Genomic DNA, 57,671 nt, shown 5'->3' with positions numbered 1-57,671 from the left:
CGTTCCGTTGGTGAACGCCTTGGCGTCGCCGGTGATGATGCGCAGGAACGTCGGCATCGCCGTCACCTTGCTGACGGGGCTGCCGCGGAAGGTGAGTTGCACGGAAGCGGGCTGGAGAATGCGTCCGACGTTGCCGTCCTGGCCTCCGCCGGGGAGGTTCGCGTCGGTCTCGATCTTTCCGTTGCGCAGTCGCAGGACCGGCCAGTAGTGGGTGGATCGGTCGCCGTTGGTGCAGGTCGTCCCGGCGGCGGCGAGGTCGTCGTTGGTGGCGAAGGCGTCGGTCTCGAGATTGCCGACGTAGTCGTGCATGTGGTGGGCGCCGTTGCTCACGCCGGGGGCGACGATCACGTTGTCGGGGTTGAAATGCTTGTTCTCGTTGCGCCCGCAGCGGGACTTGAATGTGCCGCGCGAGGCGTTGGCCTGGAGGCGCGGCGCCGCGGCATTGGGCCGCACTCTGCGGATGTCCACGAAGTCCGACCTGCGGGGGCCGGTCTGCGCCTTGTCGCCGTTGGCGGGGGCGGAAGCGCTCGGAGCGGGGGCGTTCGGAGCCGCAGAGCCGGACGCGGGTGCGGCAGCGGGGGCCACGTCGTCCTTCTTGACGGTGCAGGAGGCCATCGATTCCAGACCCTCGGGCCGGTTCGAGACGCGGTCGATCTCGGTGGCGATACGGTCCAGGGTGCCGCGGCGCTGGGACGAGAGCGGGTCCAGCACGCGCGTGCGCACCCAGTTCCGGTCGGTTTGCGTGGCGCCCGCCGCGAGTTGCTCGTAGGCATCCGCGACCTGAGTGTCCAGCTGCGCCAGTTGATTGTCCACGGCCGGCCGTGCCTGCTCCGGAACGTTCGACAAACGGACCGCGACGTCAGGGCAGTTGATGGTCATCGGCGCCTGTGCGGCCTGCCCGCCCCAAGAGCTGCGCGCGGCCGAGGCGTTGTTGTCGGTCATCAGCAGCGCCCCGCCCCCGACGGCCAGAGCCGCCACTCCGGCAACCGTGATGCCGATCCATCTGGACCGCTTGTGTCTCTGCCTGTACCTCACTGGGCCGCCCCTCTGTGGTCGTCGCGCCGGGACTTCGTGCCCTCGGCCGAGTCGGACCGTGCCCTCACCCGCTCGGGCGGAGGGCACAGCACGACGCACAGGGATACGGAGACGGGGACTGTTCTGCTCAGTTCGAACCGAGATTGTTTTGTTACGGGTCAGGGGTACGTCTCCGGCGGGGCGGTGGCGCGGGCCTGAAGAACGTCAGCGGGCGCTCTCACTGCTCGCGCATGCCCCACGGCGAGCCGTACTCGGTCAGCAGGTCCAGGAAGGGCCGGGCGGGGAGCGCCTCGGGGCCGAGGACACCGCTGCCGGTCCACGTGCCCGCGGCGATCAGTTCCAGGGCCACGACCGGGTTGATCGCGGTCTGCCATACGACGGCCTGGCAGTCGTATTCACGCATGGACCACTGGTTGTCGACCACGTGGTACAGGTAGACCTCGCGCGGACGGCCGTCCTTGGTGCCCTTCACCCAGGTGCCCGCGCAGGTCTTGCCGTGCATGCGCTCCCCGAGGGTTGCCGGGTCGGGCAGGCAGGCGGCGACCACGTCGCGCGGGGAGACGTGGACCGTACCCGACCCGTCCGCTGCGGGCACGGGCACCGGATCGGTGCGGTCCAGGCCCAGCAGGTGCAGCGTCTGCAGCGTACGGATGAACTCCTCTCCGAGGCCGTACTTGAAGGTCACGCGTCCCGCGTCCACCCAGCGCGGCACCAGCAGAACCTCCTCGTGCTCGACGTTGACGCACTCGACGGGTCCGATCCCTTCGGGGAAGTCGAAGACCTCGGGCTCGCTGAAGGGTGGGGTGGTGAACCAGCCGCGGCCCGCCTCGTAGACGACGGGTGCGTTGAGGCATTCCTCGATGGTGGTCCAGATGCTGAACGAGGGTGCGAAGTCGTAGCCGTCGACCGTGAGGTTCGCCCCGTCGCGGATGCCGATCTCCTCGATCTCGTCGAAGAGTTCGTCGGCGGCGTGCCGTGCGAAGACGTCGGACAGGCCGGGTTCGACGCCGATGCCGACGACGGCGAGCGATCCGGCCTTCTCCCAGTCCCCGGCCCGCTCGAACTGGGCGTCGCCCAGCTTGACTCCGCACTGCTCGTACGGTCGCTCCGGGTGCGGGCAGGACAGCGACATCGCCATGTCCAGGTAGTGCGCCCCGGCGGCCAGGGCCGCCTGGAACAGCGGCATCACGAAGCGTGGGTCGGTCGCGTTGAGCAGCACGTCGCATCGCTGCTCCTTCAGCAGAGAGGTGACGGCCCCCTCGTCGCTCGCGTCGATCCGTACGGCGCGGAAGCGGCCGTCCGGCTCAAGGGCCGCGACGGCGGACTGGGCGCGGGAGAGGTCGTAGTCGGCGACGACCATGTGGTCGAAGAAGGATCGGCGGGCCGCGATCCGGGTGATGGCGGTACCGACGCCGCCGGCTCCCACGAGCAGAACACGCATGACAGAACTCCGTTTCCAAGGCACAGCAGGCAGTGCAGGCATAGCAGATACAGCGGACATAACAGGCAAGGCGCTGCTCCGGCCGCGGCGCCCGTTGTCATCGATCCAACGCCTGCGCCCCTTTTCACGTCAATGGTGTTGGCATAAGCTCGCCGGGGTCCGGACGGTCACCGTGGAAGGAGCGTGCTGTGGCCAAGCCCGTCGTGCCGGAAGAGGCCCGGCGACGCCGTCGTCCCACCAAGAACGGGGCGGTGCTCTCCGAGCAGCTGATCATTGAGACCGCCCTGCGCATGCTGCGTGAGCACGGCAGCGCGGGCCTGACCGTGCGCCGCCTGGGCATCGCCCTGGGCGCGGATCCGAGCACCCTGTACCGGTACTTCAGCGGCATCGACGACCTGACGCTCGCCATCGGGGACGTGCTCGTCGGGCGGGCCGTGGCGGGCTGGGAGAGCATCGGTGACTGGCGGGCCGACCTGCGGGAACTGGGGCTGCGCATCCACGCCGCGTACCTCGGGCACCCGCAGGCAGCCGTCCTCACCGCGAGTCGGGTGTCCGGCAGGGCGCACGAGGTCGCAGCCGACGAGACGATCCTCGGGGTGTTGCGTACCGCGGGCTTCGCGGACGCCGATGCCGTCCGGATCTATCAGGCGTTCATCGACCAGACCCTGGCCTTCGCCGCGCTGGACGCGGCCTCACTCGCGCTGCCTGCCGCGGCGCGCGAGGCGGACGAGGAAGTCTGGCGGGCCACCTACGCCCGGCTGCCCCCGACGACGCATCCCCACGTGGCGGCCACGGCGCACCTGCTCGTCGCCCGCATGAACCACAGCGCGTATCCCACGGCCCTGGACATGCTGCTGGACAGCGCATCCGCCCAGCTCGGGTGCACGGCCCGGAAAACGCAGCCGCCCCGGTCGGCATGAGTGCCGACCGGGGCGGAACAGGTGCGGACACAGGCTCTCCGTGCCGCCGCCTTGGCGTCAGCCGAGCGTCGCGATGGCCTGGTTGAAGGTCGCCGACGGACGCATGACCGCCGCGGCCTTGGCAGCGTCGGGCTGGTAGTAGCCGCCGATGTCGGCCGGGGAGCCCTGCACCGCGAGGAGCTCGTCGACGATCGTCTGCTCCTGCTCGGTGAGCGTCTTGGCGAGAGCCGCGAACGCCCCGGCGAGCTGCGCGTCGTCCGTCTGCCCGGCCAGCTCCTGGGCCCAGTACGTGGCCAGGTAGAAGTGGCTGCCGCGGTTGTCGATGCCACCCACGCGGCGGGTCGGCGACTTGTCCTCGTTGAGGAACGTGGCCGTCGCCCGGTCGAGGGTGTCGGCGAGAACCTGGGCGCGCGCGTTGCCCGTCGTCTGCGCGAGGTGCTCGAAGCTGGCCGCGAGCGCGAAGAACTCGCCCAGGCTGTCCCAGCGCAGGTAGTTCTCCTTGACCAGCTGCTGGACGTGCTTGGGCGCGGAGCCGCCGGCGCCCGTCTCGAACAGACCGCCACCGTTCATCAGCGGGACGACCGACAGCATCTTGGCGCTCGTGCCGAGCTCCAGGATCGGGAAGAGGTCGGTCAGGTAGTCACGCAGCACGTTGCCGGTGACCGAGATGGTGTCCTCGCCGCGGCGGATGCGCTCGAGCGAGAACGCGGTCGCCTCGACGGGCGACATGATCTCGATCTGCAGACCGTCGGTGTCGTGGTCGGCGAGGTATGCCTTGACCTTCTCGATCAGCTGCGCGTCGTGCGCGCGGCTCTCGTCGAGCCAGAACACCGCCGGGGCGCCGGTCGCGCGGGCGCGGGTGACGGCGAGCTTGACCCAGTCCTGGATCGGCAGGTCCTTGGCCTGGCACATGCGGAAGATGTCGCCGGCGCCCACCGTCTGCTCCAGGACGACATTGCCGTTGCCGTCGACGACCCGCACCGTGCCCGTGGCGGGGATCTCGAAGGTCTTGTCGTGGCTGCCGTACTCCTCGGCCTTCTGCGCCATCAGACCGACGTTGGGTACGGAACCCATCGTCGACGGGTCGAAGGCGCCGTTCGCACGGCAGTCGTCGATGACGACCTGGTACACGCCGGAGTAGCTGCTGTCGGGCAGGACCGCGAGGGTGTCGGCCTCCTGGCCGTCCGGGCCCCACATGTGACCGGAGGTGCGGATCATGGCCGGCATGGAGGCGTCGACGATGACATCGCTCGGTACGTGCAGGTTGGTGATGCCGCGGTCGGAGTCGACCATGGCCAGCTCGGGACCGGCGGCGAGCTCGGCCTCGAAGGACTCCTTGATCTTCGCGCCCTCGGGCAGCGACTCCAGGCCCTGGTAGATGGCGCCGAGTCCGTCGTTGGGGCTCAGACCGGCCGCGGCCAGCGTCTCCCCGTACTCGGCGAACGTCTTCGGGAAGAAGGCGCGCAGCACGTGACCGAAGACGATCGGGTCGGAGACCTTCATCATCGTGGCCTTCAGGTGCACGGAGAACAGCACGCCCTCGGCCTTGGCGCGGGCGATCTGCTCGGTGAGGAACTCGCGCAGCTCGGCGACGCGCATGACGGACGCGTCGACGACCTCGCCCGCGAGGACGGGCACCGAGTCGCGCAGAACTGTGGTGCTGCCGTCGTCACCGGCGAGCTCGATCCGCAGCGAGCCGGCGTCGGCGATGACCGCGGACTTCTCGGTCGAGCGGAAGTCACCGGCGCCCATGGTCGCGACGTTCGTCTTCGAGTCGGCGGTCCAGGCGCCCATCCGGTGCGGGTGGGTCTTGGCGTAGTTCTTCACCGACGCCGGGGCACGGCGGTCGGAGTTGCCCTCGCGCAGCACCGGGTTCACGGCACTGCCCTTGACCTTGTCGTACCGCGCGCGGACGTCCTTGTCCTCGTCGGTCTTCGGGTCGTCCGGGTAGTCGGGCAGCGCGTAGCCCTGCTGCTGCAGCTCGGCGATCGCAGCCTTCAGCTGCGGAATCGAAGCCGAGATGTTCGGCAGCTTGATGATGTTCGCGCCGGGAGTCTTGGCGAGCTCGCCCAGTTCGTGGAGGGCGTCCTCGATCCGCTGCCCCTCCGCCAGACGCTCGGGGAAGCTGGCGATGATCCGGCCGGCCAGGGAGATGTCACGGCTCTCCACCCTGACACCGGCCGTCGCGGCGTACGCCTCGACCACAGGCAGGAATGAATAGGTCGCCAGGGCGGGGGCCTCGTCAGTGTGCGTATAGATGATGGTCGAGTCAGTCACCGGATACTCCACTCCACGTCTGCAACATTGCTCGACATCAAGATATCCCGTGATCGGGCGCCGCCCGGCAGGGCCCTGCCCCACCGGGAAGCGGAGCCGGGGCACGACCTGTGCCGGGCAGGCATCCGGGTGCCATGGATCGGGGTGCCTTCGGGCGAATATCGCGCCGGTGGCGTGGCAGGGGGCGCCCCCGGTGGTACGTGCTTGTGGATGTGGCCATCGGATCCGCAGCCCAGCAACCCGGACCCCGGCCGGCCCTCCGTCGGGCGCCGGCGCCGGATCCGCACTGCGACGCGTCAAGCCCTGCACGGCATCAGCCGCCCCGCAGCCGGAACCCCGGGCGGGGGGCCGCTGTCCCGCTCCCGGCCCGGCGACCGCCTGCCGGTGCATCACGCCCTGCAGACGGCAGCCTCGTACGCCTGGCGGATCCTCGTGGTGGGCGCCCTCGTCTATGCCGTCTTCTCGGTGCTGGGACGGTTCCACGAGATCGCCGTGGCCGTGTTTCTCGGCATGGTCATCACCGCGATGCTGCGGCCGGTGGCCGACCTGCTGGGGCGCGCGATGCCGCGACCGCTCGCGGTCGCCGTGTCCCTGCTCGGCAGCATCGTCATCGTCCTCGGGGTGCTGGCTCTGATCGGCGAGTCGGTGGCAGGAGAGCGGGCCGGACTACAACGGGAGTTCGAGGCAGGCGTCGGAAGGATCGAGCGCTGGCTCGAGAAGCCGCCGTTCCGGCTCAACCCCGAAGCACTCACCGACCTCCAGTCCCGGATCGGGGAGTTCCTGTCGAGCCACCGCTCCACCCTCATCAGTACGGCGGTGAGCGGCGCGCACAGGCTGGTCGAGGTGCTGACCGTGCTCGCGCTGGCCCTGTTCTGCTCGGTCTTCTTCATCCACTCCGGCGACCGGCAGTGGGGCTGGTTCTGCGAGCAGCTTCCGGCGGCTGCCCGGGAACGGGTCGCGATCGCGGGCAGGGCGGCCTGGCGGACGTTCACCGGCTACACCCACGGCATCGTGCTGGTGGCCGCGACCAATGCCGTCCTGGTCGGCGTGGCCCTGTTCATCCTCGGCGTACCGCTCGCGCTCCCGCTGGCTCTGCTGGAGTTCTTCGCCGCCTTCATTCCGCTCATCGGCTCGCCCATCGCCCTGGCCGTCGCCGCCGTGGTGGCCCTGGCGGCGAAAGGTCCGCTCATCGCGGGGCTGGTCATCGCGCTCATCGTGATCATCGGGCAGATCGAGGGCCATCTCCTGCACCCGATCGTGATGAGCTGGGCGGTTCGGCTCCACCCGGTGGTGGTCGCGCTCACGGTCATCGGCGGCGCCATCGCGGCCGGGATCCTGGGCGCGGTGGTGGCCGTACCGCTGGTGTCCGTCCTGTGGTCGGCCCGTCAGGCGCTGCGCCGGGCGCCCGAACCGGAACCGGTGGAGACGGCGGCCTCCCCCGGCCCGTAATGCCCTGCGGCGGGTGAGCGCCCCGGCCCTCACCGGGACCGGGGCGCTCGTGCGCCGCGCCTGGGGATCAGCCCGTGTACGCCGCGAAGATCTTCGAGAACTCGTACGGGGACTGCGGGATGTTGGTGCACATGTAGAGCGCGCCCGTGCAGGCGTTGCGGTCGCGGGTCGCCTCCCAGAACGCGAGCTCACCCAGGTGCTTGCCCTGGGCGAAGGTGACCAGCTGGCGCGCGTCGGCCTGGTCGAAGATGCGCCCGTCGTCGTTCTGGCCGAGCATCGGGGTCACCCCGACCATCGCCCACACCTGGGCGTCGCTCTTGGCCGGGTACAGCGACTTCAGCTGGGTGAATGTGCTCTGCGCGGCCTGCACGGCCGCGTCGCCGTAGTCGATGCTGCGGTAGTAGTCCATCGCCATGACGTTCACGACGTCGAGGTTCACCCGCGCGTCCCGCGCCGATTTCACGACGGCCAGCCCGTCGGCGGTCAGCCCCTCGGGCAGCACCGGGAGCGTGAGGGAAATGCGCAGCCCCGGGTGGGCCTGCTGGAGACGCGCCAGAGCCTGGGAACGGCGGCCGACCGAGGCCGGATCGGCCGTGGCCGCCCCCTCGATGTCGAAGTCGGCATAGGTCAGGTCGTAGGCGGTGACGACCGCGTTGTACTCGGCGTACAGCGCGTCGACCGACGAACAGGCCTGGGCCAGTTCGATGCCGCTGGCGCCACCGAAGGAGATCTTGACGTCCCCGCCGCCCGCGCGGATGGCGTCGACCTGGTCCTTGGCCCAACCCGACCGCGGGTCATAGGCGTTGAACCACATGGCCTTGCAGCTCGACGCGGTGACGAAGGCCATGGTGAAGCTCTTGAGCCCGCTCGCCGACGCCATGGCGGGCATGCTCGGGGTCGGCCAGGCGCCCATGTCGACATACGGCGCGGTGCGTACGCCGCCGGGCGGGGGCGTACCGCCACCCGTGCTCGTCGCAGCGCTGACCGCCGAGCTGTAGGCCGAGGTGTTGCCTGCGGCGTCCTTGGCCCTGACACGGAACGAGTAACTCGTGCCCGCCTGCAGGCCGGTGGCGGAGTACGTGGTGCCTGCCACGGTCACGGGCGTGCCGCCGTCACGGGAGATCTCGTAGCCCGCGACCGCGCCCGAGTCGTCGCTCGACGCCGTCCAGCTCACGGTCAGGGACGAACTGGTCGCCGAGCCGACGCTCACCCCCGACGGCACGGTGGGCGCCGTCGTGTCGCCGCCGCCCGAACCGCCCTGACAGGGAGCGCTGTTGAGCTTGCAGTTCACCGGCGTGCCGCTCCCACCGGACACCCAGCCGAATGCCGCGGTCGCTCCGGGCGCCAGCGTGCCGTTGTACTCGCGGTTCTTGAAGGCGTAATGGCTTCCGCTCTGGGTCAGGAACGCGTCCCAGTACGCGCCGACCGAGGTGCCCGCGGGCAGGTCGAACTCGACGGTCCAGCCGGTCAGCGTGGAGCTGCCGCCGTTGGTGATGGTGTACGCGCCCTGGTAACCGCCGTCCCAGGTCGACGTCTTGGAGAACGCCGCCGTCGGCGTGGCAGCGGCGGCGGGTGGGGCCAGGAACAGGACGAATGCCCCGATGAGCGTGACGACGAGCGCTAACGATCTTCGCATTGCTGCCTCCACCGAGCGGGCTTGGTCTATACCAAAGCGTCTGGCATGTACGTACCGAGCCCACGGCATCACGTCAAGGGCAAGGAGTGGAGGACCTGGCACCCGTCAGGGCAATGTCCCGCGGGGCCCGGGCCGGTCCAGCGCAAACCTTGCTGCGACACCCCGTACGCAACAGGAGATCCGTCAAGCAACAGCCAAGGATTCCCGGCACTCTTGCCGCACCGGTCACCCGCACGCTTCACTGTCGAGCACCCCCACAGGAGAACCCCAGTTCCCTCACACCGAAGGGCTTCTCTTGACTGCCGTTCCAGTACGCCTGAGTACCGTCACCGCCGCGGCCTGCGCCCTGGTGTTCGGCGCCGCTCTGCCGTCCTCCGCGATCAACTCGTACAACGCGACGCCCGCGCCGGAGCGCACCGAAGTCGGTGCGCTCGTCGCCACCTGGGACAACGACGACAACCCCGCGACCCCCGACCGGGTCGACTGGGTCTGCTCGGGCACCATGATCGACGCGGACACCTTCCTGACCGCCGCACACTGCACCACCGACTGGCCGGCGAACGTGAAGTTCTACGTCTCCCTCGACCAGGATGTACAGGGCGCACTCGACAAGGCCTCCGCCGCGCACCCCGGCGACCCGGCGGCCGTGGCGAAGGCAGTCGCCGTCCAGGGCACGGCCCACACCCACCCCGCATACCCGGGCCCTGCCTCGGACTCGCACGACATCTCGGTGATCGAACTGCCCGCCGCCCAGGTCAAGGCGCGCTGGACGTTCACCCCGGCCACGCTTCCCAAGGCCGGGGCACTGGGTGCGCTGGGGCCGCAGGGGCTCAACGACACCTCGTTCTTCGTGGCCGGTTACGGGACGCAGGAGGCCCAGCGAGGCCCGGGCGGCCAGACCCATCCCGGCGGCGGTGTACGGATGAAGGCCCCGGTCACCTTCGACGCGCTCAACAACGCCTGGGTACGCCTCGCGATGACCGCACCGCAGGGCAACGGCGGCGCGTGCTACGGCGACTCCGGCGGCCCCAACTTCGCCACGCTGGGCGGGAAGATCACCCTGGTCGCCACCACGATCACGGGCGACACACCGTGCTACGCCACGAACGTCGCGTACCGCCTGGACACCCCAGGGGCCCGCGCCTTCCTCTCCCCCTTCGCGAAGCTGCCGTAGAAGCTGCCGCACATGCTCCACAGGTGCCGCCGGGTCGGGGACCCGGCGGCACCGCAGTCCTCGGTGTTCCGGCTACCGCCGTTCCAGTGCGCCCCGGACGAAAGCCGCCTGGCCGACGTGCTGCAGATCATCGGCGATGACGCTGACCAGTCGGACGCCCAGGGTGACCGGCGGGGACCAGGACTCGTCCACGACGCTGTCGAGTGCCGCGTCGTCGAGGCCGGCGACGAATCGCACGGTCTGCTCGTGGACGGCGTCGAAGTAGCCGAGCAGCAGCTCGCCGGACGCGACCCGTACCGCGGCGACCTGCTTGCTGGTGTGGCCGAAGCCGGTCGCTCCCCTCGCGAAGGGCAGCTCGAAACGGTCCGCCCACTTCTGTGAGAACCACACCTGCTCGACCGCGGCCGCGTCGGCCACGTGGTCGTCCTGGATGCGCGAAAGATGCCACACGAGCCAGGCGATCGAGTTCGCGTCGGGGTCCAGCCGGGCATTGAGATCGTCCGGCGAAAGCCCCTCGACGGCACCGTGTACCGCTTCCCGGATGCGCTCGAACGCATCTGCCAGCAAATCTGAGCTGTTCATGCACTGATCCTTGGTCGCTGAAGCAGACACGCTCTGCCCTCGGGGTCACCCGGTGGGCAGAGCGTGTCTCAGTCGTGTGGGGGGCGGGCTAGGTCAGCGGGACGACGCTTTCCGCCTGGGGGCCCTTGGGGCCCTGCGTGACCTCGTACTCGACCTTGTCTCCCTCATCCAGCTGCTTGAAGCCGGTGGTCTGGATGGCCGAGAAGTGGACGAAGACATCAGGGCCGCCGTCGTCCTGCTCGATGAAACCGAAGCCCTTGTCCGCGTTGAACCACTTCACCCTGCCAGTTGCCATTGGTCACATTCCTTGTTCGCTTGCCACGGCATGTCCTTGACGTGCCGACCGCAGCCCCATGGCGACTGTGGTCCTCAAATGTTCCCCATCCGGCCGGTGCCAGGCGCGCCATGACACGCTGGCAATTCCGAAAGGCTCAGCCGCTGTTCTCCGGGTGGGTGAGGTTGACACCGGTGCGCGGGTCGAAGACATGCATGCGTGAGGTGTCCACCCACAGTTCGGCCCGGCCCCCCTCGGTGATGCGCGTGGACGCGTCGAGCCGGGTGACGATCTTGTTTGCTTCGGCTCCGGTCTCCTTCTGGCCGGAGTCGGCTGCCAGCTCCTCGAGTTCCGAGGTCATGGTCGGCTCCCAGCCCTCCTCGGTGACGTAGGCGTAGACATCCGAGCCGAGGGACTCGATCACTTCCACGGTCACGGTGAACCGCGTCCCTTCCCGGTCCGGATCCACCAGCGAGGCGTCCTCGAACGCTTCGGGCCGCAGCCCGACGATGAGGTCGCGCGGTGCGTTCTGGCGCTCCAGACTGCGACGGATCTCGTCGTTCACCGGAAGGTCACCGATGGCGGTCTGCATCCTGTTCTCCTCCAGCGTGGCGTGGATGAAGTTCATGGCGGGTGAGCCGATGAACCCCGCGACGAACAGGTTGCGCGGGGCGTCGTAGAGGTGCTGCGGGGTGCCGACCTGCTGGACGACCCCGCTGCGCATGACGACCACTCGGTCCCCGAGGGTCATGGCCTCGGTCTGGTCGTGGGTCACGTAGACGGTGGTGGTGGCCAGACGCTGCTGGAGGCGCGAGATCTGGGTGCGCATCTGCACCCGGAGCTTCGCGTCGAGGTTGGACAGCGGCTCGTCCATCAAGAACGCCTTGGGACTGCGGACGATGGCGCGGCCCATGGCGACACGCTGTCGCTGGCCACCTGAGAGGTTCGCCGGTTTCCGGTCCAGATGTTCCGTCAGGTCGAGGATCTGGGCGGCCTCCTCCACCTTGCTCTTGATGGTGGCCTTGTCGACCTTGGCCAGGCGCAGAGCGAAGCCCATGTTGTCGCGCACGGTCATGTGCGGATAGAGGGCGTAACTCTGGAAGACCATCGCGATGTCGCGGTCCTTGGGCGCCTTGTCGTTGACCACCTGGTCGCCGATGCGCAGGGTGCCGTCGGTGATGTCCTCCAGCCCGGCGATCATGTTGAGGGTCGTGGACTTGCCGCAACCGGAGGGACCGACCAGGATGACGAACTCCCCGTCTGCCACGGTGAGGTTGACGTCCCGCACGGCCAGGGCGCCGTCGGGATACCTCTTGGTGATGCCCTCGAGAACAATCTCGGCCACGGTCGGTGCTCCTTGTCCTGACGATCGGCTGCTGCCGGTCAGCCCTTGACGGCCCCGGACGTCAGTCCGGCGACGATGCGCCGCTGGAACAGCAGCACGAAGACGATGATCGGAATGGTGATTACCACCGCGGCGGCGGCGATCGAACCGGTGGGCTGCTGGAACGCGCTGCTCCCGGTGAAGAAGGCGAGCGCCGCCGGCACGGTGCGGGCCGCGGTCGTCGAGGTCAGGGAGATGGCGAACAGGAAGTCGTTCCAGCAGAAGATGAAGACGAGGATCGCGGTGGTGAACACGCCCGGCGCTGCCAGGGGTGCGATCACCAGCCGGAAGGCCTGGGCCGCAGTTGCCCCGTCGACCTTGGCCGCCTTCTCCAGATCCCAGGGGATCTCCCGGAAGAACGCCGAGAGGGTGTAGATCGCGAGCGGCAGGGAGAAGGTCATGTACGGGATGATCAGCCCCACCCAGGTGTCGAAGATCCCGATGATGCGCTCGATGTTGAACAGCGGGGACACCAGGGAGATCGGCGGGAACATCGCGATCAACAGGGACATACCGATCAGCAGCTTCTTGCCGGGGAAGCGAAGCCTCGCCACGGCATAGGCGGCCATGGTGCCGAGCACCACGGCGATCACCGTGGAGATCAGGGCGATACCGATCGAGTTGATCAGGGCACGGGTGAACTCCGAGGTGTCGAAGATGCCGCTGTAGTTCTCCCACGTCCACTTGTCGGGGACGAAGTTGCCGTCGGTGAGGGTGCTGGGGTCCTTGAACGACAGAGCCGCGATCCACCAGACCGGGAACAGTGCGTAGGCGATCACCACGATGTTGGTGATGGCCCAGCCGGTGATGTGCCTCTTGCCTGCGCTGGCCATCAGCGTCCTGCCTCCTCTGAACCGGGGGCGGCAGCCCCGAAGAGTTTGATGAAGCCGAAGGCGATCAGGCCGACGCAGATGAAGATGAGCACGGAGATTGCCGATCCGATGCCGAGGTTGAGTGACGTGAACAGGTTGTCGTAGCCGAGAATCGACACCGATCCTGTGCCATGAGCACCCGAGGTCAGGATGTAGATGTTGTCGAAGATCCGGAAGGCGTCCAGGGTGCGGAACAACAGGGCGACCAGGATGGCCGGCTTCATCAACGGCACCGTAACCAGAATAAAACGCTGCCAGGAGGACGCACCGTCGACCATGGCGGCGCGCAGCGTCTCCTCCGGCACCAGGGCGAGTCCGGCCAGCAGGAGCAGGGCCATGAAGGGGGTGGTCTTCCAGACCTCGGCGAGGATGATGATCCCGATGGCCGGCCACTGCTCGGTCAGCGGGGCTTCACCCGACGGAAGCAGCGCGGCGAGGTAGCCGGTGTCCGGAGTCCACGCGTACTGCCACGAGTAGGCGGCGACGACCGTGACGATGCCGTACGGGACGAGGATCGCGGTACGCACGGTCCCTCTGCCGAAGATGGCGCGGTGCATGACCAGGGCCAGCGCGAAGCCGAGGACGAGTTCCACGGCCACCGAGACGGCGGTGATGAACAGCGTGACCCAGAACGCCTCCCACCAGAAGTCGGAGGAGAGCACGGCCCCGTAGTTGCTCAGGCCCACCCACTTCGCCTGGTTCGGGAAGCGCAGGTCGTAGCGCTGCAGGGACAGATAGATCGCGTAGCCGATGGGGTAAGCCGTGACGGCGAGCATGACGACGACCGCGGGCGCGCACAGCAGCCAGCCCAGCCGTCGTTCCTGCCGTGCGCCCTCGGACAGTGCCTCGGCCGTGCCGGGGGCCGGAGCCGTAGCCGTAGCGGAGGTCGGGGTGTTCACGGGATCAGCCCCTTTGACTCGAGGGCGTCCTCGATCTGACTGCCGATTTCATCGACATCGCTTCGGGGATTGATCGCCGAGGGCGGGGAGAGCGTGTGCGAGATCGCGATGGACACGTTCTGGTAGGCGGGGGTCTGAGGGCGGGTGCTCGCGTTCTCCAGGGCCGAGAGCACGTCGGCGGCGAACGGGTAGCTCTTGATCAACGCCTTGTCGGAGTAGAGCGAGCGCAGGGTGGGCGGAAGTCCGCCCTCGATCGCCGCGGCCATCTGGTTCTGACGATTGCGCAGGCACAGGGCCGCCTCGAACGCGAGGTCCGGGTGGTTCGAATAGGCGCCGATGGCGAGGTCGATGCCGCCGATGGTCGGCTTCGCCGGCCGGCCGGGGTCCACTCCGGGGTACGGTGCCCAGCGGAAACTCTTGAAGAGCTTGGGCTGGTTCGCCTTCATCGAGGGATAGACGAACGGGTAGTTCAGCTCGAAGGCGGCGGTTCCCGACTCCATGGCCAGCCGGTTCTGGTCCTCCATCTGGTTGGACAGAGAGGGGTCCGCGGCGGGCGAGGTCGCCAGGTCGTGCATGATCGTGGCCGCCCGGACCGCGGGCGGGCCGAGCGAGGGTGCGGTGGCCGTACGGTTCAGGATCGAGCCGCCCGCGCTCTCCACGAGCGTGTTGAACCAGACCGTCAGACCCTCGTACTGGGCACCCTGGATCTCCACGAAGTGGGGCTTGCCCTGCTTCGCGAGGACGCGGGCCATGGCCAGCATCTCCGCCCAGGTCGTGGGGGGCTTGGGCACGAGATCGCTCCGGTACCACAGCAACTGGGTGTTGGTGTTGTACGGGACGGCGTACAGCCTGCCCTTCCACGTCGCCGTCTGCAGCGGCACTGCGAGCGTGCCCGCGGTGGCCTTGCGGCGATTGGCGCCTGTCCACGGCAGGATCCACTTGGCCTCGGCGAACTCCGCGGCCCAGGTGACATCGAGGCCCAGGATGTCCATGGCGCTGTCCTCGGCGGCGAGCCGGCGGACGAGCTGCTGACGCTGGCCGTCCGCGGCGCGCGGGAGCTTGTTGTACGAGATGCTGTACCGCCCGCCCGAAGAGCGGCTGCAGTTGCTCGCCGCACTGGCCAGGGCGCCCGAGTCGTCGGGGAAGTTGTACCAGTTCAGGCGGACCGGGCCGCCGGATTCCTCTGAGCCGCAGGACGTCAGCAGCCCGGCCAGCAGCGACAGCGCGGCGAGGCACCGCAGCCGTTGCGCGGCACGACGGCCGGCGGTTCGCGGCGATGCTTTGCCGCGCACCCGTACCGGACGGGCCTGTCCGTTCGTGCGCCCCACCATTCACCTCCCGGACCCGGCGGTCACCGGGTGCCTGGTCACCCCGCGCAGCGCCTTCGTCGGGCGAAGGTAGCCGCTCACCTGCCGTTGCCAGGCGCGACGCGGCGTGTCGTGGACGGAGATCCCCCGTATGGCCAGGGGGGCGGCGCGCGACCGGGAACTGGCGGGTGGATCCTGAAGGCAGGACTGCGTCGCGGCGGCTCCTGCGGCCGCGGGCGAGGAGGTGCGCGATGACTCATCGGACACTGGAGTGGAAGATCAGCGTCTATCTGTCCGAGGAGGACGGCAAGACGAAGGCGCGCGCGGTGCTGGACACGGGCACCACCACGCTCACCGGCCACGGGGTGGCCCACTGCAACCCCCAGGACGTGGACGTGCCGGCGATCGGCGACGAACTCGCGGCGAGCCGGGCCATGCGGGACATCGCCGGGAGGCTGATGCGGGCGGCGGACCGGGACCTGGAGGCAGTGGGCGCGGGTCCGGGGACGGGGCGCACGGGGCCGCCGTACGGCTGGTCGGACGCGGTGACATAGATCGACAGCGCTGCCCCGAGACCACTAAGTTGCCCACGACGGCGTCGAACTCGGTCTCTACGCCTCGGCCCGCCCCGCCCAGGTCCGGCGCTCCGAATCATCGAACACAGTCACGGCCGTCAACCTAGGGTGCAGGACCCCGTGAGCAGCACTTCGAGCGTTTCGCGCAGCATCGCGGTGACGTCGAAACGGCATGGACGCCGGCGAGGGGTCGGCCTTGCAGGCGTCCAGCATCGCGGCGGACGGCTGGGAGTGGGTCCACACGGCTCCGGCCACCATGACGGTGGCGCCCGCAAAGCGCATCGCGTCGTCGTCGCCGAGTTCCGGCACGTGTGCGCGCACCAGCCCGGCCAGTGCGCCGACGGCGTCGCCCTGCCCGTCACGGTCGCCTGACCGCGACGTCCGGGCTGCCGTCGCCGGACTGTCATTCCGCCGAGGGGAAGACCTGTTCCGTCCAGATCGTCTTCCCGGATTCCGTGTAACGGGTGCCCCATCGGTGAACCAGCTGCGCGACGATGAACAGACCACGCCCGCCTTCGTCCTCCTCCTCGCTGTGGCGCAGATGTGGCGAGGTGTGGCCGGCGTCCGCGACCTCGCACAGGAGCGTGCGGTCACGGATGAGGCGCAGCTGCAACGGCCCCGCGGCATGCCTGACGGCGTTGGTGACCAGCTCGCTCACGACGAGTTCGGTCGAGAACGTCAGCTCTTCCAGGTCCCATTCGCGCAGCTGACCGGTAGCCAGTTCCCTGGCATGGCCCACCGCGACCGGTTCCGCGGGCAGTTCCCAGTGGGCCACCTGTCCGGGGTCGAGTTCCCGGGTACGTACGAGCAGCAGTGCCGTGTCGTCGGCGGTCGTACCGTACGGCAGGAGTTCCGACAGAGTGCGGTCGCACAGCTCTTCCAGCGACCTGCCGCGCTCGCCGAGCACTCGCCCCAGGGTGTTGAGGCCCTGATCGATGTCGCGGCCGCGGGTTTCGACCAGGCCGTCGGTGAACAGGGCTATGAGACTGCCCACCGGCAGGTCGAGCTCCTTCGACTCGAACGGCAGACCGCCGAGCCCCAGCGGCGGACCGGCCGGGAGGTCCGGAAAGGACAGACGGCCCTCGGGGTCCACGACCGCCGGTGGCAGATGCCCCGCCCGGGCCATGGTGCAGCGTCGCGAGACCGGATCGTAGACGGCGTAGAGACAGGTCGCCCCGGTGGCATCGTCCTCGCGCGGCTCGATGGGCGGACCCACCGCGTCCATCAGATCCTCCGCCGACTGGCCCACCAGATCGTCGAGCCGGGTGAGCAACTCGTCGGGGGACAAGTCCAGTTGGGCGAGCGCGCGTACGGTCGTGCGCAGCCGGCCCATGGTCGCCGCCGCCTGCAGGCCATGGCCGACCACGTCGCCCACGACGAGCCCGACCCGGGTTCCGGACAGTGCGATGACGTCGAACCAGTCGCCGCCCACCCCTGTCACGTCGTCGGTGGGCAGATAGCGGTAGGCAAGGTCGACCGCTGTCTGCTGCGGCAGGTGGCGGGGCAGCAGTTGGCGCTGAAGGGCGAGTGAGGCCGCACGTTCACGGGAGTAGCGTCGCGCGTTGTCGATGGACACCGCTGTACGGCCCGCCAGTTCGTCGGCGAGAGCTATCTCGCCGTTGTCGAAGGTGGCCGACGGTGCCCGCCGGAAAGTGACCAGTCCCAGCGGGCTGCCCCCGGCCCGCAACGGAACGACCAGGGTGTCGTCCGCGAGCACGAGCCCGCCCGAGGAGAGGCTGCGCAGCTGCGGGGAACCCGGGGGGTAGTCGACAGGAGAAGGCGGATTCGGCTTCTCCTGCTCGCCCGTTCCGGTCGCCGTGGCCGATCGCGAAGCGACCCGTACGAGAGCGCCCCCAGCCGGGCCACCGGCGCCCAGCGCCTCGCCCTCCACCACTTCCTCGACGAGGTCGACCGTGACGGCGTCGGCGAATTCCGGGACCGCCACCTCGGCGATCTCCTCCGCGGTCACCATCACGTCGAGGACGGTGCCGATTCCGCGGCCGGCTTCGACGAGGAGGGCCAGCCGCTTCTGCGCCTCGTAGCGATCGGTGATGTCGAACGCGTCCTCGCAGACGCCGAAGACATGCCCGTCCGCGTCCTGCAGCCGGTAGTAGGAGCACGACCACAGGTGCTCGACGTCTGGATCGCTGGGCGGCCGGCCACGGAAGTGCAGGTCGACGATCGGCTCTCCGGTGTCGAGTACCTGGTTCATGACCGAGTCGAGGGTGTTCGGGTAGCCCTCGGTCATAAAGCTTCCCTCGGAGTACAGCTCATCGGCCCGCAGACCGCGGAACTCGGCGAACGGCAGCCCGATCTCCCGCTCGTACGCGGCATTGCACCACGTCAGCCGCAGGTCGGTGTCATAGATGCCCAGGCCGACGGGCGACTGGGTGGCCAGCCCGTGCAGCAGCGCCAGCCGGGACTCCCACAGCCGCAGACTCTCCAGTGCCGTCGCGACGAGGACATGGGCCGCCGTGCCGGTGCCGGGCAGGGAACTCACCGCTGTGGCCACGAGCAGCGAGCGGCCGTCACTGTGCACGGCGACGCGGATTTCGCCGCCGCTCAGCGGGGCACCCAGGGCCGAGCCCGGCTCGTCGGCCGCAGTGAGCCCGGAGGACTGCCGGGGCGGCAGGAAGGTGTCCAGGGGCTTTCCGATGATCTCGTCCTGGGCGTATCCGAAGAGTTCCTCGGCCGTGCGGCTCCATCCGATGACCGTGTCCTGGGCATCCAGAACCACCGTGGCAGCCCTGGCGACATCGAGCGGACCACGGAAATCGGCACTCTTCGCCGCGCCCCATGCGCTCATAGCGCAACACCAGCCCGGTTCATTGCCTCCAGAATCCGCCCTGTCCGCGACCGGCACAACCGGGTGGGCGCTCCCGTACGCATTGATGTGCGGGCGCTCACGGCGCGTCGCCGACTCGCTGCGGCTCGTCGGGAGAGACCACCGACCGGGTCAGCGGGATCCGGGAGAGCGCGAAGACTCCCGTGGCGATCATGACGAGGCCGAGCAGTTGCGGGAGCAGCCACCAGCCGGAGCGGACATGTTCCTCGTACAGAGTGATACCGAGGGCCAGGCTCACCGTCGCGTCGCCGAGGGTCAGTGCGGGCTGGGAGGCGACCAGGGGGCCCGCCTGCATCGCGTTCTCCAACAGGAAGAGCGCTCCCCCGCCGACCGCCGCGAAGGCGTAGGTCTGCCATGCGGTGAAGAACGCCACGATCCCCTCGTCGTCCAGGATGTGCATCGCCGCCTTCATGAGAGCCGCGGTGAGCGCGTAGCTGATGGCGGTCGCCGCGCCGAAGCAGGCGGCGCGTGACCGGCCCTCGGGGCGTTTGAGTGCCGCCAGGGCGAGGATGACGACAAGTCCCAGGCACGCCGCGAGCGCGGGGACCCAGCGGTCCAGCGCCACGTGGGTGCGGTTGCCCGTGGGGGACGCTGCGGCGAGGGCGACGGCCAGACCCGCCACCACACCGGTCACTGCCACCCAGCCGACGCGCGGGAGGTGCCGCCGCATCAGCAGCGAGGCGACGATCAGGGTGAGCGGCAGTTCCAGGACGAACAGCGGCTGAACGATCGTCAGTGGCCCGGTCACCAGGGCCAGCGCCTGGCAGACGGCGGCCGCGATGACGGCAAGGATTCCGGCCAGCCAGACGCGGTGCTTGAGCAGATCGAGCATCAGCCCCGCGCGCAGGCCCTCGGAGCGCGGCACGGTGAGGGCCGCCTTGCGCTGGAGCACGGTGGCGACCGCGTTGCTGAGTGCCGCGCAGAGAGCGAAGAGGACCGGCAGCAGGAGGTGCACGGTGGTCGGCCTCCCGCTCTCAGGGTTCGTCGAGGTTCAGTCCCGCGGAGGGCTGCGCGAAGAGCCGTCTGGCGTTCTCGTCGAGGGCGGCGAAGCCTTCGACCAGTTGCGCCGCGACCCGCCAGCCGACGTCCGACGCTCCGCTCGTCGCTCCGTCCGGCCCGCCGTCCGACGGCTCGTCACCCGGTGGCTCGTCACCCGGCGGGTCTACGAGCGTGGGCATCGGGGCGAACTCCCAGACGTGGAAGGCCTTTCCGGTGAACGTCTCGCTCACGGGCGATCCTTCGAGCCGCTGCCTCAGGAAGAACTCCAGCCGGGTATGGGCGCGCCAGCGGCCACCGGGCAGCCGCTCGGGCCGGGACAGCTGCTCCACGACGTGGGATTCGTCGAAGAACTCCGCGCGGGCTTCGAGAAAGTCCCGCAGCCCTTGATCGCCCTGCCGGATAAGCCCGTTGACGAAGCCCGTACGGAAGTCGTCGGTGAGGATTTCGTCTCGCATCCGCTCCGCCGGGACATGGGCCTGGAGCAGTGCGAAGTACCGCTCGATCGTGTTCCAGATCAGCGGGGCAGCACGCTCGGCAGACATACGACCTCCCACGTAACGCAGGGGTCCGGCGCCCCGCGGCGCCACGGGGCCGGGTCCGTGCACTCACTGCCATGGTGGCCCCGGCCGGCGCTCTCCCGCGATCCGGCCGATCCTCCGCCGCGCGGCACCGGCACCGGTACAGGCCCGGGCTGCGGACCCGCGGCCCCGAGCCGACAATGGCCCGAGGGATCAAGGGCGCATGCCCGAACGACTCGCGACGCTGCGGCGGCGTCGCCCGAGAGGAACGTGCCCATGCGCGCAGAGTCGTCATCGGCCGCGCGAACGGGGGCCTCTGTCGCGGCCACGGTCGCGCTGTTCTGTATGGGCCAGCGGCTCGTCGTCCACGGCAAGGTGCCGCCGCTGTCCGTGCACGGACCCCGGCCGCCCGCGGACATGGGGCCCGGCAACCGTGAGATCCGGCCGTGAGCCGGGCACGCCCCGCCGAGGCGGACTCGCGGCGCCACCGCGCTGTCGCGCGGAAGGCGGACCGTACGGAAATCGTGCACCGGGCGGTCCGGGTGACCACGGCCTCGTGCGCCGGGTTCTATCCCTTCGTGTACTGGGTGAATCAGCCGGAGCCGGCCCTGTACGCCCTGTTCGGACCGGTGGCACTCGGGATACTGTCCCCCATCCCCGGCTCCGGGCGGCAGCGGGCGGCCGTGATGCTGCGCGCGCTGCCGGTCGGCCTGGTGCTCGTCGCTCTGGGCACGGTGCTGGCCGTCGAAACCTGGGCGGCGGTTCTCGGGATGCTGGTGGTCGGCTTCGCTCTCGCCTTCGCGGCGGTCGCGGGGCCCCGGCCGGCCGGAGCGGCACCCGGGCTCCAGCTCTTCTACATCCTGGCCTGCTTTCCGCCGTACGCACCGGACTCCCTGGGGTCGCGGCTGGCCGGACTCACACTGGGCGTGCTGCTGCTCGCGGCGTGCGAGGTCTTCCTGCTGCCCGCGGCGCCGGCCGTCTCCTACCGGGAGAGCCTGACGGAGGCCGTCGCGACCGCCGGTCGCGCGGCGGCCGCGGCAGCGGCCGGAGAGGGCGGCGACTCTGCGGACCGCTTGCGGGCGACCGGCCGGCGGCTGCGGCTCTCCCGACTTCCACCCGCCGAACGGCCCGCCGGGGCCGGGCGCTCGGCCCGCGCCCTGGCCCAGGCCGGAGCCGCGGCGCGCAGACTCCTCGACGAACTGGCACAGCTCGGCGCAACCCCGTCGGCCGGCCGGGACGCGGAGGCAGAGGCGGATGCCCCACCGCACGGCCGGGACGCGGAGGCGGATGCCGCGTCGGCCGACATGCTCGCCCGCGTCGCCGCGCACTGCGCCTCCACCGCACAGGCCCTGCGCACCGGCCACCCGCCCCCGAGGTCGGCCGCCCCCGCCCTGGACACGGCGATACAGCGCTTCCAAGCGCTGCGTGTCGCACGGGCTGCCCGGCCACCGCAGACCGCGCCGCCGGTCCCCGCACTGCGCCGCCAGGCCGGGGTACTGGGCGTGGCCGAATCGGCGCGGATCCTGCAGACCGCCGTACGTGTCGGGCTGGACGGCAGGCGCACTGCGCCGATCCAGCCGCACGCACTCTTCTGGTACGCCGACGCTCGCACCCCGTACCTGTGGTGGCGCCGCCTCGCCGGCCATACGACGCTGCGTTCGGTCCTCTTCCAGAACGCCACCCGGACCGCGCTCGGGCTGGGCGCCGCCCGCCTGATCGCCGGATCGCTGGACCTGTCCCACGGCTTCTGGGTGCTGCTCGCCGTGCTCACCCTCGGCCGCACGACCGCCGGGGCCACCTGGACGGCCGTGCGTTCCGCGCTGATCGGCACGCTCGTCGGCGCGGTCGCCGCCGGCACGCTCCTGCTCGTCGTCGGACGGCACACCGATGCGTACGCGGCGGTGCTGGCGCCCGCCATGCTGGCCGCCTTCGCTCTCGGACCGCTCTTCGGGATCGCCTGGGCGCAGGCCCTGTTCACGCTGGTGGTGTCGGCCGCGTTCGCCCAGATCGCCCCCGCCTCCTGGCAGTTGGCCGAGGACAGGATCCTGGACGTGGTCACGGGCAGCGCGATCGGTCTGCTGTGCGGGCTCCTCGCCTGGCCGGCCGGGGCCCGGCGCGAGGTACGAAGAACCATGTCCGAGCTGCTGCGCTCCTGCGGCCCGCTGATCACCGGGACGGTGCGGGTGCTGCTCGCCACCCCGCCGGGAACAGCGCACGCACCACCCACTTTCCCGGTCGTCCACCGACTCCGCCTCGCCGAGGCCGCGTACTTCCAACTCCGGAGCGAACCGGGCGATTCGTCGGCCGATCCCATGGACTGGCACGCCGCACTGATCACGGCGAACCATGTGCTGCTCGGCGCCCACTGGCTGCCCCGCTTCGACCTGCCGCCGACCGGCATTCCCCCGGACGCCGCCGCTTGGGCTCGTACGACCGCCGAACAGCTCGTCCGGGCCACCGACCGGATCGCCGCGCTCTGCGCCGACGAGAACCGGGCGCCAGGGCCGCTCGCCCCCGTGACGTACCACCCGCCGCCCGGGGTGCGGGGCTTCGCTCCCCTGCCGATGCTGATCGACCTGGAGCAGTGGCTGAGCAGCCTCGTGGCCCAACTCACGCATATCGAGAGCTCGGTGCCCCCCGGGAAGTGAGGTGCCGCGCGGGAAGGCACGGCGAGCGGTCCCGACGCCGGGCCCTCGCGGCGGCCCAGCGTTCTACGTGCCCGGCTCCCGGTCGACCGGGCGCATGATTCCCAGCAGCAACTGCACCAGTTCGTCCACGACCTGATCGAGCGTCGCGTCCACCCAGCCCGCCTTCCAGTCGTGCAGCAGGCCGTTCACGCTTCCGATGAAGGCCGCCGCGGCGACGCGATAGTCCCGCGGTGCCGCCTCGCCTCGTTCGACCGCCGCTGCCGCCTCGGCGCAGATCAGGTCCACCCAGCGCGAACGCCGGGCCAGACGCTGTTCCTCCAGCCGCGGGCTGACACCGATGATCTCGACGAAGGTGATGCGTATACGACGCGGGTCGCCGGTGACGTTGGCGGCGTAGGCGCGGAACGCCGCCGCGACGCGTTGCGCGATCGGCATGCCTTCGGCTTCGGCGAGCGCGGCCAGCGCTGCCTCCTCCGCCCAGTCGTTGACCTGGAGGTGCAGAGCGGCGAGTACGTCTTCGAGGGTGCGGAACTCCTCGTAGAACTGACGGGTGGACAGCCCCGCCGCCTCGCTCAGCGCCGCCACGGTCGTGGCCCGGTATCCGGGGCTGTCGCCGAAGAGCTGGAGTGCGGCGTCGAGGAACCGCCGGCGCCGTTCGGCCTGTCGTTCCTCGGCGGACCTGCCCCCGTAGCGGCCCGTCGGTTGTCTGAGCCTGCCGGCCACGCGTCCCTCCCTCGTCGGTCCGGCCATTTTCTCGTGTCGCGAGTCTTGTGGACCTCACCGACTGTCGTTACTTTCCAGTAGCCCAGTCTGAAGCGGCCCGTATTCAGACTCTGCCTGCCGCAGCTCTTCGCGCAAGCCCGTCCGGTAGCGCCCCCCACGGAAGGAACGACGACGATGTCTCTGCCCGCAAGCCGGCGTCCACAGCGGTTCACCCGGCGCGCGTTCGGCGCACTCGCCACAGCCGTCGCCATGGCCGTCGCAGGTTCCACGACGGCTGTCGCCGCACCCGCCGCGACTGCCGACACCGCCGCCGCCGGTCTCAAGGAGGTGATGTTCGTGGGCAACAACTGGGACGGCACCGCCGACGTCATCAACTCACGCGGCGACTTCGCAAAGATCGGCCGCATCAACGTCATACCGGACAAGGACCAGCGGCTCACCGAGATCTATCTCAACCCCGTCAAGCTCATCTACTTCCTCGGCATCCGCAACGGCCCCGGCGAAGGACACGACCAGTTCGTCGACGACATGTACTCCACGCCCGACGGCACGGCCATGGTCGTCTCCCGCCCGAGCTTCGCCGACGTCGTGTCGATCGATCTCGCCTCGGGACGGATCAACTGGCGCTTCCCCGTGTCCGGTTACCGCTCCGACCACATGACGGTCTCGCCCGACGGCACACGCGTCGCCGTGTCGGCCTCGACCTCGAACACCGTGCATGTACTCGACATCCGGACCGGCCAGCAGCTCGGCTCGTTCAAGACCGGCGACAAACCGCACGAGAACGTCTTCACCGACGGCGGCAGATATCTGTGGAACATGTCGATCGGCGAGGTCAACACCGCCCTCGACGATCCCGCGTGGGACTGGACGAAGGGCGACCGCCGCATCACCGTCGTCGATGCCGCCACCTTCAAGGAGGTCAGGGTCATCGACATGCGCGCCCGCCTCGACGCCTTCGGCCGCAAGGACCTGTCCGACGCGGTACGACCCGTCGCCTTCACCCCGGACGAGTCGAAGCTCTACTTCCAGGTCTCGTTCTTCAACGGCTTCCTCGAGTACGACGTCGCTTCCGACAAGATCACCCGGGCGAAGACTCTGCCGAAGAATCCCGCGACCAGCGAGGACCGCAGCACCTGGGTCAACGACTCGCGCCACCATGGCATGTCGATGAACGCCGCGGGCGACAAGCTGTGCATCGCGGGGACGATGGACGACTACGCGACGATCGTCGACAGGGCATCCCTCCAGGAGGGGCCGCTGGTGGCTGCCTCCAAGCCGTACTGGGCGACCGTCAGCGGTGACGGCGGATCCTGCGTCATCTCCGAGAGCGGCGCCGACCGCGTCACCGCGATCGACTTCGCCACCGGCAGGAAGGTCGCGTCCGTCGCGGTCGGCGACCACCCGCAGCGTGTACGGATCGCTCATGTGGCGGCCGACTGGACCGGGCCTGGCGCGCGCTGACCGCCAACGGGCCTGCCGGGCCGTGACCGCTACCGGACCCGCCGGTAGCTGCTGCCGTCCTTCGTCCGGTCCAGCAGGCTCGCCACGACCAGGTGGCGGCGCAGCGCCGAACGGTCCTCGTACACCGTGAGCAGAGCGTCAGCGGCGTCGCCGGGATGCGTCAATGAGCGCGGGCGGCGTGTAGTAGAAGTCGTTCCTGTTCAGGTCCGTGCCCGGAGGCACGATCTCGTCGATCCGGTCCAGGACGTCCGCGCTCAACTCGACGTAGACGCCAGCCAGCAGGTCCTCCAGGTGCTCGCTCGTCCGCGGGCCGATGATCACCGAGGTGACGGCCGGGTGGGCGCGTACGAACGCGATCGCCAGATGCGGGAGCTTCAGGCCCGCCTCGTCGGCCAGCTTCGTCAGTTCGCCGAGGGCCTCCAGCTTGCGGGCGTTGCCGGGCACCGACGGGTCGAACTTGTGCCGCTCGAGGGCCGCCCGCCCGCTCCCCTCCGTGAGGTTGATGTCCGTCGGCCTGGCGTACTTGCCGGAGAGCCAGCCCGCGCTGAGCGGGCCCCAGGTCAGCACACCCAGGCCGTAGCGCTGAGCGGTCGGCAGCACGGCGGCCTCGACGCCGCGAGCCAGGATGGAGTACGGCGGTTGCTCGGTGCGGAACCGGATGTGGCCGCGCCGCTCGGCCGTCCACTGGGCCTCGACGATCTGTTCCGCCGGGAAGGTGGAGTGGCCGATCACACGCACCTTGCCCGCCCGTACGAGATCCGACAGGACGGACAGGGTCTCGTCGATGTCGGTGTCCGCGTCGGGCCGGTGCACCTGGTAGAGGTCGATGTAGTCGGTGCCCAGGCGGCGAAGGCTGTTCTCCACGGCGTGGGTGAGCCAACGCCGTGAGTTTCCGCTGTTGTTGGGGTCGTCGCCCATCGAGCTGCTGCCCTTGGTGGCGACGACGACCTCGTCCCGGCGGCCCTTGAGGGCCTTGCCGACGATCTCCTCCGACTCGCCCATGCTGTAGACGTCGGCCGTGTCCACGACGTTGATCCCGGCGTCCAGCGCCTGGTGGATCATACGGACCGACTCGTGCGGGTCGGCGTTGCCCCAGGCGCCGAACATCATGGCGCCCAGCGCGTACTCGCTGACCGAGATTCCCGTGCCGCCGAGGATTCTGCGCTTCATGAGAGCCACCTCTTTCGTATGCGTCGTGCACGCCGTCACTCACGCGGTGGTGATGACAACCTTGCCTCGGATGTGCTTCCCGGCGAAGTCGGCGACGGCCTGTACGGCGTTGTCCAAGGGGTAGCGCGCGCCGATCTCCACCTGCAGCCGCCCGTCCGCGGCGCGGGCCGCCAGGTCTTCCAGATCGCCCGGCTGCGCCTGGAACGAGCCGATGTAGACCGGCGAGACATCGCGCCCCAGTTCGGCGGGCCCGAAGAGCGGCGACACCAGCCGGCCGCCCGGACGCACGGCACGCGCGGTGTCGGTGAGCCGCTCGCCCATGTTGACCACGTCGACGACGACATCGACCCCGCCGGGGACCAGGCGCAAGGTCTCCTCCACCACGTCGGCTCTCCTGTAGTCGACGGTGTAGGCGGCGCCGAGGCCGCGCAGATACCCCTCGTCCTCCTCGGTCGCCGTGGCGACCACCCGGGCTCCCAGTGCCGTGGCCAACTGCACGGCGTACAGCCCGATGCCGCCGGTGGCCCCGACGACCAGCACGCTCTCACCCTCCGCGAGCGCGACGGCGCGCAGCAGGCAGACGGCGGTGAGCCCCGATTCGGGCATGGCGGCCGCGTGCGCGCTGTCCAGGCCCGCGGGCCGCCGGGCGAGCAGAGGGCCGGGCGACGCCACCGTGTACTCGGCGACGGCGCCGGCCTGTCCGGTGAAGGCGAGCACCGGATCACCCGGCGCGTATCCGGACACGCCCTCCCCCACCTCCGCAACGGTGCCCGCCGCGTCCATTCCGACCACCAGCGGATGGGCAGCCGGGTAGCTCTCCTTCGCCGCGCCCGTGATCAGCATCAGGTCGAGCGGATTGAGCGCCGCGGCCTCGACCTTGATCAGCACCTGGCCCGCCTCCGGGGTGGGAGTGGGGTGCTCGGTGACGCTGATCCGGTCCAGCGGTGTGTAGTCGGATGCGACGAGGGCTTTCACGGGCGGCTCCCTGACGAGATGTGGGTGCCTCCCTTTTACGGCGTCGGACCTGCCCAAGCGAGGAGCCCGACCGTACGAGCCGCCGAACGAGGGGCCAGAGGGCCCCCCGAACCGCGACGTCCTGGACGCGGGAGCGTCAGTTGATCTCGATGAGAAGGTCGCCCGCCTCGACCTGCTGGATCTTGCCGATGGCGAGCCGGCCGACGGTTCCCGCGCACTGCGCCGTGATGGAGGCCTCCATCTTCATCGCCTCGATCGTGGCCACCGTCTGACCCGCGGACACCGCAGCGCCCTCGTCCACCTGCAGCGTGACCACCCCGGCGAAGGGTGCTGCGACATGGCGCTCGTTGCCGCGCTCGGCCTTCTCCGCCGCCTTGACCTCCGTGGCGATGGACTTGTCGCGCACCGACACCGGCCGCAGCTGTCCGTTCAGCGTGGCCAGGACCGTGCGGAAGCCCCGCTCGTCGGCATCGGAAATGGCCTCCAGTTCGATCAGCAGCGTGACGCCCGGATCGAGGGTGACCGTGTGCTCCCTCTCCGGCTCCAGGCCGTAGAAGAAGTCCTGCGTGGGCAGTACGGAGGTGTCTCCGTAGGCGTCACGGTGGGCGTCGAATTCCTTGGTCGGGCCGGGGAACAGCAGCCGGTTCAGGGTGGCCCGGCGTGTGTCGCGCAGACCTCGCAGGTCCTCGTCCGACAGCGTGGGCGCCTCCGCCTTCGCCGGGCGGCCCTTGAGGGCCCGGGTGCGGAACGGCTCGGGCCAGCCACCGGGCGGGTCGCCCAACTCGCCGCGCAGGAAGCCGATCACCGAGTCCGGGACGTCGAACTTGCCGGGGTCGGACTCGAAGTCCGCGGCCTCGACCCCGGCGCCGACCAGATGCAGCGCGAGGTCGCCCACGACCTTCGACGACGGAGTGACCTTCACCAGACGGCCGAGCATCCGGTCCGCCGCCGCGTAGCAGTCCTCGATCAGCTCGAAGCGGTCGCCGAGGCCGAGCGCGATGGCCTGCTGGCGCAGGTTGGAGAGCTGACCGCCGGGGATCTCGTGGTGGTAGATCCGCCCGGTCGGCGAGGCGAGGCCGGACTCGAACGGCGCGTACACCTTCCGCATGGCCTCCCAGTACGGCTCCAGATCGCCGACGGCCTGCAGCGAGAGCCCGGTTGCCCGCTCCGTGTGGTCGGTGGCAGCGACCAGCGCCGACAGCGGCGGCTGGCTGGTGGTACCCGCCATCGAGGCGACGGCGGCGTCGACGGCGTCGACACCGGCGTCGATCGCGGCCATCAGGGTCGCGAGCTGTCCGCCCGCCGTGTCGTGGGTGTGCAGGTGCACCGGAAGGTCGAAGCGCTCGCGCAGCGCGGTCACGAGCGTGCGGGCGGCCGGCGGGCGCAGCAGCCCGGCCATGTCCTTGATCGCGAGCACATGCGCGCCCGCCTCGACGATCTGCTCGGCCAGGCGCAGGTAGTAGTCCAGCGTGTAGAGCTTCTCGCCGGGGTCGGACAGGTCCGCGGTGTAGCAGAGGGCGACCTCGGCCAGTGCCGTGCCCGTGGAGCGCACCGCGTCGATCGCCGGGCGCATCTGGGAGACGTCGTTGAGCGCGTCGAAGATCCGGAAGATGTCCATGCCCGTGGCTGCCGCCTCGGCGACGAACGCTTCCGTTACCTCGGTCGGATAGGGCGTGTAGCCAACGGTGTTGCGCCCGCGCAGCAGCATCTGCGTACAGACGTTGGGCACCGCCTCGCGCAGCGCCGCGAGACGCTCCCAGGGGTCCTCGGCGAGGAAGCGCAGCGCCACGTCGTAGGTCGCACCGCCCCAGCACTCCAGGCTCAGCAGCTGCGGCGCCGTGCGCGCGACGTGCGGGGCCACGGCGAGCAGATCGCGGGTGCGCACACGGGTGGCGAGCAGGGACTGGTGCGCGTCGCGGAACGTGGTGTCCGTGACGGCGACGGCCGACTGGCTGCGCAGTTCCGCTGCGAAGGCGTCCGGTCCCAGCGCTGCGAGGCGCTGGCGCGAGCCGTCGGGCGGCGGCGCAGCGAGCGATGTGGCAGGCAGCTTGTGGCTGGGCTCGATGACGCGCGGACGCGGGCCGTGCGGCCGGTTGACGGTCGTCTCGGCGAGGTAGGTGAGCATGCGGCTGCCGCGGTCGGCCGAGGGACGTGCCCGCATCAGCTCCGGATGCTCTTCGATGAAGCTCGTCGTGATCCGGCCGGCCCGGAATTCGGGATGGTCCAGGACCGCACCGAGGAAGGGCAGGTTGGTGGCCACTCCGCGGATACGGAATTCGGCGATCGCCCGGCGCGCGCGGCGGGCGGCGTTGGCGAAGTCGTGCCCGTGGCAGGTGAGCTTGACCAGCATCGAGTCGAAGTGCGCCGACACCTCCGCGCCGGTGTGCACCGTGCCGCCGTCGAGCCGGACGCCGGGCCCGCCCGGTGAGCGGTAGGCGGAGATGGTGCCCACGTCGGGCCGGAAGCCGTTGGCGGGGTCCTCGGTGGTGATACGGCACTGCAGGGCGGCGCCGTTCAGGACGATGTCGTCCTGGGTCAGGCGCAGTTCGGGCAGGGACCTGCCGGCGGCGATGCGCAGTTGCCCGATGACCAGGTCGCGGCCGGTGACCTGCTCGGTGACCGTGTGCTCGACCTGGATGCGGGGGTTCATCTCGATGAAGACGTGGTTGCCGCGCTCGTCGACGAGGAACTCCACGGTTCCCGCGTTGACGTATCCGATGTGGCGGGCGAAGGCGACGGCGTCGGCGCAGATCCGTTCGCGCAGATCCGGGTCCAGGTTGGGTGCGGGCGCGATCTCGACGACCTTCTGGTGGCGCCGCTGCACCGAGCAGTCCCGCTCGTAGAGATGCACGACGTTGCCGTGGGCATCGGCGAGGATCTGCACTTCGATATGGCGGGGGTTGATGACGGCCTGCTCCAGAAAGACCGTCGCGTCGCCGAACGCGGACTGCGCCTCGCGCATCGCCGCGTCGGCCGCCTCCCGCAGATCGCCGGGCTCGGCCACCCGGCGCATGCCCCGGCCGCCGCCACCCGCGACGGCCTTGACGAACAGGGGGAAACCGATGTCCTCCGCGGCCTGAAGCAGCGCGTCGACATCGGTGGACGGCTGCGAGGACTTGAGGACCGGAACTCCGGCTTCCCGTGCCGCCGCGACCGCCCGGGACTTGTTGCCCGTCAGAAGCAGTACGGAGGAGGGCGGTCCCACGAAAGTGATCCCCGCGTCCGCACAGGCCGCGGCGAGGTCCGGGTTCTCCGACAGGAATCCGTAGCCGGGGTAGATCGCATCGGCACCCGCCTTGCGCGCGGCCTTGATCACCTCGTCGACGGACAGGTACGCCCGTACGGGATGGCCGGGTTCACCGATTTGGTACGCCTCGTCCGCCTTGGCGCGGTGCAATGAGTTGCGGTCCTCATGAGGGAACACCGCCACCGTGGAGATACCGAGTTCGAACGCTGCGCGGAATGCGCGGATCGCGATCTCACCTCGGTTGGCGACCAAAACCTTGCGGAACATCAAACTCCCCTGTCGTGTCGCGGGCCGGCGGCCCAAGGGTCTAGGGATGTCGCAACCGGCGCCGGAACATGGGCATCCGGTGTCCTCGTGGACGGTGTCGATGAGTGTGGTGGTCAGTACGGAGCGTTGGTCACCGTACCCGAGGACTTCGGACGGATCGCGAGCAAAGACGATGAGTTACGTCACGCCGGGCGACCGGATCGTGAAGCGGTATAACGGCAGTTCACAGGCGCAGCGCTCAGAGCGTCTCGGCCAGTGAATCCGCCAGTCGGCGGCGGGCCGTCCGGGCCGCGGGCAGCGCCGCGGCCGCGACGGCGCCCAGCACGGCGCCGACGGCGACCGAAGCCAGCAGCAGCGTGGGCGGGACATGGGCGATACCGGCGCCCATTCCGCTGGAGCGGCCCTGGATGTCCACCAGCCACCTGCCGGACAGCACTCCGAGTCCCGTGCCGATCGCGGCGGCGAGCAGAGCCGTGAAGCCCGCGGCCGCCACGATCGCCGAGCTGATCTGGCGAGGCGTCAGACCGATCGCTTTCAGCGCGAGCAGGTCGCGGCCGCGGTCGCGGACGGACGTACCGATGAGTGTCAGCAGTTCGGTGAGCCCGATGAGGGCCAGCACCCCGATCAGGGCAGCGATCACGCCCCGCGCCGGTCCCAGCCGGTCCCCCGGGTTGGGGGTCTCGCGGATCTCCAGGGCGCCTCCGGCCTTGTCGGCGAGCTCGCTGCTCACCGCCCGGGGATCCGCGCCCGGCCGCAGGACAAGGTGGTAGAAGTCCGGCCGCACCGCGGGGTCGCGTTCCTGGAGCGTGTCGACGGTCGTCGAGATCACCCGGCCGCCGGCTTCGGGTTCGATGCTGCGTCCGACGATGTGCAGGATCTGCGGCCGTCCTTCCACCGTCATCCGCACCCAGTCACCGACCCGCACGTCCAGCAGGTCGAGCAGTCCCTGGCCGGCGACCGCCTCGTCGGGGCCGTCGGCCGGGCGCCCCTCGACCACGGTGAAGGGGTACGGGGCGCCTGCCGTGCCGAGCCCGCGCAGGGTGATGGTGCCGGTCTGGCCGGGCACCAGCGCCGCGACCTCCACACCCGGGTGGACGGCAAAGACGTCCGCGGATCCGGTCAGCGCGCGCTGAAGGTCCTGGCCGCTGAGGCTCCCGGGCTGCTCGGCCCGTACGGACAGCGCCGCGGGCATGCCCATCTCGGCGGGGCGGCTGCGGAACATGTCCAGCGTGGACCAGGCGACGAGCGCGACCGTGATCATGAGGAGCGGCAGTGCCAGCCGTGCCACGGTGATCAGGGTGCGCGGTCGCCGGGGGAACGCCGCCCGCCAGCCGAGGACCAGTGCGGGCGGGACCCGCATGCCGAGCGCCCGGCGGCCGAGACCGGTCATCGGGGCGGCCGAGGGAAGCGCGGCCCGGGCGACGGGAACGGGAGGGACCCTTCCGGCCCGCCAGGCGGCGAGTCCGGTGGCGGTGGCGATCAGCAGCACCGCGCCGCTCGGGACGCCGATCATCAGGGCGGTGTGCCCGGGCAGGTCCTGCCAGACCCCGGCCGCCTCCCCGATCCGGCCGGGTATCCGGGCGCCGAGGAACGCGATCGCCGCGGTGCCCAGGGTGACCCCGAGCAGCGCGAAGGCGAGGTGCTGGGCGAGGAAGCCGCGTACCACCTGGCCGGGGGTGAACCCGATCGCCTTGAGGATGGAGATGTCCCTCAGCTGTCCGCGGATACGGGCGCTGATGGCCCCGGACGCGGCGAGCGCGGCGGCCAGCAGGGCACCGAGACCGAACACGGCGAAGAGCTGCCCGAGCAGCCGGTCGTCGCTGCCCGCCTCGGCCCGCGCCTGCTGCCATTTGGTGACCTGGGCGACCCGGTCGGCGCCGAGCAGGGTGACGGCCTGCTGGATGGTGAAGTCGAGGTCGGCCGGATCCTTGAGACGCAGCCCCACGCTCTGTCCGGTGCTTCCCGCCGCGACGCGGTTGAGCGTGCGGGGCAGCACCCAGCCGATGCCGGGCTCGCCGCCCGGCCGGTAGCGGGGTTCCGCGGCTTCGGCGACACCGGCCACACGCAGGGTGTGTGCGGCGCCGTCCGGTCCCGCCACGGTCAGGGTGTCGCCGGGCTCCGCCCACAGGACGCGGGCGAGGGAGCTCTCCAGTACGACTCCCCCGGGCTGCTTGTCGAGCCAGTCGCCTCCGGTGACGAGCGGCCGGGCGATCTCCGGGGGCCGGGTGTCGGCCGCGCGCAGGGACACACTCGCCCTCGCGCCCCGGGACTCCACGGTGACCTGCCCGGTGCGGTAGGGCCCCGAGATGCCGGCGACGCCGTCCAGCTCGGACAGTTTCCCGGTGTCCGCGGCGGCCCGCGTGTGGAGCCAGACATGGGCGCCCTGGCTCTGGGTGAAGATCCGCTGCCAGGGGTTGGCGGCATAGCCGAACAGGGCCACGGCCAGCAGCAGCGAGGCGATGATGCCGGCGCTGGCCAGGACGACGAAGACCGACTGTCCGCGGTGCGCCCGCAGGTCGGCGTGTGCCCAGCGCAGAGTGGCCCGCACGGTCACTCCTTCAGTTCGAGTACGCCGGAGACGCCGCGGCCCGTGGTGCGGTGCCCCGCGTCGAGTGTCGCGTCGTCGGCTATGCGCCCGTCGAAGAAGCTGATGACCCGGTCGGCCGCGCTGGCCATCCGTGCGTCATGGGTGACCAGCAGAATTGTCTGGCCGCGCTGGTGGAAACGGGAGAGCAGCCGGAGCACTTCCCTGGTGCCCTTGCTGTCCAGGCTTCCGGCCGGCTCGTCGGCGAGCAGCAGTGCCGGGTGGTTCACCAGGGCCCTGGCCAGGGCGACACGCTGCTGCTCTCCGCCAGAGAGTTCGCCGGGCATCGAGCGTTCCCGGCCTTCGAGGCCGAGTTCGGCGAGGAGTTCGGCCCGGCTGTCGCGGGCGGCCTTGGGCGAGGCGCCCGCGAGCAGCGCGGGCAGTTCGACGTTGTCGGCGACCGTGAGGTCGGAGACCAGGTTGAAGAACTGGAAGACGATGCCGATACTCCGGCGGCGCAGCACCGCCCAGCGGGCCTCGCGATAGGCGTCCACGCGGCGGCCGTCCAGCCACAGTGAGCCGCTGTCGGGCCGCTGGAGCCCGCCTATGAGATGGAGAAGGGTGGATTTTCCGGCGCCGGAGGGACCGGTGACGGCAACGAACTCCCCCGGCTGAACGGTCAGATCCACTCCGCGTACGGCCTGAACCGGCGCGCCTTCGCCGTGATGGGTCTTGGTCAGACCCTCGGCGCGCACGATCGGCACACTGCCCTGCGGGCCGGGAGCGCCCAGCGCGACGGGAGCGGTGTCGTCGCTCATTCCAGCTCCTCCTGACAGCGTTCCAGCCAGTCGAGGTCGGCCTGCAGATGCAGCATCGCGCCCTCGATCAACAGCTGGGAGACCCTGTTGTCCCGGTCCTCGGCCGCGGCCAGCTTCGACAGATCGCGCATGGTGTTCAGATACTGCCGCCGCTGCTTGTTGATCAGCGTGACCGGGTCGGCGAGACCGGACTCGGGTGCGAGGGCGATCTTCATGAAGAACTCGTCCCGGACCCGCGGCTCGTCCGTGGTCTCGTCGAACCAGGCGAGTACCGCCTCGCGCCCGGCGTCGGTGAGACTGTACGTCCGCTTATTGGGTCTGCCGGACTGCTCGACATCCTCGCCGGCGATCAGGCCGGCCTTTTCCAGCCGCCCGAGAGTGACATAGATCTGGCCGACATTCGGCTGAGGGTACGCGGCGCCCAGGAGCTTCTCAAGGTCCTGCTTGAGCTCGTAACCGTGCGCCGGGCCACGGGTGAGGAGTGCCAGGAGCGGCAGCCGCACGCGCTCCCCTCCCTCCCGCTCCGTACTTGACAGTTCACTCGGATACGGGCTGTGGTTCGCGCCACCCGCCTTCTCCGCCTGGACGTCTAGTATCGCCCATGCCTAACAGGTATACATAGGCCACATTGGACGGCGACGCGGCCGGGTCGGTGCACTGGGAGGAACCTATGCGGTGGATGCATGCCGCGGGTAGGGGGCTCCTCGCTGCTGCCGTGATCTTCGCGGGGTACGCGGGCTTCGGCGGTCAGCCGGGTGCGGCGGCCCCCAAGGGCCGCGGTCCGATGACCCTGGTGACGGCGGGCGATCTCACCGACTATCTCGGTCCGCTGCTGGATGACTGGAACCGCGGTCATCCTCAGGAGAAGGTCACACTCGTCGAGCTGCCCGACTCCGCGGACGAGACCCGGGCCCAGATGATCAGCGAACTGCGCTCGGGCAGCGACCGGTTCGACGTACTGAACATCGACGTGGCCTGGACCTCCGAGTTCGCGGCGGCGGGCTGGATCTCCCCGCTGGAGCGGGACGCGTTCCCGCTGCACACCTTCCTCGCACCCGTGGTGGACACGGCCACGTTCGACGGCCGCCTGTACGCCGTCCCGTATGTCACCAATGCCGGGCTGCTGTACTACCGCAAGGACATTCTGGAGCGGGCGGGCGAACGGCCGCCGCGCACCTGGGCGGAGCTGGCCCGGGAGGCGAAGACCCTCGCACCGAAGTACAAAATGGACGGCTATGCCGGTCAGTTCCTGCCGTACGAGGGACTGACCGTCAACGCCACCGAAGCGGTCCACTCGGCGGGCGGGTCGATCCTGCGGGACGACGGCGCCCGGGTCACGGTGGACTCGGCCGCGGCCCGCAGGGGACTCGAGTTCCTTGCGGGCGGGGTACGGGACGGCTGGATCTCCCCCAGTGCCCGTGACTACAAGGAGGAGGAGTCCCGGCAGGCCTTCCAGGACGGCCGGCTGCTCTTCCTGCGGAACTGGCCCTATGTGTACTCGATGGCCAATGCGCCGGGGTCGAAGGTGGCAGGCAGGTTCGGCGCGGTGCCGCTGCCGGGGCCGAACGGTCAGGGCACGAGCGTGCTGGGCGGTTCCAATCTCGCGGTCAGCAGCCGCTCCCGGCATCCGGAGTCGGCGGCCGATCTGATCGCCTATCTCACCAGCGAGCGCGTCCAGCGCAAGGTGCTCACCGAGGGCTCCCTGCCTCCCGTGCGCGCCGCGCTGTACGAGGATCCAGCGCTGGTGCGCGCCTATCCGTATCTGCCCACCCTGCGGCAGAGCGTGCTGGCGGCCGAGCCGCGCCCCAAGAGCCCTCGCTACGACCAGGTGAGCCTTGCCGTGCAGGCGGTCGTCCAGGACGTCATGGCGCTGCGCCAGACACCGCAGGCAGCCGTCGGGCGCCTGTCGCGCGAGCTGGGATCGATCTCCCGCAAGGGCTGAGCCCTCGTCGCCTTTCCACGAGCTTGCTACTTACATGTTAAGTAGCAAGCTCGTCTGGCATACCCCCAAAAATCTGGACATACCAGGGCCGGTTCGTGCAGCATCGTTGACACCCTCCCGTCACCGCTACTTAACATGCATGCATAACAGCGCACCCGCTCTGGGGCGCTCTCGCATCCAGCAGGAACGGGTCAACGCGAGATGCTCACTGCACTCCCGGCCGCCATCGGCCACTCCCCCCGCACAGCCACCTCCTGGTGGCGCGACGCGGTGATCTACCAGGTCTACGTGCGCAGCTTCCTCGACAGCACGGGGGACGGCATCGGTGACCTGGCCGGCGTACGGGCCGGACTGCCGTATCTGAGGAAGCTCGGTGTCGACGGCATCTGGCTCAGCCCGTTCTTTCCCTCGCCCCAGCACGACCACGGCTACGACGTCGCCGACTACTGCGACGTCGACCCCGTCTACGGCGACCTGGCCGAGTTCGACCTGCTGATGGCCGACGCCCGCAGGCTCGGACTCAAGCTGCTGCTCGACATCGTCCCCAACCACTGCTCCAGCGAGCACCCGTGGTTCCGCGAGGCACTCGCCGCCGCACCCGGCAGCGCGGCCCGCACCCGGTTCCACTTCGCCGACGGTCGCGGCCCGGACGGCGATGAGCCGCCCAACAACTGGCGGGCGATGTTCGGCGGGCCCGCCTGGAGCCGGATCACCGAATCCGACGGCACCCCGGGCCAGTGGTATCTGCAAATGTTCACTCCGCAGCAGCCCGACCTGAACTGGCGCAACCCCGAAGTCGGCGACTCCTTCGAGCGGGTGCTCCGCTTCTGGCTCGACCGCGGCGTCGACGGCTTTCGCATCGATGTGGCCGCCGGACTCTTCAAGCACCCCGAGCTGCCCGACTCCACCGACCCCGGCGCCGACGAGCGCGCCAGGGACTCGGTGAACCCGCTGGCCTGGAACCAGCCGGAAGTCCACCAGGTGTGGCGCCGCTGGCGATCGGTGTGCGAGGAGTACGCGGCCCTGGACGGCACCGAACGGCTCCTGGTCGGCGAGGTCTCCGTGCCCACGGCACGCGAGCACGCCAAGTACGTACGGCCGGACGAACTGCACCAGGCCTTCTTCTTCGACCTGCTCAGCGCGCCCTGGGACGCCGACGCCTTCCAGACGACCATCACGGAGGCGATACGCGACATCGCCGGGACGGGCTCCACCGTGACGTGGGTGCTCAACAACCACGACCAGGTGCGCACGGTCACCCGGTACGCGGGCGAGCCCGGCGTGGAGGCCAGCGGTCTGGGTGCGGCACGTGCCCGCGCCGCCGCCCTGCTGATGCTGGCGCTGCCCGGCGCCGCGTATGTCTACCAGGGCGAGGAGCTCGGCCTCCCCGAAGTCCTGGATCTGCCGGACGAGGTACTCACCGACCCGATCTTCCGCCGCACCGGCAGCCGTGCGCGCATCCGCGACGGCTGCCGAGTGCCGCTGCCGTGGTCCGGCCACGCCTCACCGTTCGGCTTCAGCCAGGGCGCGGCAGGCGCGCGGCCCTGGCTGCCGCAGCCCGAGTGGTTCGCCGAACACGCCACCGACCGGGCCCTGGCCGACACCCGCTCCTTCTGGCACCTCTACCGCGAGGGCCTTCAACTGCGGCGCAGCCTGCCCCAGTTGGGCGAAGGCAGCCTGCGCTGGCTGGAGGCACCCCCGCAGGTCCTGGCCATGGCCCGCGGTGAAGGGCTGATCTGCGCGGTCAACTTCGGCACCGAGCCCGTACCGGCCCCGGTCGCGGGCACCCCGCTCCTCTCCAGCGGTCCCTGCCCGGACGGTGTGCTCCCCGGAGCGACCGCCGCGTGGTGGACGGGCGACTGCCCCACCCCCTGAACACACCCTCTTTTCGAAAGGACCATCATCATGCGACGAATCACCACCAGCATCCGGACGGCCGCGGCCGCATCCACCGTGCTCGCCCTCGCCCTCGGCGCGAGCGCCTGCGGCGGGTCGACGGAGCCGGCGAGCGGCGGCAAGGACCTCAAGGGTCAGACCGTGACCGTGGCCGGAGTCTGGACCGGCAGCGAGCAGAAGAACTTCCGCAAGGTGCTGGACGCCTTCACCGAGCAGACCGGCGCCAAGACGGTCTTCGTGCCCACCGGTGACAATGTCTCCACCTTCGTCGGCAGCAAGATCGAGGGCGGCAACGCCCCGGATGTGGCGATGGTGCCCCAGGTCGGCGTGCTCCAGCAGTTCGCCAAGGAGGGCTGGCTGGAACCGCTTTCGCAGAAGGCCGCCACGACCGCCGGCGCCAACCTCGCCGAGGTGTGGAAGAACTACGGCACCGTCGACAAGACCTACTACGGCCTCTACTTCAAGGCGGCCCACAAGTCGACTGTCTGGTACAGCCCGAGCGCGTTCGAGCAGGCCGGGGTCTCCGAGCCCAAGAGCTTTGCGGACATGCTCAAGTCCGGCCGCACGATAGCCGACTCCGGACTTCCGGCCTTTTCCGTAGCCGGCGAGGACGGCTGGACGCTGACCGACTGGTTCGAGAACATCTACCTCTCCCAGGCCGGACCCGAGAAGTACGACCAGCTGGCAGCCCACACCATGCCCTGGACCGACGCCAGCGTGGTCAAGGCGCTGACCACCCTGGGCGAGGTCTTCAAGGACAAGCAGCTCGTCGCCGGCGGCTCGAGCGCCGCTCTGAACACCGACTTCCCGGGCTCCATCGAGCAGGTCTTCGGCCCCAAGCCCAAGGCAGGCATGGTCTATGAGGGCGACTTCGTCGGCGGCATGGCCAAGGACGACTTCGGCAAGAAGCTCGGCGAGGACGCCAAGTTCTTCCCGTTCCCCGCCGTGGACAGTGGCAAGGCACCGGTGGTCAGCGGCGGTGACGCGGCCGTGGTCCTCAAGGAGGGCAAGAACAAGAAGGCCGCGCAGCGGCTGCTGGAGTTCCTGGCCACGCCCGAAGCGGCCGCCGTGTGGGCGGGTGCGGGAGGCTTCATCTCCCCCAACAAGGACGTCGACCTCGCCTCGTACGCCGACGACACCACCCGCGCGACGGCCAAGTCACTGGTGGATGCGGGTGATTCGGTCCGCTTCGACATGTCCGACCAGGCCCCGGCCGCGTTCGGCGGAACCAAGGGCGCGGGCGAGTGGAAGCTCCTCCAGGACTTCCTGCGCGACCCCTCGAACCCCACGGCCACCGCGGCCAAGCTCGAGACCGCGGCCGCCAAGGCCTACAAGAGCTGAGGCCCCGCACCATGGCTGCACTCACCACAACCGCCCCCGCCGCGAATCCGCGGCGGCGGGCGCAGCGCAGGAGGCGCAACATCGCGGTGGTGTTCGTCCTCCCCGCACTGCTGCTCCTCGGCGCCCTGGTCGTCTATCCGGTGCTGTTCTCCGCCGGGCGGAGCCTCTTCGACGCGAGCGGTGACCGCTTCGTCGGCGGCGAGAACTACGCCGAGATATTCAGCGATCCGGCCACGCTCAAGGCGATCCGCAACAGCACCATCTGGGTTGTCGTGGCTCCGGTGCTGCTGACCGGTCTCGGCCTCGTGCTGGCCGTACTCACCGAGAAGGTGCGCTGGGCGACCGCGTTCAAGCTGGTGCTCTTCCTGCCGATGGCTGTCTCGTTCCTGGCCGCCGGCATCATCTTCCGGCTCGCCTACGAAGAGGACCCGAACCGCGGCGTGCTCAACGCCGTCACCGTCGGCGTCCACGACGCCTTCGACGACACATCCGCCTACCCCACCGCCAGGGCCCGGCAGGGCCAGAACCTGACCGGGAATCCGGGCGGCGACTACCGTACGACCGACGCGGTCAGCCCGGGCAAGTCCATCAGCCTCGGCTTCGTCGGAGTGGCACCGGACAAGATGCCCTCCGACGCCCGGCCCGCCCAGGCCGCGTCTTCCGCCGCGCCCGGCGCCGACGAGATCAGGGGTGTCGTCTATCTCGACTTCACCCCGGGCGGCGGAGGCACGCCGGGCAAGGTCGACCCGGCCGAGAAGGGTCTGCCGGGGATGTCGGTCGAGGCGGTACGGGACGGAAAGGTGGCTGCCAAAGCCACCACCGCCGCGGACGGCTCGTTCAACTTCCGCGGCCTGGAGGCGGGTTCGTACACCGTCAGGCTCCCTGCCGAGAACTTCGCCGCCCCCTACCAGGGCATTTCCTGGCTGGGCCCCGCCCTGGTCACCCCGGCGATCATCGGTGCCTATCTGTGGATCTGGACCGGCTTCTCGATGGTGCTCATCGCCGCGGGACTCGCCGCCATCCCCCGGGACGCTCTGGAGGCGGCCCGGATGGACGGCGCCAATGAGTGGCAGATCTTCCGGAAGATCACGGTGCCGCTGCTGGCACCAGTACTGACGGTGGTCTTCGTGACCCTGGTGATCAATGTGATGAAGGTCTTCGACCTCGTCTACATCATCGCGCCGGGGCCGGTGCAGGAAGAGGCCAATGTGCTGGCGACCAGGATGTGGCTGGTGTCCTTCGGCGGCGGCAACAACCAGGGACTCGGCAGCGCCCTCAGCGTGCTGCTGCTGCTTCTGGTCGTACCCGCCATGATCTTCAACGTCCGGCGCTTCCGAAGGAGCGGAGCATGAGCGGCCACAGCACCATCGAGCGCGGTGCGTCCCTGCCGGTCGCCAAGAACTCCGACCGCGCGCCTGCCCTGCCGCCGCGTCCGGGGCTCGTCAGCCGGCTGACCACATGGCTCAGCAACGGAGTGGTCCAGGCAGTACTGCTCGTCGTCGCACTCGTCTGGATCACTCCGCTGGCCGGTCTGTTCCTGTCCTCGATGCGCTCCGAGCAGGACAATGCGGCCAAGGGCTGGTGGACGGCGCTGACCGATCCGGGGCAACTGTCCCTGGACAACTACACCGCCCTGTTCAAGGACTCCGGCATCACGCAGTCCTTCTGGAACACCGTCCTGATCTCGGTGCCCGCCACCGCGCTGGTCGTCGGCATCGCCGCACTGGCCGGATACGCCTTCGCCTGGCTGGAGTTCCCCGGCCGCAACGCGATCTTCCTGGTGGTCGTGGGTCTGTTGGTGGTGCCCGTCCAGATCGGGCTGCTGCCGGTGGCCAAACTCTTCGGCGCCATAGGCCTGTTCGGCACGATCCCGGGCGTGATCCTCTTCCATGTCGCCTACGGGCTGCCCTTCGCGATCTTCCTGCTCCGTAACTACTTCGCCGAGATCCCGCGCGAAATGCTGGAGGCGGCGCGGATGGACGGCGGCGGGGAGTGGCGGATCTTCTCCCGGCTGATCCTGCCCCTGGGGCGGCCGGCGCTGGCCAGCCTGGCGATCTTCCAATTCCTCTGGGTCTGGAACGACATGCTGGTCGCGCTGCTCTTCGCCGACAGCGAGTCCCAGCCGCTCACCGTCGCCCTCCAGTCCGAGATGAGGCAGTTCGGCAGCAATATCGGAGTCCTGGCGCCGGGGGCCTTCCTCTCCCTGGTGGTGCCGCTGGTGGTCTTCTTCGCCTTCCAACGGCACTTCGTCCAGGGGGTGATGGCGGGCTCCGTCAAGTAGCGGAAGCGCAGGCCAGGTCGCTGGCGGTGCCGGACTCCTGACGGTCCGGCACCGCCGGCTGCCTTCGGGTCTGGGCGGCCTGCTCCGAGCCGCCCTCGCATCGATGCTCTACGGGCCGGCGTCCACATCGCGCACCCAGCCGTAGCCCGCCCAGGGAACGCGCGCGGTCGGCGTCGGCGTGGCGGCCAGCCAGGTCGCGACCGCCTCGGCAATGGGCTGACCGGTCTCCAGTTCGATGAAGCCGAACTGGCCGCCCTGATTGCACTCCAGGAACCACCAGACGTCGTCGCCGTCCACGGCGAAGTCGAAGGCGCCGTAAGCGATTCCGGACAGATCGGCGTACTCGCGCACCGCCCGTGCCACCCGGTCGGGTACGTCCGTCGGCTCCCAGGCGTGGTCGGTCGTGCCGTAGCGACCGTCCACCTGTCCGGACGCGGAATCCTTCCGCGCGGCGAACATCCTCCCGCCGACGAACGTCAGCCGGATGTCGGCCACTTTGGGAACGTACTGCTGAAGCAGGGTGGGCCCGGCCGCGACGCCGGAGAAATCGGCGTCCGGCCCGATGCGGGTCGTGGGCAGGGCGACGGGGGGATCGGTGGACGGCGGGCCGGAGGCGGACTTCACCACGATTTCCTTGTACTGCTCCGCGAACTGCCGGGCCACGCGCGGGAAGGTGGTGATGAGCGTGGGCGGCACGGCGAAACCGCTGCGGTGGGCGACACGCAACTGCCAGGGCTTGCACCGGGCCTGCGCCGCGACGCAGGGATGGTTCATCCAGCGCGCCGTGGTGGAGTACAGCATCCCGTACAGTGCCTGCCGGGACTCGGCGCTCAGCCACTCCGACGGCTCCTCGGCATGCGCCGCGGGCTCACCCGGCCTGCGCACCCAGATGGAACGCAGCCCGCTCATGCTGAGCAGGCGCCCGTCGGTCGACAGGTAGCCCTCGAAGTCGCCGCGGACGTACTCGGCCGACATGTCGGCCTCACCGGGCAGGTCGGCGGGATCGAAGCGCACCAACGGGACGCCCCGTTCATGCAGCTTGGCCACCACCATGTCCGTCGTCACGTCCTGCTGGCAGGTCAGGATCAGCACAGTCATCGGTGCGCCGGGCCGGTCAGTCGTCGAAGTGCGTCTGTGACCCGGCCGTTGACGTCGTCGTACCGGTCGCGAGGATCACCGCCCGGTCGGATATGGCGGGGCGGCCGTCGGGCAGGACGTTCAGTTGCAAGTTGGAGTCGTACGTGTAGGGGATGGTGACCGCCGAATTCTCAGCGGGAAGCGCATAGTTCAGCACGAACGGTCGCATGAGTCTCCTTGGTGCTCACGATATGGCGGTGCCACACGTAACAGTACGTGAAGATGATGTAGGGGTCTCACTACGTTCCGTCACATCGCCCCCATATCGAAGTGAAGGTCGTCACACAGAGGCCGGCCGCGGCGGCGGTCGGCTCGTAGTGTTTGACGTACGTGCGGGCAGGGAGCGTTCCACTCGTCGCTCTTTCTCACATCCCGGAGCCGGAACACAGACGAGCGCCCACCCCGGGAGGGGTTGGCGCTCGTCACGTTGCGATCAGGCACTCAGCACATCTTGTAGTCGACCCTGGTCGAGTTGTAGGAGCAGGTGTCGACCCTGCCGCCCGTGGACGTCTTGAGCGTGGCGGTGTCCTTGTCGTTGTTCCACACGTACCAGGCGCGTCCCTGATAGCGGTTGGTGGCGGTGTTCGTCCCCTTGCCCGTGCGGACCGTCACCATCTTTCCACTGGCCAGTGTGTAAGTGCCGAACACGTACCTGTGGTTCGACGCGTCGACGAGCGTCCAGCCCTTGAGGCTGACGGCCCTCGCCGTGGTGTTGCGTATCTGCACGAACTCGGCGTTGAGGCTCGCGTTGGAGCCCCGGTCCGATCCCGGGCTGTCGTAGTAGATCTTGTACAGGTGGACCGAGCCGGTCGCGGCCTGTGCCTGTGACGGCAGCAGGACGAGCCCGGCAAGCGACGCCGCGACAGCGGCGGCCGCGATGGAGCGGGTGCGGATCATGAGTGTCCCTCGGCTCAGGCCGGGCACCCCCCAATATCGGGCCCGGCGAGACGCCCAGAATAGGGACTAACCGCACAGGCCGGGGCAGGAGTTGAAGAACCCGGCACAAACCCCACAAGGCCTCAGACGCGGGCTGCCTGCAGAATGCGTCGTTCGAAGACCGTGAACGCGGCCTCCTGGCGCCATTCGATCGCCGCCTTCGGGCTGGAGGCGAGCAACTGCGCACAGCCGGGGCCCGGTTCGCGCTCCCCCGGGCGTACGGCGCGGCACTCGCGGACCGGGCGGTAGCGGCCCGGGGTCTGCCACAGGCTGCGGCCCGGCAGGAAGGCGTGGTCGAGCGAGGCGCGGGCCAGATCCTTCAGATCGCGGTAGGAGAGGTCGTACGACCGGGCCGCGCGCCGGTACTCGTCGCTGATGGTGATCCGGGAGACCCCCGCGTCATCGGTGGCGAGTACGACCGGGACGCCGCGCTCCCGGTAGAGGGGGAACGGGTGCTCCGGGCCTGAGACGCCGAGGATCTGGTCATTGCTGCTGAGCGGGACCTCCACGGCGATGTGGCGCTGGGCCATCGTCCGCAGCAGTGCGTCCGACCCGTCCTCGTGCCGGACGTCGACGCCGTGGCCGATGCGCTCGGCCTGCGCGATGTTCACCGCCTCCCGGATGTGGAAGCGCAGGTCTTCGGGCTTGACCAGGCCGGGGGCCAACTCGCCCGCGTGCAGAGTGATGTGCGCCCGGGGGTAGACACGGTGCAGATGGTCCAGCATCCGCATGTGCAGGCTGTAGTCCCGCAGGGATACGGCTCCGTCCTCGGGCTGCACCAGATTCACCGCGGCGAACCGCGGGTCGCGTTCGGCCAGTTCCATGGCCAGCACCATCTGTGTGAAGACCCGCTCGGGGGCCGAGTTCCGCGACACCTGCGAGATGAAGCGGAACGGCACCGCGCAGCCGGGGTCCGGCCGGCCGGTGTCGCAGTGGGCGGTTGCGCGGAACTCCTCGAGCCCGAGGTCGGCTTCGGCCTGTGCCTGCCGTACGACTTCGTCCATAGCGCCGTCCGCGAGCAGACGGCGGTGCATCCGGGACAGGTCCGCGTCATAGCCCACCTTGTCGGCGAGCGCCCTCGCACCCTGACCGTTGGGCGTGATCATCAGCTCTTGGTAGAACTGGTTCTGCCGGGCCACGGTGTTCGACACTTCGGCCATCATCTTGCCGGGATGTCTCCACGACGCCTCGCCGAACAATCCGAACGTGGCGAAGAAGTGGTCGTGCCCGGACTCCGCGCCGGGCGTGAAGTCCTGCATCGACCAGGCGCGCAGCACCATCTGCCGGAAGCCGGCGTCGGTGGTCATCTCAGCTGCGGGCCTGCTGCCCACCGGGCACGGCGGCGCAAGGGCCCGCTGAGTGTCGTTCTCGATGCACAGGCCGTCCTCGACGGCGAGCTCCATCAGCAGTTCGGTCGATGCCGCACCGGCGAGGTGGCTGTGCAGGTCGCCACCCTTGGGCAGTTGGCGGAAGAAGGCGACCAGTTCCTCCGGCCGGTCGTGGATGCTGTCCAGGTACGCCGATACGCGGCGCTCGGCCGCCGGCGACGGGACCGCACCCGCATCGGCTGCGGCGGGCTGAACGGCCATCGGCGTCAGCGCCAGGGCGAGCAGCACCGACCGCCGGGTCCGTCCGGTACTGGGAATCTTGTTGATCATGGAGGCATGGTGGCCAATCCCCTGCCGAACCGCCTCGACGACAGGCCGTGCTCACCTGAATGCCGCAGTTCCGGCCGCGACTCACCGGCTTCGCCCCAGGGAGTGTATGCAACACCCTTACCTGGCTGCGGAATTGCTCAGACGTGAAGGCGGCGAGGAACTCTCGGAGCTTCTCGAACCCAAAAGGACCCTCAGTGGCTGGGGCGGCGTTCAGCGGCCCACCAAGGCGACTCCAACTGGCCCCAGTTCGCCGGTGGTTTGTGAAGATCAGGCGTTGTGAAGTGGCTCCGGGTGGCGGCTTGTCCTGGGACCACCGGTCTCCAGATCGGTTGCCGGGACTGGCGCGGTTGTCACCGCGCGAGTCCCGGCTCGCAAACCTCGGCGCCCGGGAGCCGCCCGCGAAGCCTGCCCGTCATTGGCCCTACGGCCGGCCGTCAGTCGCAGTCGGGTCCGTTTGCGCGGCCTTCGACGAGCACACAGTCATCCCCCCCCCGTGAGCGCTCCGCTGCAGGCACCCAGTAGATGGCGTCGAGGTGGTCTCCCGGCGGGACCGCCATCGAGCCGACCAGCTTGGTCAGGGTGTCGATCCGGAAGACCCGCCAGGGACCCCCTGGCCCTACCGCCCTCGGGCCTGCTCCAGGTTCGACCGGTGAGGGCCGGAGAGCCAGTCCGCATGCGGCCCCAGGCGCGCGTCGACCGGTTCCTCTCCTCGCCGGAGCGCGTCGATGTAGGCATGATCGGCGGCGAGGCGGGCCGCCACCTCGGGACCTTCGGCAACGGCGCCGTGGCCGGGGACCACGACATCGACGTGCCCGGCGGCCTCACCGAGCCGGTCGAGCGCGGCCTCGTGGGCTCCCACCTGATCGTCTTGGCGAAAGTCGAAGAGCGGGATCAGGACGTCGGAGAGCATGTCGCCGGCGAGCAGAACGCCACGGTCCGCGAGGAGGACCGCGGCGTGGCCGACAGCGTGCGCCTGATGCTCGATGATCTCGCCCGGCACCGGTCGGCCGTCCGCGGGCAGCGGGGTGACTAGTGCGACCAGGTCGAGAGGGATGCCGGACGCGCTCTCCGCCGCCATCGCCTGCGCCCGCTCTCGGGCTTGACTGGCAACGTGGGCGGCGGCGGGGGTGGCGTAGCGCGGCACGTCGCCGAACCGGGGATGCCAGAGCAGGTGGTCCCAGTGGGGATGGGTGGTGAACCCGGCGACCACCGGAATGCCGAGCCGGTCCACGTCATCGGCGAGTTGGTCCAACTCGGAGCCATCGATGCCGGGATCGATCAGGATCAACCCATCCTCCCCGCGCACCGCGATGGAATTGGTCCAGACCCACTCGCTCTGCCGGACCCAGACGCCGTCGGCCACCTGATTCAGCTTGCCCATCTCCACTCCAATCGGTTGGTTACGGTGTTGAGACTGCGATCCGCAGCCAAATTCATCGCTTTCAGCGCCCGCTGGGCGCGATGTTGTGGTTGAGGGTGAAAGACGTTGTCGCCCACGTTCAGGTCATCCGCTGATCGGCCGTCCGCAGGGCGAGTCAGCCCGGATCTTGCATCAAGGTGACCGCCCCGGCCCGGAGGTAGTCCCGAACGCCGCCTTCGGGTCATGGACGAGCTGATCGAGGAGGAGCTGATCCGCCTCTGCGGCCCGAAGGGCAAGCACGACCCGGAGCGAGGCGCGAAGCGCCACGGCGCCCGGCAGGCCAAGGTGGTGCTCGGGGGGCGCAAGGTCAAGGCCCGCCGACCCAGGGCCCGGACGACCGCGGGCGAGGCTCCGCACCTGGGAGCTGTTCGCATCCGAGGACCTGCTCAAGGAGCGGACCGTGGAGCGATGCTCGCCGTACTCTCGACCCGGCGCTACGAGACGGCGCTCGAGCCGACCGGCGAGCACGGCTCTTCGACCTCGCGCTCGGCCGTCTCGCGCCGCTTCGTCAGGGGCACCCGCGAGCGGCTCGGCGAGCTGATGAGCCGGCCCGGATCGACAGCTGCTGGGTGACGCCCTGCGCTCCCGTTGTCAGCGCCTGCCGAGGCCCTCGCGCATCTCCTCGTGACGCTCACGCGCCGCCAGCACCTCGGGCATCCGGCCCTCCAGGAAGTGGATGAGGCCCAGTAGCCGCTCGGCGACCTCGCGCCCCAGCGGGGTGAGCTCATAGTCGACCCGCGGCGGGTTCGTCGGCTGCGCCTCCCGTTGTACGAGACCGTCGCGCTCCAGGGCATGCAGGGTCTGGGACAGCATCTTCTCGCTCACCCCGTCGACCCGGCGGCGCAGCTCGTTGAAGCGGAACGTGCCTTCGTGCAGCGCTCCCATCGTGAGGCTGCCCCAACGGCCGGTGACGTGCTCCAGCGTGCCGCGCGACGGGCAGTTGCGGGAAAACACGTCAAAGGCGAGGTCATCGTCCGGACACGCTCTGCTGCTCTCTTCCTGGGTGTTGGTCTCGATGCTCTCCATACAACAACCATACGCGAGCACAGCGCTAACTGAGGGGTTGCGCTTTACAAAAGTTAGTGTTTCTCTGGGGCTCCAACGACGAGCACATCGCTTTCGAGGAGCCCCTACCGTGACCACCCCTGTTGTCTCGATCGCCTACCACTCCGGCTACGGCCACACCGCCGTCATCGCCGAGGCCGTCCGCGACGGAGCGGCCGCCGCCGGTGCCACCGTCCACCTGATCAAGGTCGGCGAGATCAGCGAGGCCCAGTGGGAGCTGCTCGACGGCTCCGACGCCATCGTCTTCGGGTCACCCACCTACATGGGGACCGCCTCGGGCGCGTTCCACAAGTTCGCCGAGGACTCGTCCAAGCGCTGGTTCACCGACGCCTGGAAGAACAAGCTGGCGGCCGGCTTCTCCAACTCCGGCTCCAAGAGCGGCGACAAGCTGCACACCCTGCAGTACTTCGCGACGCTTGCCGCTCAGCACGGCATGCACTGGGTGAACCTCGGACTGAAGCCCGGATGGAACTCCACGGAGGGCTCCGAGCACGACCTCAACCGCCTCGGCTTCTTCTTCGGCGCCGCTGCCCAGACGAACTCCGACGAGGGTCCGGAGGGCGTACACAAGGCCGACATCGCGACCGCGCAGCACCTCGGCGGCCGGGTGGCGGAGACCACTCGTACGTTCATCGCAGGCCGGGCGGCCGTCGGCGCCTGACGCCATACACGGCCGGACCTGCGGTTCATCAGGACCCTACGTACTGGCACCGTGCACATCTCCGTCGCCGACAAGCCGCACCACCTCAACGCAGACGCTGCGGTCGAGACCCTGTCCGGCAGCGCTGCCTGGGTTGCGACGGCTCACCACCCCACCGTCACCCGCTGCGGGAAGCGGACTTTCCCGCAGTACGGGGAAGAGGTGAGCACCATGACCATCCCCGCACCCTGATTGCGGCCGCTGTGGTGCTCACCGCCACGGCGGCCGCCGCCATATGTGCCCACCGCGCCCGTACGGCACGACGCCAGCTGGACCGGGAGCAGGCAGTCGCCCGGCCGCTCGATCACCTCGAGGATCATCGCCCAGCAAGATCGATGAGATGCGGATGTCAGCCGACCAGCCGCGGCCTCGGCCATGGCCAGGGGCACCTCGGCGAGGACTTCGAGCGCGTCGACTACCCGCCGTCCCGGACGGGCGCTGTTCCCGCGGATCTCCTCCAGCAGGGCTGTGATCGCGTCCATTGCTGCTGCTGGCATTGATCGAGGTGATCTGTTCCCGCAGGGCACGCAGCCAGCTGACCCCATTAGGTCACGCGCCACAACCCGGACCAGCCTCGCCGACGAGTGCGAAGATCCCCCACGGTCGGGTGCGCCTCGGAGAAGGACATTGCGCGCCTGGTGGCGGTCACCCTACGAGGTGACCGAGGATCGCAGCCACGCGTACTGGCGGGAGGTGGCCCCGGTATCCGGGTGTGGCGGTTGCCCTCTGGGGCCGCCGAGGATCGCAACGTAGCCTCAACGCCCGGGCGGGAGCGTCCGCTTATCGGGATGCCGCCTTGCCTCGTACGCCATAAGCCATGAACATGACTTGTCATGGCAATCGTTGCACTGGTGGGCACGCTGGACACCAAAGGAACGGAGTACGGCCGACTGCGGGATCACCTGCACCGGCACGGCATCGAGACCATCCTCATCGACACCGGCGTCATCGGAGAGCCACTGGTGCGCCCGGACATCACCCACTCCGACGTGGCTCGCGCCGCCGGGGACGACCTGCGTCACCTCCGGGAACAGGATCGCGGTGCAGCCGTCACGGCCATGGCGCGCGGCGCCACGAACATAGCCCTGGACCTGTATGCCGCAGGCCGCCTCCACGGCGTACTGGCCCTCGGAGGCAGCGGCGGGACCTCGATGGCAACCCAGGTGATGCGCGCCCTGCCGATCGGCGTGCCCAAACTGATGGTCTCCTCGATGGCTTCGGGCAATGTCTCCCCATACGTCGGCGCCTCGGACATCACCATGATGTACAGCGTCGTCGACATCGCCGGAGTCAACCGGATCTCGGCCCCGCTGCTCGCCAACGCCGCCGACGCCATGGCGGGAATGGCCGAGGGCTTCGCCCGCACCCCACGAGCGGTAGGGGCGGAGGAGCTCCTCGCCGCGGGCAGGCCGCTGGTGGCGGCGTCCATGGCGGGCGTGACCACTCCCGGCGTCGACGCGGCACGCGAGCGGCTGACACAACTCGGCTACGAGGTACTGGTGTTCCATGCCAGCGGCTCCGGTGGCCGGTCGCTGGAAGCGCTCACCGGAAAGGGCCTGTTCGCCGGGGTCCTCGACCTGACGCTGAGCGAACTTGCCGACGACCTGGTCGGGGGCATCCTGACGGCCGGACCGGACCGCCTGGAGGCCGCGGGCCGGGCCGGTGTTCCTCAGGTGGTGAGCCTGGGGGCGCTGGACATGGTGAAGTTCGGTCCGCTCGACACCCTCCCCGGCCAGTTCCGTGACCGGATGATCCGCGTCCACAATCCGTCGATCACCGTGGTCCGCACGACGGCGCAGGAGTGCGCCGAGCTGGGGCGCCGTATCACCGCGAAGCTGCGGACCGCGACCGGCCCCACTGCCGTCCTCGCTCCCCTGCGCGGGCTGTCGACTCTCGGCGTCTCGAGCGGCCCGTACCACGACCCCCGTGCGGACGCCGCCCTGGTCGCCGAACTCAGCGCGGGGCTGAGCGACTCCGACGTCGAGTTCCAGACATTCGACACGCACATCAACGACCCGGCCTTCGGGCGGGCGGCCGCCGAGCGGCTGCACCGGATGATCGACCAGCAGTCGGTGACGACCGCCGCGACGGCTTGAAAGCCTGCCGGGGCGGGCACGGCCGTGCCCGCCCCGGCAGGCTCCGGGACCTGAGGTTCACAGGTCATGTGTCCGGCCGGACATGCCGGGTTCCGCTGCCGCCCACTCGCGCTCCCACTGCGCGTACCTTCTGCGGTCCATCAGGTGGACGAAACCCATCCACGACACGTAGCAGGCTCCGCTCACCCCGACGCCGGTGACAATCGCCGTCAGCCAGCCCGCGAGAACCGCCTCCGAAGGGGTCGTCGGCGGCACCCTGGTCGCGGTGCCGTCGGGGCGCGCCCATATCTGGACCGCGGAGCCGACGGGGGTGCCCGCGTCGACCCTGACCCGCGCCGTGTGCACCACGCCGTCGCGCTGTTTCCACTGGACCTGTGCTGCCACGGGGTCGTCCCCCCGGGCCGCCGCCTTGTGCACGCCCGCGTCAGCGACCAGGTGCGCCTCGACCATGTACGAGCCGGCAGCGTCCTGGACCTTGTGCATCTCGGTCCGGTGGACGGCGAGCCCCACCCCGGTGGCCACCCCCGGCACGGCCCCGAGGGACAGCACCACCGCGAAGGCTCCGGCCCACCGTTGCACACGGTCCGACCTGCGGCGCAGAGGATTTCCGCGCGGTGCTCCGCGCTCCGGCTCCGAATGCGTGCCCCGCCCCCGGCCGGGCAGATGTGCAGTCATGGCCTGACCTCGCTCACTCGAAGGACCGAGCTGACGTCCGTTTCGCCCGGTGCCCACGGTGACTGATTTGTCCCACCTCCAGCATGGGCCCAGCGGGCCTCGTCCGACAGCCGGTCGGCCCCTCGGTCCGAGAAAGATTCACGGCAGGCGCCGGATGGGTGGACCCTGAAGACAGGACAACGCAGCGGCAACGTAGCGGCGGCCCACGGCGGCCGGATGCCGTCGAGGAGGCAGGCCATGACGACACGGACTCTGGAGTGGAAGGTCGGCCTGTACCTGTTCGAAGAGGACGGGACGACGAAGGCGCGGGTCGTGCTGGACACGGGCACCTCGACCCTTACGGGCCACGGGACCGCCCGATGCAGCGCCGAGGACCCGGACGTGCCCGAGATCGGCGACGAGCTCGCGGCAGGCAGGGCTTTGAAGGACCTCGCGGCACAGCTGACGCGGATCGCGGACCGCGACCTGGAGAGCGTGGGCGCCGGTGGCGGTGAGCGGCTCGCACCGCCGTACGCCTGGACGACGGCGCTTTGACTGGACACCCGCCCGGTACGGCACTGCATGACCCCTGGCCCTGGAGCGGCCCTGGTGATTCCATGGAATGGCCGGGAAGGACCCGAGGACGACGCGGAGGAGCGGCCCGCAGCCGTGCACCGCGCAATCAGGATCCGCGAGAAGCGGATAGAGCCCTTCCCGGCGCCATGCCCCGCGTTCGGAAAACCCGTCGCGGCGCAGAGCCGGCTCGGCCCTAGGGCCTGTCGTTCGGATCTTGCCGGGCTCGCGTGCCCTGGCACGCACGCTCGCTGATCCGGCCTGATCCAAACAACAGGCCCTAGATCACGTCGCGACGGGCTCCACCCGTGGGGGGCTACGTCGTGTGCAGGGTCAGACCGTACCGGCCCAGGATTTCGTTGATCGGCTGATACCAGGTCTCGCCTCCGCCACTGCAGTTGCCCCAGCCACCGGAGGTCACGCCCTGCGCCTGGTCGCCGCTGATGAAGGACCCGCCCGAGTCACCGGGCTCGGCGCAGACGCTGGTCTTCGTCATCTGATGGACCGCGCCCTGGCTGTAGTTGACGGTCTCGTTCTTGGCCAGGACATTGCCGCAGTGCCAGTGCGACGTGGAGCCCGAGCGGCAGATCGACGCGCCGACGGGAGCCTCGCGCGAGCCGCGGACCAGCTGGTCGGAGACGGTTCCCCAGCCGAGGACCACGGGGACGGTCCACCAGCCGCTGCCGACGTTGACCCAGGCGTAGTCGTTGTCGGGGAACGACGATCCCTGGAAGGCCCCGATGTAGGAGCCGTCCCAGCCCCTGACGCCCATGCCCGGCTGACCGCAGTGCCCGGCGGTGACGAAGCCGCCGTACACCGAGAAGCCGATGGAGCAGCGGACGTTGCCGGTGTAGTACGGGTCGCCACCCACGGTGCCGGCGGCGAAGGTCTTGGGGGCCTCGGTGGTCTCCTTGACCTGGACCGGGCCGGTTTGACGGGCGCGGGCGACGAACGTAACGACATCGTTGTCACCACGCTCGGAAGCGACGACGTTCACCACGACCCGGTTGGCCTTCGGGTCGACGTGCCAGCTGCTGACCCCGGCGGGCGCGTGGAGAGCGTCGATCTTCTTCTTGGCCGCGTCGAGCTGCTGCGCGCTGTGCGTCACCAGCCGGACCGCGGCACCCGTCGCGCGGACGGCTCCGGCCTTGTGGCCATCGGTGACGGCCACGGTCAGCTTTCCGCTCTTCGCGTCGAACCAGGATCCGCCGAAGGAGGATCCTGCGGCGCGCTGCGCGTTTGTTTCGACGGCGGCTGCCGTCTTCTCGGCCGCCAGCCGAGCCTGCACCTGGCTCTTCGTCAGACCCAGGTCCTTCTGCATGGCGGTGAGCAGACCGGCGGAGGCCGGGGGCTCGGGAGTGGGGGCGGGCGCCGCGGCGGCGGCCGGTGCGGACCCGGCGGTTACCCAGGCGCCCAGGAGGAGGAGGGCGGACAGTCCGGTACATATACCTGTCGTGCGTCTCAAGGCCTTGACCCTTCAGTTGTTCCAGCTTCGTGGGGGATGGAACAGCGAGCAGGCGAGAGCGCTCTCAGAGCGCGCCCCGGCGGACAGTAGCCGAAGGCAAGGGAGAGGTCCATACCAACGGGCCGAGGCAGCAGGGCAGTTGGCCGAATACCGCCCCGACTCCGGTCGGCGTTCCAGAGCCGCTTACAGAGGTTTGCGCAGCACGATGCTCGGGCGGTTCAGCTCACGGTCGTTGGCGCGGCGGAGCTCGGTGTATCCGAGGGAGGTCCAGAAGGAGCGCGCCTTCGGATTGTTCTCCAGGACGGCGAGGCGGGAGCCCGTACGGCCCGCCCGGCGGAAACGGTCTTCGACCAGCCCGGCCAGGCGTCGGCCGACTCCCGATCGCTGCCGACGCCGGTCGATCATCAGCAGCCCGATCCAGGGATCCTGGTCGTCCGGATCTGTCGGGTGATGATCCAACGTCACCGCGAGGCCCACCAGTTCGCCGCGCGACGGGGCGAGCAGAACCTGCGCCCCCTCGTGCACCAGCTCGTCGGCGAGCGCCTTTGCGACCTGCTCGATCCCGATGTCGTACGGGTCGGCGAAGTCGCCGCTCAGCGCGAAGAATTCCTCGTTGGACGCATAGAGTTCGGCGATCTCGGTGAGCAGCTCGCCCGAGATATCAGGAGCGCCGTGCTCGCCACGGGCAACCGCCAGCTCTTCGAGGATCATGCGCCGCACCCTATCGAGGGCCTCGGGCTGCCCGAACGCCGCTCGGTCCTTGCTGTAACAAAACGTGCGTCCTCGTGACGCACAGTGGTCGTCACGGAATGTGGACAGTGGTCAGGGCCGCCACGCACCCTGTTCTGGAACCACGCCCCGACACCGCCGCGCGCACCCGTCGCGCAAGTGTCAGACTCGAAGGACGGCGTTTCGCAGAGCTGCGCTCGGAGGCAGCCGTGTCCTTTCACCTTCTCCCACCGTCAGTAAGGCATGCGCCATGACCTGGGCATCGTGGACCACCACCGGAATCTACGCGGGACCCGGCGGCGTTCTCACCGAGGAAGTCGGGGTGATCAAAGGAGACGTGACCGTCCACACCACATGGTCGGACGGCCAGGCTCAGATCGCCGTTCAGTACAGCGGGGCCTCGGACTGGTTCACCATGTCGGGCAGCCCTGTGCCGTGCCCCTCCGAAGAGGCCAGCCGTACCCTCCACCAGGCCATCGTCGACGCCGTGCGCGATGGAACCGAAGTCCCCGTCACCGCCGCCCACGGAGCGGCTCCGCCGGCCTGAACGGCAGACACCTGGCTCCCTTGCCGTGGCCCTGTCACGATGACGGTCCGGGCAAGTTCCAGTCTCAGGACGGAGCCAGGCCATGCTCTTGGGGACGTGGAATCTCGAGAACCTCTACCTGCCGGGCGGACCCTTCGGCCCGAGCGACAAGGCCTCGTACGAGGCGAAGCTCGCCGCACTCGCCGCGACCGTCACCGCGCTCGACCCGGGTCTGCTGGGAGTCCAGGAGGTCGGTGACCCGCAGGCGCTGGCCGATCTCACCAGCGTGCTCGGCGGCACGTGGCACACGGCGCTGTCCGAGCACACGGACAGCCGGGGCATCCGGGTCGGATTCCTCAGCCGCCATCCGCTCACCGTCATCGCCGACACCGCCGCGTTTCCCGGGCAACTGCTTGCCGTCCAGAGTGACGACCACGCCGATCCGGCCGCCCGGATGGGCCGCGGCGCGCTGGCCGTACGCATCGAGCCGGACCAGGGGCCGGAGATCGTGGCTGCCGTCTGCCACCTGAAATCGAAACTGCTCAGCTACCCGGGCGGCCGATTCCAGCCACGCGACGAGGGTGAACGCGCCCGCTACGGCGCCTACGCCCTGTTCCGGCGCGCCGCCGAGGCGACCACGCTGCGCGCGCTGGCCGACACCCTGCTGGAGGGCCAGGGCAAGCGGCGCGCCGTGGTGGTCCTGGGCGATCTCAACGACGAGGTGGGCGCGGCCACGACGCAGATCCCACAGGGGCCGCCGGGTTCCGAGATCGGTACGCCCGGATTCGAGCGGCCGGACAAGGGCGACGCCCATCGGCTGTGGAACGTGGCACCGCTGATTCCGCAGGACCGGCGGTTCTCCCGCATCCACTCGGGACGGCCCGAACTGATAGACCACATACTCATCAGCCACCGGCTCCTGGACCGGGTGGAATCAGCAGGTACGGGGCTCAGCGGGACGGCCAACCCGCGGCCGCTGCCCTCTGTCGACGAATCCCCCGCCGAGCGCCGCGACGCGGCGGGCTCCGACCACGCGCCTGTCTGGATCCGGCTGCGGTCCTGAGCGCGGCCCCTGGCCGTCTTCACCCTCCACCCCCCAACACGCCCTAGGGGAAGGCCCTTACCGACCTGGGCAGGCTGACCCGATCGCTCACCGCGAGGACGCGACCACCGGCTCGGACCGGCGGAGGAGGCTGCCCGACGGCGCCGAGGTACTGATCAGCTGTCAGAAGAAGGGCGAGGCACACGCCGCGGCAGGCCCTCCCTCGCATTTCGTCGTGTTGACGATAAGGAGCTGCCCCTATATCGTCGATACGACGAAAAGGGGAGGTTGTCATGGCCGACATCATCAGGCGCTTCGGCTGGCGTCATCTTCGCTCCGCGCCCACCGCCCACGTCCGCCACCACCGGCGGGGCCGGCTCGTCCACGACGGACCCGGGCTGAGCTTCTGGTACCGCGCGCTGACGGCAGCGCTGTGCGAAGTGCCCGTCGACGACCGGGAACTGGCCATGGCCTTCCACGCCCGTACGTCCGACTTCCAGGACGTCACGGTGCAGGCGACGGTGACGTACCGGATCGGCGATCCGGCCACCGCGGCCGCCCGGCTGGACTTCTCCATCGACCCGGACACCGGCGTCTGGCGCAGCGCCCCGCTGGAGCAGATCTCCACCCTGCTCACCGAGACCGCCCAGCAGCACGCGCTCGATGTGCTGGCCCGTACCCCGCTGGCCGCAGCACTGGTCGACGGCGTCGCGTCCGTGCGCGGGCGCATCGCCGAAGGGCTGGCGGCTGAGCCGCGGCTGGAGGCCACCGGCATCGCGGTGGTCGCCGTGCGCGTCGTCGCTCTGCGTCCCGAGCCCGAGGTCGAGCGCGCACTGCGCACCCCGGCGCGGGAGCAGATCCAGCAGGAGGCCGACCGCGCGACGTACGAACGACGAGCCGTGGCGGTCGAGCGGGAGCGCACCATCGCGGAGAACGAGCTCGCCAGCAAGATCGAACTGGCCCGCCGCGAGGAGCAGTTGGTCGAGCAGCGCGGCACGAATGCCCGCCGCGAGGCCGAGGAGAGCGCGGCGGCCGACGGCGTACGGGCCGAGGCGGAGGCCGCCCGCACCGTACGGCTGGCCAAGGCCGAGGCCGAAGCGGCACGCGAGGTCGGCGAGGCACGGGCCCAGGCCCAGGCCGCCTGGCTGCGGGTGCACGCCGACGTCGACGTCGCCACGCTGCACGCCCTGACCGCCACCCGGCTCGCCGAGAACCTGCCCCGAATCGAAAGCCTCACCGTTACGCCCGACGTCCTGACCGGCCTGCTGGCCAGGCTCGGCCGCCCCGACGGGGACCGGGGATGAGCCTCGCGCCGCGGGCGGTGCTCGTGCATCGGACCACCGAGTACGAGGAGTTGCTCGCCCGCCACGGCACGCACGGCCAGGCAGGCTTCTTCCTCTCCTCGCGAGGCCGCGGCATCGAGGAGGTGGCCGAGCGCCACCACCGTGCGCGGCGCACCCTCGCCCAGGTGACGGCGGCGGTTCCGCTTCAGTGGCGGCAGGCACGGGTTGAGCGTATGGACCTCGACCGCTTTCTGTTCGCCCCCGAGGACGTGGTGGTCGTGGTCGGACAGGACGGGCTGGTCGCCAACGCGGCCAAATATCTGTCCGGCCAGCCCGTGATCGGGATCGACGCCGATCCGGGCCGCAACCCGGGCGTCCTGGTCCGCCACCGGGCGGGCGACGCGACCAAACTGCTCCCCGCCGCCGCGTCCCCGAGCTGCGCGACGGACGAGCTCACCATGGTGGAGGCAGTGGCCGACGACACCCAGCGTCTGCTGGCGCTCAACGAGATCTATCTCGGCGCGCGGGGCCATCAGACGGCGCGCTACCGCATCGGGAGCGACGACGAGGCGGCACCCCGAGAGGCGCAGGCATCCTCGGGTGTCCTGGTCGGCACCGGCACCGGCGCGACCGGGTGGCTGCGCTCGCTGTGGCAGGAGCGGGCCAGCGCGCTGACGCTCCCCGGTCCTGCCGATCCGCGGCTCATCTGGTTCGTACGCGAGGCGTGGCCCTCCCCCACCACCGGCACCTCGCTCGTGGAGGGAACACTGCATCGCGCCGAGCAGCTCAGGCTCGTCGTCGAGTCCGACCAACTGGTCGCGTTCGGTGACGGCATCGAGAGCGACGCGCTGGAACTGACCTGGGGTCAGACGGTACGGCTCGGTGTCGCGGACACGACGCTGCG

Annotated in this window: 52 protein-coding genes (2 of these 52 only partly in view); 20 read left to right on the top strand and 32 right to left on the bottom strand. The window is 69.9% G+C overall.

What is annotated here, in order from left to right:
- A protein-coding gene (locus OG905_RS36805) for a DUF1996 domain-containing protein (RefSeq protein WP_328681353.1) crosses the window boundary here: on the bottom strand, positions 1–978 show its 5' portion. Its footprint begins 390 nt before the window's first position; 978 of the gene's 1,368 nt are visible here — the first part of the coding sequence; it begins with the start codon at positions 976–978; the stop codon falls past the left edge of the window.
- A gap of 274 nt (positions 979–1,252) precedes the next feature.
- A complete protein-coding gene (locus OG905_RS36800) occupies positions 1,253–2,476 on the bottom strand; it encodes a saccharopine dehydrogenase family protein (RefSeq protein ID WP_328681351.1) in 1,224 nt (407 codons plus the stop codon).
- 188 nt (positions 2,477–2,664) lie between these two features.
- Between OG905_RS36800 and OG905_RS36795 the strand changes: the two genes are divergently transcribed.
- Positions 2,665–3,396, top strand: coding sequence for a TetR/AcrR family transcriptional regulator (locus tag OG905_RS36795; RefSeq protein ID WP_328681350.1), 732 nt, complete (start codon positions 2,665–2,667; stop codon positions 3,394–3,396).
- 57 nt (positions 3,397–3,453) lie between these two features.
- Here the strand turns inward: OG905_RS36795 and OG905_RS36790 are convergent, their stop codons facing one another.
- Complete coding sequence (locus OG905_RS36790) at positions 3,454–5,673, bottom strand: NADP-dependent isocitrate dehydrogenase (RefSeq protein ID WP_328681348.1); 2,220 nt, start codon at positions 5,671–5,673, stop codon at positions 3,454–3,456.
- A 384-nt stretch (positions 5,674–6,057) separates the two neighbouring features.
- Here OG905_RS36790 and OG905_RS36785 point away from each other — a divergent pair, with 384 nt between their 5' ends.
- Complete coding sequence (locus OG905_RS36785; RefSeq protein ID WP_328681347.1) at positions 6,058–7,122, top strand: AI-2E family transporter; 1,065 nt, start codon at positions 6,058–6,060, stop codon at positions 7,120–7,122.
- Positions 7,123–7,189: 67 nt separating this feature from the next.
- Here the strand turns inward: OG905_RS36785 and OG905_RS36780 are convergent, their stop codons facing one another.
- A complete protein-coding gene (locus OG905_RS36780) occupies positions 7,190–8,758 on the bottom strand; it encodes a cellulose binding domain-containing protein (protein ID WP_328681346.1) in 1,569 nt (522 codons plus the stop codon).
- A gap of 295 nt (positions 8,759–9,053) precedes the next feature.
- Between OG905_RS36780 and OG905_RS36775 the strand changes: the two genes are divergently transcribed.
- The gene (locus OG905_RS36775; protein ID WP_328681344.1) at positions 9,054–9,932 is read left to right on the top strand and encodes a trypsin-like serine protease; all 879 of its coding nucleotides are present in this window, start codon (positions 9,054–9,056) and stop codon (positions 9,930–9,932) included.
- A gap of 72 nt (positions 9,933–10,004) precedes the next feature.
- Here the strand turns inward: OG905_RS36775 and OG905_RS36770 are convergent, their stop codons facing one another.
- The 6 genes from OG905_RS36770 to OG905_RS36745 all read right to left on the bottom strand — a co-directional run bounded on the left by OG905_RS36770 (position 10,005) and on the right by OG905_RS36745 (position 15,274).
- The gene (locus OG905_RS36770; RefSeq protein WP_328681342.1) at positions 10,005–10,514 is read right to left on the bottom strand and encodes a mycothiol transferase; all 510 of its coding nucleotides are present in this window, start codon (positions 10,512–10,514) and stop codon (positions 10,005–10,007) included.
- Between the two features lie 88 nt (positions 10,515–10,602).
- Positions 10,603–10,809, bottom strand: a complete 207-nt coding sequence (locus tag OG905_RS36765; protein ID WP_328681341.1) for a cold-shock protein — start codon at positions 10,807–10,809, stop codon at positions 10,603–10,605.
- Positions 10,810–10,945: 136 nt separating this feature from the next.
- The gene (locus OG905_RS36760; protein ID WP_328681340.1) at positions 10,946–12,133 is read right to left on the bottom strand and encodes an ABC transporter ATP-binding protein; all 1,188 of its coding nucleotides are present in this window, start codon (positions 12,131–12,133) and stop codon (positions 10,946–10,948) included.
- Between the two features lie 38 nt (positions 12,134–12,171).
- Positions 12,172–13,005, bottom strand: a complete 834-nt coding sequence (locus OG905_RS36755) for a carbohydrate ABC transporter permease (RefSeq protein ID WP_328681337.1) — start codon at positions 13,003–13,005, stop codon at positions 12,172–12,174.
- On the bottom strand, positions 13,005–13,943 hold the full coding sequence (locus OG905_RS36750; RefSeq protein ID WP_328681335.1) for a carbohydrate ABC transporter permease: 939 nt from the start codon (positions 13,941–13,943) through the stop codon (positions 13,005–13,007). The genes OG905_RS36755 and OG905_RS36750 overlap by 1 nt, the downstream gene beginning before the upstream one ends.
- A complete protein-coding gene (locus OG905_RS36745) occupies positions 13,940–15,274 on the bottom strand; it encodes an ABC transporter substrate-binding protein (RefSeq protein WP_328681333.1) in 1,335 nt (444 codons plus the stop codon). The genes OG905_RS36750 and OG905_RS36745 overlap by 4 nt, the downstream gene beginning before the upstream one ends.
- Positions 15,275–15,501: 227 nt before the next feature.
- On the opposite strand from OG905_RS36745, the gene OG905_RS36740 reads away from it, so the two are divergent.
- Positions 15,502–15,804 carry a dsRBD fold-containing protein gene (locus OG905_RS36740; protein ID WP_328681332.1) on the top strand — a complete coding sequence of 101 codons (303 nt, stop codon included), beginning with the start codon at positions 15,502–15,504 and terminating at the stop codon, positions 15,802–15,804.
- Between the two features lie 57 nt (positions 15,805–15,861).
- On the opposite strand, the gene OG905_RS36735 is transcribed toward OG905_RS36740, so the two are convergent.
- The 4 genes from OG905_RS36735 to OG905_RS36720 form a co-directional block, all read right to left on the bottom strand.
- Entirely contained in the window at positions 15,862–16,107 is a 246-nt protein-coding gene (locus OG905_RS36735; protein WP_443044111.1) for a hypothetical protein, read from the bottom strand.
- Positions 16,108–16,228: 121 nt separating this feature from the next.
- The gene (locus tag OG905_RS36730; RefSeq protein ID WP_328681329.1) at positions 16,229–18,631 is read right to left on the bottom strand and encodes a SpoIIE family protein phosphatase; all 2,403 of its coding nucleotides are present in this window, start codon (positions 18,629–18,631) and stop codon (positions 16,229–16,231) included.
- Between the two features lie 97 nt (positions 18,632–18,728).
- Entirely contained in the window at positions 18,729–19,625 is an 897-nt protein-coding gene (locus OG905_RS36725) for a DMT family transporter (RefSeq protein ID WP_328681328.1), read from the bottom strand.
- A gap of 19 nt (positions 19,626–19,644) precedes the next feature.
- Positions 19,645–20,211, bottom strand: a complete 567-nt coding sequence (locus OG905_RS36720) for a hypothetical protein (protein ID WP_328681326.1) — start codon at positions 20,209–20,211, stop codon at positions 19,645–19,647.
- A gap of 252 nt (positions 20,212–20,463) precedes the next feature.
- Between OG905_RS36720 and OG905_RS36715 the strand changes: the two genes are divergently transcribed.
- Positions 20,464–20,637: a hypothetical protein gene (locus OG905_RS36715; RefSeq protein ID WP_328681325.1), complete on the top strand. Its 174-nt coding sequence runs from the start codon at positions 20,464–20,466 to the stop codon at positions 20,635–20,637.
- Positions 20,634–22,835: an FUSC family protein gene (locus OG905_RS36710; RefSeq protein ID WP_443044033.1), complete on the top strand. Its 2,202-nt coding sequence runs from the start codon at positions 20,634–20,636 to the stop codon at positions 22,833–22,835. The genes OG905_RS36715 and OG905_RS36710 overlap by 4 nt, the downstream gene beginning before the upstream one ends.
- A gap of 63 nt (positions 22,836–22,898) precedes the next feature.
- Here the strand turns inward: OG905_RS36710 and OG905_RS36705 are convergent, their stop codons facing one another.
- Complete coding sequence (locus tag OG905_RS36705; protein WP_328681323.1) at positions 22,899–23,558, bottom strand: TetR/AcrR family transcriptional regulator; 660 nt, start codon at positions 23,556–23,558, stop codon at positions 22,899–22,901.
- A gap of 174 nt (positions 23,559–23,732) precedes the next feature.
- On the opposite strand from OG905_RS36705, the gene OG905_RS36700 reads away from it, so the two are divergent.
- Positions 23,733–25,022, top strand: a complete 1,290-nt coding sequence (locus OG905_RS36700; RefSeq protein WP_443044032.1) for a YncE family protein — start codon at positions 23,733–23,735, stop codon at positions 25,020–25,022.
- A gap of 29 nt (positions 25,023–25,051) precedes the next feature.
- Here OG905_RS36700 and OG905_RS36695 read toward each other — a convergent pair whose 3' ends face one another.
- The 7 genes from OG905_RS36695 to OG905_RS36665 all read right to left on the bottom strand — a co-directional run bounded on the left by OG905_RS36695 (position 25,052) and on the right by OG905_RS36665 (position 34,526).
- Complete coding sequence (locus OG905_RS36695) at positions 25,052–25,186, bottom strand: DUF2087 domain-containing protein (protein ID WP_443044031.1); 135 nt, start codon at positions 25,184–25,186, stop codon at positions 25,052–25,054.
- Positions 25,161–26,192 carry an aldo/keto reductase gene (locus OG905_RS36690; RefSeq protein ID WP_328681322.1) on the bottom strand — a complete coding sequence of 344 codons (1,032 nt, stop codon included), beginning with the start codon at positions 26,190–26,192 and terminating at the stop codon, positions 25,161–25,163. The genes OG905_RS36695 and OG905_RS36690 overlap by 26 nt, the downstream gene beginning before the upstream one ends.
- 39 nt (positions 26,193–26,231) lie before the next feature.
- A complete protein-coding gene (locus tag OG905_RS36685; protein ID WP_328681320.1) occupies positions 26,232–27,167 on the bottom strand; it encodes an NADP-dependent oxidoreductase in 936 nt (311 codons plus the stop codon).
- A gap of 136 nt (positions 27,168–27,303) precedes the next feature.
- Positions 27,304–30,681, bottom strand: a complete 3,378-nt coding sequence (locus OG905_RS36680; RefSeq protein WP_328681318.1) for a pyruvate carboxylase — start codon at positions 30,679–30,681, stop codon at positions 27,304–27,306.
- 238 nt (positions 30,682–30,919) lie between these two features.
- Positions 30,920–33,229, bottom strand: coding sequence for an FtsX-like permease family protein (locus OG905_RS36675; protein WP_328681316.1), 2,310 nt, complete (start codon positions 33,227–33,229; stop codon positions 30,920–30,922).
- A gap of 2 nt (positions 33,230–33,231) precedes the next feature.
- Complete coding sequence (locus OG905_RS36670; protein WP_328681315.1) at positions 33,232–34,023, bottom strand: ABC transporter ATP-binding protein; 792 nt, start codon at positions 34,021–34,023, stop codon at positions 33,232–33,234.
- Entirely contained in the window at positions 34,020–34,526 is a 507-nt protein-coding gene (locus tag OG905_RS36665; RefSeq protein WP_328681312.1) for a PadR family transcriptional regulator, read from the bottom strand. Before OG905_RS36665 ends, OG905_RS36670 begins: the two co-directional genes overlap by 4 nt.
- Positions 34,527–34,693: 167 nt before the next feature.
- On the opposite strand from OG905_RS36665, the gene OG905_RS36660 reads away from it, so the two are divergent.
- From OG905_RS36660 to OG905_RS36640, 5 genes are all read left to right on the top strand, one after another.
- Entirely contained in the window at positions 34,694–35,965 is a 1,272-nt protein-coding gene (locus tag OG905_RS36660) for an ABC transporter substrate-binding protein (RefSeq protein ID WP_328681310.1), read from the top strand.
- A 201-nt stretch (positions 35,966–36,166) separates the two neighbouring features.
- Entirely contained in the window at positions 36,167–37,840 is a 1,674-nt protein-coding gene (locus OG905_RS36655) for a glycoside hydrolase family 13 protein (protein ID WP_328681309.1), read from the top strand.
- A 27-nt stretch (positions 37,841–37,867) separates the two neighbouring features.
- A complete protein-coding gene (locus OG905_RS36650) occupies positions 37,868–39,202 on the top strand; it encodes an ABC transporter substrate-binding protein (protein WP_443044110.1) in 1,335 nt (444 codons plus the stop codon).
- 11 nt (positions 39,203–39,213) lie between these two features.
- On the top strand, positions 39,214–40,554 hold the full coding sequence (locus tag OG905_RS36645; RefSeq protein WP_328681305.1) for a carbohydrate ABC transporter permease: 1,341 nt from the start codon (positions 39,214–39,216) through the stop codon (positions 40,552–40,554).
- Positions 40,551–41,483, top strand: a complete 933-nt coding sequence (locus OG905_RS36640; RefSeq protein ID WP_328681303.1) for a carbohydrate ABC transporter permease — start codon at positions 40,551–40,553, stop codon at positions 41,481–41,483. The genes OG905_RS36645 and OG905_RS36640 overlap by 4 nt, the downstream gene beginning before the upstream one ends.
- Positions 41,484–41,591: 108 nt before the next feature.
- Here OG905_RS36640 and tgmB read toward each other — a convergent pair whose 3' ends face one another.
- The 5 genes from tgmB to OG905_RS36615 form a co-directional block, all read right to left on the bottom strand.
- A complete protein-coding gene (gene tgmB, locus OG905_RS36635; RefSeq protein WP_328681300.1) occupies positions 41,592–42,581 on the bottom strand; it encodes an ATP-grasp ribosomal peptide maturase in 990 nt (329 codons plus the stop codon).
- 16 nt (positions 42,582–42,597) lie between these two features.
- Complete coding sequence (gene tgmA, locus OG905_RS36630; protein ID WP_328681298.1) at positions 42,598–42,789, bottom strand: putative ATP-grasp-modified RiPP; 192 nt, start codon at positions 42,787–42,789, stop codon at positions 42,598–42,600.
- A gap of 272 nt (positions 42,790–43,061) precedes the next feature.
- Complete coding sequence (locus OG905_RS36625) at positions 43,062–43,517, bottom strand: lamin tail domain-containing protein (protein ID WP_328681296.1); 456 nt, start codon at positions 43,515–43,517, stop codon at positions 43,062–43,064.
- Between the two features lie 122 nt (positions 43,518–43,639).
- Positions 43,640–45,214 carry an adenosine deaminase family protein gene (locus OG905_RS36620; RefSeq protein ID WP_328681294.1) on the bottom strand — a complete coding sequence of 525 codons (1,575 nt, stop codon included), beginning with the start codon at positions 45,212–45,214 and terminating at the stop codon, positions 43,640–43,642.
- 616 nt (positions 45,215–45,830) lie between these two features.
- The gene (locus tag OG905_RS36615) at positions 45,831–46,595 is read right to left on the bottom strand and encodes an MBL fold metallo-hydrolase (protein ID WP_328682791.1); all 765 of its coding nucleotides are present in this window, start codon (positions 46,593–46,595) and stop codon (positions 45,831–45,833) included.
- A 222-nt stretch (positions 46,596–46,817) separates the two neighbouring features.
- Here OG905_RS36615 and OG905_RS36610 point away from each other — a divergent pair, with 222 nt between their 5' ends.
- The gene (locus tag OG905_RS36610; RefSeq protein WP_328681292.1) at positions 46,818–47,207 is read left to right on the top strand and encodes a hypothetical protein; all 390 of its coding nucleotides are present in this window, start codon (positions 46,818–46,820) and stop codon (positions 47,205–47,207) included.
- A gap of 18 nt (positions 47,208–47,225) precedes the next feature.
- On the opposite strand, the gene OG905_RS36605 is transcribed toward OG905_RS36610, so the two are convergent.
- Positions 47,226–47,660 (bottom strand): winged helix-turn-helix transcriptional regulator, encoded by a 435-nt coding sequence (locus OG905_RS36605; protein ID WP_328681289.1) that lies wholly within the window; start codon positions 47,658–47,660, stop codon positions 47,226–47,228.
- Positions 47,661–47,769: 109 nt separating this feature from the next.
- On the opposite strand from OG905_RS36605, the gene OG905_RS36600 reads away from it, so the two are divergent.
- Positions 47,770–48,360, top strand: coding sequence for a flavodoxin family protein (locus OG905_RS36600; protein WP_328681288.1), 591 nt, complete (start codon positions 47,770–47,772; stop codon positions 48,358–48,360).
- 143 nt (positions 48,361–48,503) lie between these two features.
- Here the strand turns inward: OG905_RS36600 and OG905_RS36595 are convergent, their stop codons facing one another.
- A complete protein-coding gene (locus OG905_RS36595) occupies positions 48,504–48,896 on the bottom strand; it encodes a hypothetical protein (RefSeq protein ID WP_328681286.1) in 393 nt (130 codons plus the stop codon).
- 336 nt (positions 48,897–49,232) lie between these two features.
- Here OG905_RS36595 and OG905_RS36590 point away from each other — a divergent pair, with 336 nt between their 5' ends.
- A complete protein-coding gene (locus tag OG905_RS36590) occupies positions 49,233–50,495 on the top strand; it encodes a Tm-1-like ATP-binding domain-containing protein (protein WP_328681284.1) in 1,263 nt (420 codons plus the stop codon).
- 57 nt (positions 50,496–50,552) lie between these two features.
- On the opposite strand, the gene OG905_RS36585 is transcribed toward OG905_RS36590, so the two are convergent.
- Positions 50,553–51,170, bottom strand: coding sequence for an Rv1733c family protein (locus OG905_RS36585; RefSeq protein WP_328681283.1), 618 nt, complete (start codon positions 51,168–51,170; stop codon positions 50,553–50,555).
- Positions 51,171–51,407: 237 nt separating this feature from the next.
- On the opposite strand from OG905_RS36585, the gene OG905_RS36580 reads away from it, so the two are divergent.
- On the top strand, positions 51,408–51,704 hold the full coding sequence (locus OG905_RS36580) for a DUF1876 domain-containing protein (RefSeq protein WP_328681282.1): 297 nt from the start codon (positions 51,408–51,410) through the stop codon (positions 51,702–51,704).
- Positions 51,705–52,038: 334 nt separating this feature from the next.
- On the opposite strand, the gene OG905_RS36575 is transcribed toward OG905_RS36580, so the two are convergent.
- Both OG905_RS36575 and OG905_RS36570 read right to left on the bottom strand, forming a co-directional pair.
- On the bottom strand, positions 52,039–53,169 hold the full coding sequence (locus OG905_RS36575; protein WP_443044109.1) for a S1 family peptidase: 1,131 nt from the start codon (positions 53,167–53,169) through the stop codon (positions 52,039–52,041).
- Positions 53,170–53,370: 201 nt separating this feature from the next.
- Positions 53,371–53,898, bottom strand: a complete 528-nt coding sequence (locus OG905_RS36570) for a GNAT family N-acetyltransferase (RefSeq protein ID WP_328681278.1) — start codon at positions 53,896–53,898, stop codon at positions 53,371–53,373.
- 268 nt (positions 53,899–54,166) lie between these two features.
- On the opposite strand from OG905_RS36570, the gene OG905_RS36565 reads away from it, so the two are divergent.
- The 4 genes from OG905_RS36565 to OG905_RS36550 form a co-directional block, all read left to right on the top strand.
- The gene (locus OG905_RS36565; protein WP_266485100.1) at positions 54,167–54,463 is read left to right on the top strand and encodes a hypothetical protein; all 297 of its coding nucleotides are present in this window, start codon (positions 54,167–54,169) and stop codon (positions 54,461–54,463) included.
- Between the two features lie 82 nt (positions 54,464–54,545).
- Positions 54,546–55,505, top strand: coding sequence for an endonuclease/exonuclease/phosphatase family protein (locus tag OG905_RS36560; protein WP_328681274.1), 960 nt, complete (start codon positions 54,546–54,548; stop codon positions 55,503–55,505).
- A 272-nt stretch (positions 55,506–55,777) separates the two neighbouring features.
- Entirely contained in the window at positions 55,778–56,788 is a 1,011-nt protein-coding gene (locus OG905_RS36555; protein ID WP_328681272.1) for an SPFH domain-containing protein, read from the top strand.
- Positions 56,785–57,671, top strand: partial view of a hypothetical protein gene (locus OG905_RS36550; RefSeq protein WP_328681270.1) — the 5' portion only. 13 nt of this gene lie beyond the right edge of the window; 887 of the gene's 900 nt are visible here — the first part of the coding sequence; it begins with the start codon at positions 56,785–56,787; the stop codon falls past the right edge of the window. Before OG905_RS36555 ends, OG905_RS36550 begins: the two co-directional genes overlap by 4 nt.

The organism is Streptomyces sp. NBC_00322 (genome assembly GCF_036147535.1).
Taxonomy (GTDB): Bacteria; Actinomycetota; Actinomycetes; order Streptomycetales; family Streptomycetaceae; genus Streptomyces.
This window is presented reverse-complemented; position numbering and strand designations above follow the sequence as displayed.

Coding starts and splice junctions, on each gene's coding strand:
- OG905_RS36800 (WP_328681351.1), bottom strand. CDS start 2,476: ATGCGTGTTCTGCTCGTGGGAGCCGGCGGCGTCGGTACCGCCATCACC.
- OG905_RS36780 (WP_328681346.1), bottom strand. CDS start 8,758: ATGCGAAGATCGTTAGCGCTCGTCGTCACGCTCATCGGGGCATTCGTC.
- OG905_RS36770 (WP_328681342.1), bottom strand. CDS start 10,514: ATGAACAGCTCAGATTTGCTGGCAGATGCGTTCGAGCGCATCCGGGAA.
- OG905_RS36765 (WP_328681341.1), bottom strand. CDS start 10,809: ATGGCAACTGGCAGGGTGAAGTGGTTCAACGCGGACAAGGGCTTCGGT.
- OG905_RS36755 (WP_328681337.1), bottom strand. CDS start 13,005: ATGGCCAGCGCAGGCAAGAGGCACATCACCGGCTGGGCCATCACCAAC.
- OG905_RS36745 (WP_328681333.1), bottom strand. CDS start 15,274: ATGGTGGGGCGCACGAACGGACAGGCCCGTCCGGTACGGGTGCGCGGC.
- OG905_RS36740 (WP_328681332.1), top strand. CDS start 15,502: ATGACTCATCGGACACTGGAGTGGAAGATCAGCGTCTATCTGTCCGAG.
- OG905_RS36735 (WP_443044111.1), bottom strand. CDS start 16,107: ATGCGCTTTGCGGGCGCCACCGTCATGGTGGCCGGAGCCGTGTGGACC.
- OG905_RS36730 (WP_328681329.1), bottom strand. CDS start 18,631: ATGAGCGCATGGGGCGCGGCGAAGAGTGCCGATTTCCGTGGTCCGCTC.
- OG905_RS36720 (WP_328681326.1), bottom strand. CDS start 20,211: ATGTCTGCCGAGCGTGCTGCCCCGCTGATCTGGAACACGATCGAGCGG.
- OG905_RS36715 (WP_328681325.1), top strand. CDS start 20,464: ATGCGCGCAGAGTCGTCATCGGCCGCGCGAACGGGGGCCTCTGTCGCG.
- OG905_RS36700 (WP_443044032.1), top strand. CDS start 23,733: ATGTCTCTGCCCGCAAGCCGGCGTCCACAGCGGTTCACCCGGCGCGCG.
- OG905_RS36690 (WP_328681322.1), bottom strand. CDS start 26,192: ATGAAGCGCAGAATCCTCGGCGGCACGGGAATCTCGGTCAGCGAGTAC.
- OG905_RS36680 (WP_328681318.1), bottom strand. CDS start 30,681: ATGTTCCGCAAGGTTTTGGTCGCCAACCGAGGTGAGATCGCGATCCGC.
- OG905_RS36670 (WP_328681315.1), bottom strand. CDS start 34,023: ATGAGCGACGACACCGCTCCCGTCGCGCTGGGCGCTCCCGGCCCGCAG.
- OG905_RS36660 (WP_328681310.1), top strand. CDS start 34,694: ATGCGGTGGATGCATGCCGCGGGTAGGGGGCTCCTCGCTGCTGCCGTG.
- OG905_RS36655 (WP_328681309.1), top strand. CDS start 36,167: ATGCTCACTGCACTCCCGGCCGCCATCGGCCACTCCCCCCGCACAGCC.
- OG905_RS36645 (WP_328681305.1), top strand. CDS start 39,214: ATGGCTGCACTCACCACAACCGCCCCCGCCGCGAATCCGCGGCGGCGG.
- OG905_RS36640 (WP_328681303.1), top strand. CDS start 40,551: ATGAGCGGCCACAGCACCATCGAGCGCGGTGCGTCCCTGCCGGTCGCC.
- tgmB (WP_328681300.1), bottom strand. CDS start 42,581: ATGACTGTGCTGATCCTGACCTGCCAGCAGGACGTGACGACGGACATG.
- tgmA (WP_328681298.1), bottom strand. CDS start 42,789: ATGCGACCGTTCGTGCTGAACTATGCGCTTCCCGCTGAGAATTCGGCG.
- OG905_RS36625 (WP_328681296.1), bottom strand. CDS start 43,517: ATGATCCGCACCCGCTCCATCGCGGCCGCCGCTGTCGCGGCGTCGCTT.
- OG905_RS36620 (WP_328681294.1), bottom strand. CDS start 45,214: ATGATCAACAAGATTCCCAGTACCGGACGGACCCGGCGGTCGGTGCTG.
- OG905_RS36615 (WP_328682791.1), bottom strand. CDS start 46,595: ATGGGCAAGCTGAATCAGGTGGCCGACGGCGTCTGGGTCCGGCAGAGC.
- OG905_RS36610 (WP_328681292.1), top strand. CDS start 46,818: ATGGACGAGCTGATCGAGGAGGAGCTGATCCGCCTCTGCGGCCCGAAG.
- OG905_RS36605 (WP_328681289.1), bottom strand. CDS start 47,660: ATGGAGAGCATCGAGACCAACACCCAGGAAGAGAGCAGCAGAGCGTGT.
- OG905_RS36595 (WP_328681286.1), bottom strand. CDS start 48,896: ATGCCAGCAGCAGCAATGGACGCGATCACAGCCCTGCTGGAGGAGATC.
- OG905_RS36590 (WP_328681284.1), top strand. CDS start 49,233: ATGGCAATCGTTGCACTGGTGGGCACGCTGGACACCAAAGGAACGGAG.
- OG905_RS36585 (WP_328681283.1), bottom strand. CDS start 51,170: ATGACTGCACATCTGCCCGGCCGGGGGCGGGGCACGCATTCGGAGCCG.
- OG905_RS36580 (WP_328681282.1), top strand. CDS start 51,408: ATGACGACACGGACTCTGGAGTGGAAGGTCGGCCTGTACCTGTTCGAA.
- OG905_RS36570 (WP_328681278.1), bottom strand. CDS start 53,898: ATGATCCTCGAAGAGCTGGCGGTTGCCCGTGGCGAGCACGGCGCTCCT.
- OG905_RS36565 (WP_266485100.1), top strand. CDS start 54,167: ATGACCTGGGCATCGTGGACCACCACCGGAATCTACGCGGGACCCGGC.
- OG905_RS36560 (WP_328681274.1), top strand. CDS start 54,546: ATGCTCTTGGGGACGTGGAATCTCGAGAACCTCTACCTGCCGGGCGGA.
- OG905_RS36555 (WP_328681272.1), top strand. CDS start 55,778: ATGGCCGACATCATCAGGCGCTTCGGCTGGCGTCATCTTCGCTCCGCG.